The 56,816-nt window shown below is 71.2% G+C and carries 48 protein-coding genes and 1 pseudogene (2 of these 49 only partly in view); 16 read left to right on the top strand and 33 right to left on the bottom strand.

All coding sequences use genetic code 11. From position 1 onward, the window contains the following. Positions 1 to 3,150, top strand: the final stretch of a protein-coding gene (locus HUT18_RS32620) for a non-ribosomal peptide synthetase (RefSeq protein WP_176104102.1). It extends 3,669 nt beyond the left edge of the window; only the last 3,150 of its 6,819 coding nucleotides appear in the window; the start codon falls outside the window, past its left edge; the stop codon is at positions 3,148 to 3,150. 35 nt (positions 3,151 to 3,185) lie between these two features. Here HUT18_RS32620 and HUT18_RS32625 read toward each other — a convergent pair whose 3' ends face one another. The 4 genes from HUT18_RS32625 to HUT18_RS32640 form a co-directional block, all read right to left on the bottom strand. Next, positions 3,186 to 3,674: a hypothetical protein gene (locus HUT18_RS32625; protein ID WP_176104103.1), complete on the bottom strand. Its 489-nt coding sequence runs from the start codon at positions 3,672 to 3,674 to the stop codon at positions 3,186 to 3,188. A 60-nt stretch (positions 3,675 to 3,734) separates the two neighbouring features. After that, positions 3,735 to 4,151 (bottom strand): cupredoxin domain-containing protein, encoded by a 417-nt coding sequence (locus HUT18_RS32630; protein WP_176104104.1) that lies wholly within the window; start codon positions 4,149 to 4,151, stop codon positions 3,735 to 3,737. Positions 4,152 to 4,241: 90 nt separating this feature from the next. Next, positions 4,242 to 5,063, bottom strand: a complete 822-nt coding sequence (locus tag HUT18_RS32635) for a ferritin-like domain-containing protein (RefSeq protein WP_254878905.1) — start codon at positions 5,061 to 5,063, stop codon at positions 4,242 to 4,244. Beyond that, on the bottom strand, positions 5,060 to 5,842 hold the full coding sequence (locus tag HUT18_RS32640) for a ferritin-like domain-containing protein (RefSeq protein ID WP_176104105.1): 783 nt from the start codon (positions 5,840 to 5,842) through the stop codon (positions 5,060 to 5,062). The genes HUT18_RS32635 and HUT18_RS32640 overlap by 4 nt, the downstream gene beginning before the upstream one ends. Before the next feature lie 350 nt (positions 5,843 to 6,192). On the opposite strand from HUT18_RS32640, the gene HUT18_RS32645 reads away from it, so the two are divergent. From HUT18_RS32645 to HUT18_RS32660, 4 genes are all read left to right on the top strand, one after another. Next, on the top strand, positions 6,193 to 6,486 hold the full coding sequence (locus HUT18_RS32645) for a chaplin (protein WP_176104106.1): 294 nt from the start codon (positions 6,193 to 6,195) through the stop codon (positions 6,484 to 6,486). Positions 6,487 to 6,690: 204 nt separating this feature from the next. Beyond that, a complete protein-coding gene (locus tag HUT18_RS32650) occupies positions 6,691 to 7,533 on the top strand; it encodes a DUF4394 domain-containing protein (protein ID WP_176104107.1) in 843 nt (280 codons plus the stop codon). A 224-nt stretch (positions 7,534 to 7,757) separates the two neighbouring features. Then, on the top strand, positions 7,758 to 8,342 hold the full coding sequence (locus tag HUT18_RS32655) for a sigma-70 family RNA polymerase sigma factor (RefSeq protein WP_176104108.1): 585 nt from the start codon (positions 7,758 to 7,760) through the stop codon (positions 8,340 to 8,342). Then, positions 8,339 to 9,091 (top strand): anti-sigma factor, encoded by a 753-nt coding sequence (locus tag HUT18_RS32660; RefSeq protein WP_176104109.1) that lies wholly within the window; start codon positions 8,339 to 8,341, stop codon positions 9,089 to 9,091. The genes HUT18_RS32655 and HUT18_RS32660 overlap by 4 nt, the downstream gene beginning before the upstream one ends. A gap of 24 nt (positions 9,092 to 9,115) precedes the next feature. On the opposite strand, the gene HUT18_RS32665 is transcribed toward HUT18_RS32660, so the two are convergent. From HUT18_RS32665 to HUT18_RS32705, 9 genes and pseudogenes are all read right to left on the bottom strand, one after another. After that, on the bottom strand, positions 9,116 to 9,919 hold the full coding sequence (locus HUT18_RS32665) for a DUF1295 domain-containing protein (RefSeq protein ID WP_176104110.1): 804 nt from the start codon (positions 9,917 to 9,919) through the stop codon (positions 9,116 to 9,118). Beyond that, positions 9,916 to 11,262: a cyclopropane-fatty-acyl-phospholipid synthase family protein gene (locus tag HUT18_RS32670; protein ID WP_176104111.1), complete on the bottom strand. Its 1,347-nt coding sequence runs from the start codon at positions 11,260 to 11,262 to the stop codon at positions 9,916 to 9,918. The genes HUT18_RS32665 and HUT18_RS32670 overlap by 4 nt, the downstream gene beginning before the upstream one ends. Next, positions 11,259 to 12,446 (bottom strand): annotated as a pseudogene (locus HUT18_RS32675) (class I SAM-dependent methyltransferase); the annotation flags it as partial. The pseudogene HUT18_RS32675 and the gene HUT18_RS32670, both read right to left, overlap by 4 nt. A 76-nt stretch (positions 12,447 to 12,522) precedes the next feature. After that, positions 12,523 to 13,224 carry a DUF1365 domain-containing protein gene (locus tag HUT18_RS32680; RefSeq protein WP_303246569.1) on the bottom strand — a complete coding sequence of 234 codons (702 nt, stop codon included), beginning with the start codon at positions 13,222 to 13,224 and terminating at the stop codon, positions 12,523 to 12,525. 134 nt (positions 13,225 to 13,358) lie between these two features. Next, on the bottom strand, positions 13,359 to 14,723 hold the full coding sequence (locus tag HUT18_RS32685) for an NAD(P)/FAD-dependent oxidoreductase (RefSeq protein WP_176104112.1): 1,365 nt from the start codon (positions 14,721 to 14,723) through the stop codon (positions 13,359 to 13,361). Between the two features lie 473 nt (positions 14,724 to 15,196). Next, on the bottom strand, positions 15,197 to 16,990 hold the full coding sequence (locus HUT18_RS32690) for a sulfite exporter TauE/SafE family protein (RefSeq protein ID WP_176104113.1): 1,794 nt from the start codon (positions 16,988 to 16,990) through the stop codon (positions 15,197 to 15,199). Next, the gene (locus HUT18_RS32695; protein ID WP_176104114.1) at positions 16,987 to 18,333 is read right to left on the bottom strand and encodes a tetratricopeptide repeat protein; all 1,347 of its coding nucleotides are present in this window, start codon (positions 18,331 to 18,333) and stop codon (positions 16,987 to 16,989) included. Before HUT18_RS32695 ends, HUT18_RS32690 begins: the two co-directional genes overlap by 4 nt. A gap of 174 nt (positions 18,334 to 18,507) precedes the next feature. Continuing rightward, positions 18,508 to 20,082, bottom strand: coding sequence for a DUF4331 domain-containing protein (locus HUT18_RS32700; RefSeq protein ID WP_176104115.1), 1,575 nt, complete (start codon positions 20,080 to 20,082; stop codon positions 18,508 to 18,510). A 606-nt stretch (positions 20,083 to 20,688) separates the two neighbouring features. Next, entirely contained in the window at positions 20,689 to 21,789 is a 1,101-nt protein-coding gene (locus tag HUT18_RS32705; protein ID WP_176104116.1) for an N-acetylmuramoyl-L-alanine amidase, read from the bottom strand. Positions 21,790 to 22,170: 381 nt separating this feature from the next. Here HUT18_RS32705 and HUT18_RS34105 point away from each other — a divergent pair, with 381 nt between their 5' ends. Continuing rightward, on the top strand, positions 22,171 to 23,880 hold the full coding sequence (locus HUT18_RS34105; RefSeq protein WP_254878906.1) for a DUF2637 domain-containing protein: 1,710 nt from the start codon (positions 22,171 to 22,173) through the stop codon (positions 23,878 to 23,880). A 111-nt stretch (positions 23,881 to 23,991) separates the two neighbouring features. On the opposite strand, the gene HUT18_RS32715 is transcribed toward HUT18_RS34105, so the two are convergent. After that, positions 23,992 to 25,467: an amino acid permease gene (locus HUT18_RS32715; RefSeq protein WP_176104117.1), complete on the bottom strand. Its 1,476-nt coding sequence runs from the start codon at positions 25,465 to 25,467 to the stop codon at positions 23,992 to 23,994. 369 nt (positions 25,468 to 25,836) lie between these two features. Here HUT18_RS32715 and HUT18_RS32720 point away from each other — a divergent pair, with 369 nt between their 5' ends. From HUT18_RS32720 to HUT18_RS32730, 3 genes are all read left to right on the top strand, one after another. Next, positions 25,837 to 26,589, top strand: coding sequence for a PIG-L deacetylase family protein (locus tag HUT18_RS32720; protein WP_176104118.1), 753 nt, complete (start codon positions 25,837 to 25,839; stop codon positions 26,587 to 26,589). A 372-nt stretch (positions 26,590 to 26,961) separates the two neighbouring features. Further along, positions 26,962 to 27,852 (top strand): phosphatidylinositol-specific phospholipase C/glycerophosphodiester phosphodiesterase family protein, encoded by an 891-nt coding sequence (locus tag HUT18_RS32725; protein ID WP_176104119.1) that lies wholly within the window; start codon positions 26,962 to 26,964, stop codon positions 27,850 to 27,852. 133 nt (positions 27,853 to 27,985) lie between these two features. After that, positions 27,986 to 28,180 (top strand): hypothetical protein, encoded by a 195-nt coding sequence (locus tag HUT18_RS32730; protein ID WP_176104120.1) that lies wholly within the window; start codon positions 27,986 to 27,988, stop codon positions 28,178 to 28,180. Positions 28,181 to 28,198: 18 nt separating this feature from the next. On the opposite strand, the gene HUT18_RS32735 is transcribed toward HUT18_RS32730, so the two are convergent. From HUT18_RS32735 to HUT18_RS32760, 6 genes are all read right to left on the bottom strand, one after another. Next, positions 28,199 to 29,431 (bottom strand): phosphodiester glycosidase family protein, encoded by a 1,233-nt coding sequence (locus HUT18_RS32735; RefSeq protein WP_176104121.1) that lies wholly within the window; start codon positions 29,429 to 29,431, stop codon positions 28,199 to 28,201. A 172-nt stretch (positions 29,432 to 29,603) separates the two neighbouring features. After that, positions 29,604 to 30,203: an N-acetylmuramoyl-L-alanine amidase gene (locus HUT18_RS32740; protein WP_176104122.1), complete on the bottom strand. Its 600-nt coding sequence runs from the start codon at positions 30,201 to 30,203 to the stop codon at positions 29,604 to 29,606. Between the two features lie 357 nt (positions 30,204 to 30,560). After that, on the bottom strand, positions 30,561 to 31,922 hold the full coding sequence (locus HUT18_RS32745) for an esterase-like activity of phytase family protein (protein WP_176104123.1): 1,362 nt from the start codon (positions 31,920 to 31,922) through the stop codon (positions 30,561 to 30,563). Positions 31,923 to 32,097: 175 nt separating this feature from the next. Next, entirely contained in the window at positions 32,098 to 33,423 is a 1,326-nt protein-coding gene (locus HUT18_RS32750) for an SWF or SNF family helicase (protein WP_176104124.1), read from the bottom strand. Between the two features lies 1 nt (position 33,424). Next, the gene (locus tag HUT18_RS32755) at positions 33,425 to 36,391 is read right to left on the bottom strand and encodes a DEAD/DEAH box helicase (RefSeq protein WP_176104944.1); all 2,967 of its coding nucleotides are present in this window, start codon (positions 36,389 to 36,391) and stop codon (positions 33,425 to 33,427) included. Positions 36,392 to 36,631: 240 nt separating this feature from the next. After that, positions 36,632 to 37,528: a MerR family transcriptional regulator gene (locus tag HUT18_RS32760; RefSeq protein ID WP_176104945.1), complete on the bottom strand. Its 897-nt coding sequence runs from the start codon at positions 37,526 to 37,528 to the stop codon at positions 36,632 to 36,634. Between the two features lie 114 nt (positions 37,529 to 37,642). Between HUT18_RS32760 and HUT18_RS32765 the strand changes: the two genes are divergently transcribed. Both HUT18_RS32765 and HUT18_RS32770 read left to right on the top strand, forming a co-directional pair. Beyond that, positions 37,643 to 39,241, top strand: coding sequence for an alpha/beta fold hydrolase (locus tag HUT18_RS32765; RefSeq protein ID WP_176104125.1), 1,599 nt, complete (start codon positions 37,643 to 37,645; stop codon positions 39,239 to 39,241). Positions 39,242 to 39,549: 308 nt separating this feature from the next. Next, positions 39,550 to 39,732, top strand: a complete 183-nt coding sequence (locus tag HUT18_RS32770) for a hypothetical protein (protein WP_176104126.1) — start codon at positions 39,550 to 39,552, stop codon at positions 39,730 to 39,732. Positions 39,733 to 39,742: 10 nt separating this feature from the next. Here HUT18_RS32770 and HUT18_RS32775 read toward each other — a convergent pair whose 3' ends face one another. From HUT18_RS32775 to HUT18_RS32805, 7 genes are all read right to left on the bottom strand, one after another. Beyond that, positions 39,743 to 40,675 carry a hypothetical protein gene (locus HUT18_RS32775; RefSeq protein WP_176104127.1) on the bottom strand — a complete coding sequence of 311 codons (933 nt, stop codon included), beginning with the start codon at positions 40,673 to 40,675 and terminating at the stop codon, positions 39,743 to 39,745. Between the two features lie 134 nt (positions 40,676 to 40,809). Then, on the bottom strand, positions 40,810 to 41,448 hold the full coding sequence (locus tag HUT18_RS32780; protein WP_176104128.1) for a class I SAM-dependent methyltransferase: 639 nt from the start codon (positions 41,446 to 41,448) through the stop codon (positions 40,810 to 40,812). 88 nt (positions 41,449 to 41,536) lie between these two features. Then, entirely contained in the window at positions 41,537 to 42,262 is a 726-nt protein-coding gene (locus tag HUT18_RS32785; protein ID WP_176104129.1) for a 1-acyl-sn-glycerol-3-phosphate acyltransferase, read from the bottom strand. 258 nt (positions 42,263 to 42,520) lie between these two features. Beyond that, a complete protein-coding gene (locus tag HUT18_RS32790) occupies positions 42,521 to 42,679 on the bottom strand; it encodes a hypothetical protein (RefSeq protein ID WP_176104130.1) in 159 nt (52 codons plus the stop codon). Between the two features lie 141 nt (positions 42,680 to 42,820). Continuing rightward, a complete protein-coding gene (locus HUT18_RS32795) occupies positions 42,821 to 43,771 on the bottom strand; it encodes a cytochrome c oxidase assembly protein (protein WP_176104131.1) in 951 nt (316 codons plus the stop codon). Between the two features lie 229 nt (positions 43,772 to 44,000). Then, positions 44,001 to 44,732 (bottom strand): type 1 glutamine amidotransferase, encoded by a 732-nt coding sequence (locus HUT18_RS32800; protein ID WP_176104132.1) that lies wholly within the window; start codon positions 44,730 to 44,732, stop codon positions 44,001 to 44,003. Positions 44,733 to 44,751: 19 nt separating this feature from the next. Further along, complete coding sequence (locus tag HUT18_RS32805; RefSeq protein WP_176104133.1) at positions 44,752 to 45,990, bottom strand: MurT ligase domain-containing protein; 1,239 nt, start codon at positions 45,988 to 45,990, stop codon at positions 44,752 to 44,754. A gap of 141 nt (positions 45,991 to 46,131) precedes the next feature. Here HUT18_RS32805 and def point away from each other — a divergent pair, with 141 nt between their 5' ends. Further along, on the top strand, positions 46,132 to 46,728 hold the full coding sequence (def, locus tag HUT18_RS32810) for a peptide deformylase (protein ID WP_176104134.1): 597 nt from the start codon (positions 46,132 to 46,134) through the stop codon (positions 46,726 to 46,728). Between the two features lie 22 nt (positions 46,729 to 46,750). Here the strand turns inward: def and HUT18_RS32815 are convergent, their stop codons facing one another. Next, positions 46,751 to 47,395, bottom strand: coding sequence for a TetR family transcriptional regulator (locus HUT18_RS32815; protein WP_176104135.1), 645 nt, complete (start codon positions 47,393 to 47,395; stop codon positions 46,751 to 46,753). A 155-nt stretch (positions 47,396 to 47,550) separates the two neighbouring features. Here HUT18_RS32815 and HUT18_RS32820 point away from each other — a divergent pair, with 155 nt between their 5' ends. Beyond that, a complete protein-coding gene (locus HUT18_RS32820; RefSeq protein ID WP_176104136.1) occupies positions 47,551 to 48,780 on the top strand; it encodes an acyl-CoA dehydrogenase family protein in 1,230 nt (409 codons plus the stop codon). A gap of 253 nt (positions 48,781 to 49,033) precedes the next feature. Here the strand turns inward: HUT18_RS32820 and HUT18_RS32825 are convergent, their stop codons facing one another. The 4 genes from HUT18_RS32825 to HUT18_RS32840 all read right to left on the bottom strand — a co-directional run bounded on the left by HUT18_RS32825 (position 49,034) and on the right by HUT18_RS32840 (position 53,708). Beyond that, positions 49,034 to 50,428 carry an NADP-dependent succinic semialdehyde dehydrogenase gene (locus HUT18_RS32825; protein WP_176104137.1) on the bottom strand — a complete coding sequence of 465 codons (1,395 nt, stop codon included), beginning with the start codon at positions 50,426 to 50,428 and terminating at the stop codon, positions 49,034 to 49,036. A 99-nt stretch (positions 50,429 to 50,527) separates the two neighbouring features. After that, positions 50,528 to 51,004 (bottom strand): NUDIX domain-containing protein, encoded by a 477-nt coding sequence (locus HUT18_RS32830; RefSeq protein WP_176104138.1) that lies wholly within the window; start codon positions 51,002 to 51,004, stop codon positions 50,528 to 50,530. Positions 51,005 to 51,035: 31 nt separating this feature from the next. Next, positions 51,036 to 52,586 carry an ATP-dependent DNA ligase gene (locus HUT18_RS32835; protein ID WP_176104139.1) on the bottom strand — a complete coding sequence of 517 codons (1,551 nt, stop codon included), beginning with the start codon at positions 52,584 to 52,586 and terminating at the stop codon, positions 51,036 to 51,038. An 81-nt stretch (positions 52,587 to 52,667) separates the two neighbouring features. Beyond that, on the bottom strand, positions 52,668 to 53,708 hold the full coding sequence (locus HUT18_RS32840; protein ID WP_176104140.1) for a hypothetical protein: 1,041 nt from the start codon (positions 53,706 to 53,708) through the stop codon (positions 52,668 to 52,670). Positions 53,709 to 53,886: 178 nt separating this feature from the next. On the opposite strand from HUT18_RS32840, the gene HUT18_RS32845 reads away from it, so the two are divergent. The 3 genes from HUT18_RS32845 to HUT18_RS32855 are packed head-to-tail and all read left to right on the top strand — an operon-like array spanning position 53,887 to position 56,152. Beyond that, positions 53,887 to 54,396 carry a cupin domain-containing protein gene (locus tag HUT18_RS32845; protein ID WP_176104141.1) on the top strand — a complete coding sequence of 170 codons (510 nt, stop codon included), beginning with the start codon at positions 53,887 to 53,889 and terminating at the stop codon, positions 54,394 to 54,396. Between the two features lie 41 nt (positions 54,397 to 54,437). After that, positions 54,438 to 55,523 (top strand): S-(hydroxymethyl)mycothiol dehydrogenase, encoded by a 1,086-nt coding sequence (locus HUT18_RS32850; protein ID WP_176104142.1) that lies wholly within the window; start codon positions 54,438 to 54,440, stop codon positions 55,521 to 55,523. Beyond that, positions 55,523 to 56,152, top strand: a complete 630-nt coding sequence (locus HUT18_RS32855) for an MBL fold metallo-hydrolase (protein WP_176104143.1) — start codon at positions 55,523 to 55,525, stop codon at positions 56,150 to 56,152. The genes HUT18_RS32850 and HUT18_RS32855 overlap by 1 nt, the downstream gene beginning before the upstream one ends. Before the next feature lie 94 nt (positions 56,153 to 56,246). Here HUT18_RS32855 and HUT18_RS32860 read toward each other — a convergent pair whose 3' ends face one another. After that, positions 56,247 to 56,816 carry the 3' portion of an alkaline shock response membrane anchor protein AmaP gene (locus HUT18_RS32860; protein ID WP_176104144.1) on the bottom strand. It continues 9 nt past the right edge of the window, so only the last 570 of its 579 coding nucleotides appear in the window; its start codon lies beyond the right edge, outside the window; it ends in the stop codon at positions 56,247 to 56,249.

Below are 56,816 nucleotides of genomic sequence, written 5' to 3' on the forward strand. Positions count from 1 at the left end.
GTGCCCGACCCGGACGGACGCTTCGCACCGTTCCCGCTGACCGACCTCCAGCAGGCCTATCTCCTCGGCAGGGCGGGCTACTTCCCCCTCGGCGACGTACCGGCCTGCTTCTACGCGGAGTTCGAAGCAGAGGACCTCGACCTCGAAGTTCTTGAACGCGCCTGGCAGTTGGTGGTGAACCGGCACGACATGCTGCGCACCGTCTGCACCGAGGACGGGGCACAGCAGGTGCTCGCCCAGGTCCCCGACTACCGTTTCGCCCGCGCCGATCTGCGCGGCGAACCGGCGGCCAGCACCGAGGAGCGGCTCGCCGCCATCCGCACGGCACTCACCGGGGAGGTCCGCGATCCGGCGTCCTGGCCGCTGTTCGACATCGCCGTCACGGAACTCGACGGCCGACGCGCCCGTATCCACTTCGTCGTCGACCTGCTGATCGCCGACGGCACCTCCCTCGCCCTCCTCCTCGGCGAGTGGGGCACGCTGCTCCGCGACCCGGGGGCCCAACTGCCCGCGCCCCAGGTGTCCTTCCGCGACTACGTCCTCGCCCTGGAGCGGGCCGAGGAGTCCGACGCCTTCCGAGCCGCGCGTGCCTACTGGCTGGCGCGCGTGCCCTCCCTGCCTCCGGCGCCCGAGCTGCCGCTGGCCAAGTCGCCGGACGAGATCGTGCGTGGGCACCTCACCACGCACGGCCTCGCCCTCTCCGCCGAGCGCTGGGCACGCCTCCGCGAGCACGCGCTGTCCCTCGGGCTCACCCCGTCCATGGTGCTCTGCTGGGCCTACGCGGCGGTCCTGCGCAGCCGTACGGCCGGTGAGGCGTTCACGCTGAACCTCACGGTGAGCGAGCGCGTTCCGGTGCACCCGGACATCGACCGGGTGGCCGGGGAGTTCACCTCGGTCATCCTGCTGGAGACCGCGCTGGACGCGGGCGAGCCCGTGAAAAGCCAAATCGGCTCGCTCCAGGGGCAGTTCCGTACCGACTTCGCCCACCGGGCCTTCAACGGCGTACGCGTCCTGCGCGAACTGGCCCGTGCCGACGCCGAGGGCGGGCGTTCGCTCATGCCGGTCGTGTTCACCAGCGCCCTCGGCGACGACGAGACGAGCCTCGGCCGCGCGGCACAGGAATTCGGTGAACTCATCCACGCGCTCACCCGGACCCCGCAGGTCCATCTCGACTGCCAGGTCTTCGAGTTGCACGGCGAACTGAGGGTGAACTGGGCCGTGGTGACGGAACTCTTCCCCGAAGGTCTAATCGAGTCGGCCTTCGGCGCGTTCGGGGAACTGCTCGTGCGCCTCGCCGACGAACCGGACGTCTGGGCCCGGCCGGGACACGACCTGGAACTCGGAAGTGCCGGTGTGGCGACCGTACTTGGCGCGACACATGTCCGCGGCGCCGCGCACGCCGCGCGCCCCGCCACCGAGGAGGCGGGCGAGGCACGACCGACGGACCGCGGCCCGCGCAACGACATCGAGCGCCGCCTCCTGGAGGTGTGGGCCCAGGTGCTGAGGCTCGAATCCGGCGCGGTCGGCATCCACGACGTCTTCGGGGACCTCGGCGGGGACTCCCTGCTCGCCCTGCGGGTCATCAACCGGGCCGCGCAGGCCGGACTCGTCCTGACCCCACGGCAGTTCTTCGAGCAGCCGACGGTCGCGGGACTCGCCACGGTCGCCACCCTCAGGACACCCGCCGCCCACGAGGAGGCCGAAGGGCCGGTCACCGGCGAGCTGCCCCTGCTGCCCGCGCAGGCCATGCTCCTGTCCGGCCTCGCCCCGGAGATCGCCCGGCACCACAACTACGCCCTCTTCTTCGCCCTCGACGAGCCGCTGGACAAGGTCGCCCTGCGCGTCGCCCTCAGGGCCCTGGTCTCCCGGCACGACACCCTGCGTACCGGATTCGTCCTCGGGACCGACGGGGGCTGGCGCCAACGAGTGCTGGCGGACACGGACTTGGCCAAAACGGCCGCGCCTCTCACCTGGCTCACTCTCGGCGACCTCCCCGTGGAGGAGCAGGACCGCCACATCGAGCAAACGGCCACCACGGCACAGCAGGACTTCGACCTCGCCGCCCCGCCGTTGATCCGCCTCGTGTACTTCGACCTCGGCCCCGGCCGCAGTCCCGAGCTGCTGTTGCTCGCCCACTGGCTCGTCGTCGACAACTTCTCGCTGCGTCTGCTCCTCGACGAACTCCTCACCGCCCACGCGCAGATCGCCGAGACGGGCGGCACCGACCTGCCCGAGACGACCCTTCCGGCTGCCGTTTGGGCGCGTCGACTCGCCGAGCATGAAGGGCAGTTGGGCACCGGCAGCCTTCGCAGCGGCGAGTGCGACGGCGAGGGGGTTGGCGAAATCCAACGGCGCCCGAACAGGCCCGCACACGTGACCCGGACCCTGATCGAGGCTCTGGACGCCGACTCCACGGCACGCCTGCGGGACTCGGCACAAGGCCCGACGACCGTCGGCGACGTCATTCTCGGCGCCTTGGCACGCGCCGCCAGGGCGGCGGGGCTGGGCGAACGTCTGCGCGTGGACGTCGACGGCCACGGGCGGGCCGCCGAGATCCCCGGCCCCTCGGGCACGCCCGCCGACCTGTCCCGGACGCTCGGCCGCCTCTCGGTGCGCTACCCGCTGGAGGTGGCCGCGGTGGACGACCCGGCCGCCGCGGTGCGTGCGGTCACCGAGGCCCGCGGCGCCGTGCCCAACGGAGGCCTCGACCACGCGCTGACCGCCCATGGAACCCGCGCCTTCGCGGACGGGTCACCTGCCCCGAGCGCCCCCTTCGTCTTCAACTACCTGGGCGCCCTCGACGAGTTGTACGCCCAGGCGGGCCTGCGTCCCTCGGCCCACCGCCCCGGCCCGCTGAATCACCCCGAGACACCGGTGCACCACCGCTTCGAGCTTCTGTGCGGCACGGTACGGGGCCGACTGCTGCTGTCGGTGAGCTGTGCGGAGGGCGAGGACGCGGAGCGGGTCGCGCCGCGTCTCATGACCGAGCTGCTGAACTGTCTGCGAGGCGGGCCCGCCCCCGCCGCTGTGGGGACACGACCCGTGAGTGAAGGCCTCGGCGGCGAACCCGACCTCGTGGAGATGTTCCGGCACTGGACGGCCGACAGTAGTGGCCCGGCAGGCGGTGAGGTCATCGTGGATCGGGACTAGGCTGCGCGGTTCTTGCGGGCACTGCGGGTTTCGCCTCACCGGGAGGGGCGCTGTGCGTGTTTTCCGTGTCGGCGCTCGTGCTGGTGCCTATGCCGCCCGGTGAGGAGCAGGACTGTGGTGGCGAGGATCGTCACGGCTTGCGAGGCGACGGTCCATTTCTTGTCGTCGAACCACAGGGGCTCGTACATGTTCGGCAGCGGGCCGAGTTCACCGACGTCGACGTAGCGGTAGACGAGCAGGAGTGCGAGGCCGCCCGCCGAGACCAGCCAGGCGAAGGCGTCACCCGGCCAGCGGCGCCACACCAGGACGAGCAGGGCGGCGAGAGCGGTGAGGGCCGCCTCGAGCCTGAAGAGCGTCCCCTGGCTGACGGTTGCTTCCACGACGTCGTAGTTGTCGGCGAGGTGGACGTGAAAGTAGGTGTTCACGGCCAGTCCGGCTGCGGCCAGCACGCGCGCCGCGCCACGCACCGCTCGGTTCGTGGCGGATGGGGAAGGCTGGGCGGGGAGTGGGGTGGTGGAGGACATGCGCTTCCTCGTTCCGGACTGCGTACCGGTGTTGTGGAGGGTCGTGGGTGTGGCCGCCGGTCAGCGAACGGTGAGTGAGCCCTTCATCTGCTGGTGGATGGTGCAGAGGTAGGCGTACTTGCCGGCCTTGTCGGGAGCGGTGAAGGTCGCGGTTTCTCCGGCGTCGATGGTGCCGGTGTCGAATGCCTTGTCGCCGGTGGCGGTGACGGTGTGCGAGGTCGAGTCCTCGTTGACCACCGTGACCTTCTGGCCGGGGCGCACGGTCAGGTCGTCCGGCTCGAAGGTGAAGTTCTTGATCGTGATCCGGGTCTTCTCGCTGGCGGGGGCCGACTTGGACGGGGGCGGCGAGGTGCGGTAGGCGCCGCCGTCGCCGCCACTGTCTCCGTCGTCGGAGCAGCTCGCCAACGTGAGCGAGAGGGGGAGGCAGGCGGCCAGGGCGAGGATCCGCCGAAGGCGGTGGTGGTGCGGTGGGTTCATGTCGTCTCCAGGAAGTTCGGCCGGGACCGCGGCGTTCGTACGGCCCCGGCGGTCCCGCTCGGTCGGTGAGTGGCTGCGGTGGTGGGTCGCTCAGACGGTGAGCAGGCTGGGTTTGGCGGCCTTGCTGGTGGACACGAAGTCGTCCGGTACGGGGTACTGGCCCAGTACGAAGTGGAGGATCGCGGCGTGCATGGCCTCGACCGGGGCGATGGTCGCCGCGGTGGCGATGCCCTGGGCGCTTTTCACATTGGCGGCCGCGAAGGTGTACGTCTGGGTCGCCTGGTCCTCCAGCGTCAGCGCGAGCCTGGCCACGCCCGGGACGTCCTTGACCTGGCCCAGTGCCTTGGTGACCTCGCCGCGGTTCGACAGGGGCACGCCCTGGATCGTGGGCTTGCCGGCTTTGGACAGGACGCTGTTCCATGCCTCGGCGTGGTCCTCGTGCTGGCTCATCGCGGTCTGGATGAAGGTGGCGACGGCTGGGGGGACCTTGCCCAGCTTGCCCGCCTCGGCCGCCTTCAGTGCCGCCTGATACGCCTCCACCGCCTGGTTCTCCAGAGCAGCGGCCAGAGCCACCACCTTCAGGTCACCGGTGTACCTGCTGGCCTTCCCGGTGGCTGATTCGGTGGGGCTGGACTCCGCCTTGTCGCCGTCGTCGTCTCCGCACGCGGCGAGTGCCAGAGCGGCCGCGACGCCGCCCCCTGCGGCGAGCAGCCGTCGCCGCCCCACGAGGCGGGGCCGCTGCTCCTCGGCGCCGGGCCCGGTTTCCGCGGCCTCGCGCAGTTCCAGGGAGAGTTGATGTGCCGCGGCATTCATGCCGGGCAGTGTGGCGCGGTGAGCTTCGTCCATGCCTTTGGTCAGGCTGGACAACTCTCGTTCGCTGATGGGCAGTTCGAAGTCGCGCTCGGCGTTCATTTCACGGCTCCTTCACTGACCGGCGAGGCGTCCTTGGTGGGGTAGAAGGCATCGGGGAAACCGACCTTGCCGATGGCCGCGGGCAGCTTCGCCACGTCCGTGGGAATCGCGATCAGGTCTTCCTGGCCACCGGCAAGCAGTGCCTGGACCGCGAGCAGCGTCGCCCGGTGCTGCGCCTCCACCGGCGCGACCGAGGCGAAGAGCTGACGCAGACTGGTGTCGGAGACCTGGCTGATGTTCTTGGTGTAGGTCTGCGCGGCCACGTCCTCCAACGTGAGGGCGAGCTTGACCACATCCGCAGACGTCTTGATCGACGGCAGCTGCTTCTTCACCACCGCGTCGTACTTCGGGTCGGGCTTGTTCTGTTCCTTGCCGCCCGCCTTGACGACGGCGGCGTTGAACGCCTTGCCGTGCTCCCTGTGCTGAGCGGTCGTCTTCTCGATGAACGCGAGCACCGTCTTGTTGCCGCTCTTGATGAACGGCAGCCCGGCAGCGGTCTCGTACACGCCGACCGCCAGGTTCTCCAGCGAGGCGGCGGTCTGGAGGGCCATGACGTCCTTGCTCGCCGCGACGGCCCGGCTCGTACCCAGCGCGCCGAGGGCCGCGGCGGCACCGGCAAGAGCGCCGCCACGCCGCCACCAGCCGTGCCCTGAGGGCCGCGAGGTCTCCGTGAAGTCCGCCAGAGCCGAGCGCGTCACACGCAAGGCGTCGGCGTTGAGGTCCTGCGACTGTTCGGTCAGCTCTGCGAGCAGCCTGCTGTCGATTCGTTCCGTGCCCACGTTCCGCTCCTTCCCTCGCACCGGCCGGCACGAGTACTGACCGAGCCTTTGCCCTCCTTGTGGGCAGCGCCTACGCAGTGGTCCGCATGGGCGAGCAGCACCACTCCCAGGGGTCAGGAACCGCCACCGGTCATTGCGTCCACGAGGCGACGAAGCGCTGCGCTTCCCTCAACTGGCCCCAGGTCCTCCTGGCCTTTGTTGCTCGTCCAGAGGAGTGGTCATGGACGGCACACCGCGATTCCGCCTTCGGGGCGCGGCACATACAGAGCTGACAGGCCACAGCCTGCGCCGCGGGCCGGTAGCGGGATCCGACCGGCGGTCAGCCAGTCCAAGGGAATCGGAGTCAAGAGATGTTTCGTGTGATCAAGAGCGCGGGCCTTGTCGTCGCAGCGAGCGCGGCACTGATCGGCGGCGCCGCCTCGGCCGCCTCCGCGAATGCTGATGCCGAGGGCTACGCGTCGCACTCGCCGGGCGTGCTGTCCGGCAATGTCGTCCAGGTCCCGATCCATGTCCCGATCAACGTCTGCGGCAACAGCGTCAACATCGTCGGTGCGCTCAACCCGACGTTCGGCAACGTCTGCGTCAACGGCGACGGTCACGACAAGCACGACAACGGCCACCTGGGCAAGGACTACCGCGGCTGACGCGGCACCTCCGTTGTGAGCCTGGGCTGGTACCCGTAATGCCGGGTACCAGCCCAGGTTTCTGTTATCCGGTAACCGCCGCCCCGTGCGCGGCCGATGCCGCCGTATAGCCGCACTCGATGTGCCGGGGAGGACGGATGGCTGTCTCTTGTCGTATGGGTGGCGCCCCGGCCGAGCGGGCGCCTCGACTCCTCTGGAGACTTCATGCGCAAGGCAGTCCTCGCGGTGGCGGTCACCGCTGCCCTGTCCACCGCCACACCCGCGCTGGCCGCAGGCCCCGACCACAGTGACGGCCACAAGGTTCTGAAGGTGACCGGGCTGACCGGCGACCAGCGCCTGGTGCAGTTCCGCGCCGACGGACGCGGCTCGGTCACCTCGATCGGAACAGTGGACGGCCTGAAGGGCGACACAAAGCTGGTCGGTATCGACTACCGCGTCCAGAACGGTCGGCTCTACGGGGTCGGCGACGCGGGCGGCGTCTACACACTGAGTACCGGCAACGCCGAGGCGACGAAGGTCTCGCAACTGAGTGTCGCCCTTGAGGGCACCGCCTTCGGCGTGGACTTCAACCCGGCCGCCGACCGGCTGCGGATCATCAGCGACACCGGACAGAACCTGCGCCACAACGTCGGCGCCGCCACCGACGGCACCGTCACCGACGGCGTGCTCACCAATCCGACCATGCCGCCGTCCACGGCCCTCGGGGTGACCGGCGCCGCCTACACCAACAACGACCTCGACGCGGCCACAGCCACGAGTCTGTTCGACATCGACACCGCCAACGACCGTGTCTCACTGCAGTCCCCCGCCAACGCCGGCACCCTCGCCCCCACCGGAAACCTCGGGGTCGACGCCGGCCCCAGTGCGGGCTTCGACATCTACTTCTCACCCAAGGACGGCAGCAACCGAGGCTTCGCCGCCCTCTCCACCAACGACTCCTACCGCTTCTACGAGGTCAACCCGCTCACCGGGGCAGCCACCGACGTCGGCGCCTTCCCCTCCGACCACCAGGTCTTCGACGTCGCCCTCCCTCTCGACCAGGATTAAGAGGCAGTCCTCCGCGTCGGCGCCGGGCGGGCCGCAGTGGCTCGCCCAGCGATGTCCTTGCCGTCTCCTCACCCCCGGAGGACACGGCCTGAGCCCCCGGTAGAGCCATCTGACCGGGGGCTCGGTGCTGGTGCGGCTCGAACGCATCCCGAAGCGGACCAATCCGTGAGGCCGACGGCTCCGAACATCCCATGGAGTCGTCGATCGTCCTGGAGGATCAGAGGGTGAAAGAAGCTGTCCGACTGCGCGGGGCTCCCGAACCCGGGCCGGATCTGCAGGAGCTGATGCACCGCGTCGCGGGCGGAGACCACGATGCCTTCGCGTCGCTGTACGACGCGGTGAGCGGACCGGTCCTCGGCCTCGTGCGCAGTGTGCTGCGCGACCCCGCGCAGTCCGAGGAAGTCGCCCAGGAGGTGCTGGTGGAGGTGTGGCGTACCGCTGCCCGGTACCGGGCGGAGAAGGGCGGTGTCATGACCTGGGTCCTGACTCTCGGCCACCGTCGCGCCGTCGACCGGGTGCGCGCCGCCCAGGCAGCCACGGACCGGGAGCAGCGTGCCGCTCTCCTGGAACGGATGCCTGCTTTCGACGACGTCGTGGAGCAGGTCGAGGCACGACTGGACCGTGAGCAGGTGCGCCGCTGTGTCCGCACGCTGACAGAGATTCAGCGCGAGTCGGTGACGCTCGCCTATTACCGGGGATTGACGTACCGGGAGGTCGCCGAACTCCTGTCGGTGCCGCTGGGCACCGTGAAGACTCGCCTGCGCGACGGGCTCATCCGGCTGCGCGACTGCCTGGGGGTGACGGCATGAGTACTGCCGATCTGCACACGCTCACCGGCGCCTACGCGCTGCACGCGCTGGACGATGACGAATACGCGGCTTTCGAACGGCACCTCGCCGACTGCGAGGCGTGTGCTCAAGAGGTGCGCGAACTGCGCGCCACCGCTGGGCGTCTCGGGATGGCAGTGTCCCTTGTGCCTCCGCCTGCCATGCGGGAGCGAGTTCTGGACGCCGCGACCAAGGTCCGCCAGGCTCCGCCGGTCACCGTCGGCGTGCAGCCGTCGGCGCTCCGTGTGGCACGCGGGCAGCGGCTGCTGCGGTACGCCCTGGCTGCCTCTCTTGCCGCCGCGGCGAGCCTGGGCGGGGTGGCGGTGTGGCAGTACGACAGGGCGGAAGAGGCCCAGAACGAGTCCGCCAGAGCGCGGGACGACGCCCAGTCCGTCGCCGCGGTACTCGGCGCACCGGATGCCACCGCCCGGTCCGCACGCCTGGCAGGCGGCGCCGGTGTCACCGTGGTGGTGTCGCGTGAGCGGGACAGGGCGGTGTTCGCGGCCGACGGGCTGCCGCGCCCGGAAGGCGGACGGGTCTACCAGTTGTGGTTCGACGACGGCGGTCGGATGCGCCCTGCCGGACTGCTCGACGCGAACGGCAACGCGCGTCCTGTGCTGATGGATGGCCGTATCGGCAGCGCGACGGGTATGGGGATCACCGTCGAACCGGCCGGAGGGTCACCGCAGCCGACCTCCCGCCCGGTGGCAGTGATGCAGTTGCCTGCCTGAAACCGTGGGTGGCCGCGCCGCGGGTCATCCGCGGCGCGGCGGGCGGGGAAAGAAGCCGCTGGTACGCGCCGCGTAGGCGGCGTAGCCGGGCCGGTCGGCCATGTGCTCCTCCAGGAGGCGCTTTCCGCTGCCGGCCGTCAGCAAGTACGTCATCACGAGAGGGGAGACGGCCACGGCGGCGGCGACCACGGGTTCCTGCCCGAGGAACAGGAACAGTCCCCACCACACGCAGAAATCGCCGAAGTAGTTGGGGTGACGGGTCCATTTCCACAGGCCTCGGTCCATGATCCGCCCGCGGTTCTTCGGGTCAGCCCGGAAACGCGCGAGCTGGTGGTCGCCGCCGGCCTCGAAGCACAGTCCCACCGCCCACAGCGCGGTCCCGGCGGCAGCCCACGGTCCGGGTCCGTCCGGCAGATACATGGCGGCCTGCACCGGCAGCGAGACGAGCCAAACCAGAGCGCCCTGGAGCAGGTAGACCATGCGCAACGCATAGGCGCTCCGGCTGCCGGGCGCCTTGGCGAGCAGCCGCTCGTACCGTGGGTCCTCGCCGTGCCCCCGGCCCCGGCGGGCGATGTGCGCGGCAAGACGAAGGCCCCACACCGCCGTCAGCGCGGTGACCAGGAAACGGCCGGCCGGGTCGCCCGTGCCCGCCGCGCACGCGCAGGAGACGACGGCCACGGCGGTGAAGCCCACGCCCCACGCCACGTCGGCCAGTCGATGGGTTCCCTGTCGCACGGCCACCGCGAAGGTCACGAGCATCACGGTCAGTGCCGCCCCGGCCGACGGCGCCAGCCCCAGGGCGAACTGTTCCCATGGATAGTCGTTCATGACGCGCTCCCGTGCCCGGCGTCAGGATCGAGCGGGCCACGGTCCTCGTACCATGCGCGGCAAGTTGGGGGCATTCCACTGCCGCCGTCCTGTTCGCGTCGCACCGCGAGGATCTGGTCGACGCCCATCCGGCCCTCTTCGAAGGCCAGTGCGCCTCCGGCGAGGTACAACTGCCAGACACGGGTCGTCTCCTCCCCGACAAGATCTGCGAACCGCGCCCGCCGGGACTCAAGGGTGCGTCGCCATTCCTCGACGGTGCGGACATAGTGCTCGCGCAGCGACTGGACCGCGCACACCTCGAGACCGGCGTCCTCCAGCAGGCAGACCGTCCTGCCCAACGGCCGCATGTGCATGTCCGGTGCGATGTACCTCTCGATGAACGCGCCCCCGCCCGGGGCCGATGCGCCGCGGGACATCTGCTGCACCAAAACCCTCCCGCCGGGCCGCACCCGCTCGTACAGAGCCCTGGCGAAGGCGGGATAGCGCGCGTCGCCGACGTGTTCACCCATCTCGATACTCGCGACGGCGTCGTACTGTCCGGGCCGGATGTCCCGGTAGTCGTGGCACTCCACCTCCACATGACCGGTCAGGCCCTGAGCCCGCACCCGGTCTTCGAGGTGGGCGGCCTGCTGCGCGGACAGCGTGACCGCGGTGACGCGTACACCGTGACGACCGGCGGCGTGCAGGGCGAGCGCACCCCAGCCGCAGCCGATGTCCAGAAGGCGGCTGCCAGGGCCCAACGCCAGTTTGCGGCAGATGAGTTCGAGCTTGTCGTGCTGTGCGTCGACCCCGGTGTACCCGGCGCGTTCGCTGGTCCAGTAGCCGCAGGAGTACGCCATGGTCTCGTCGAGCAGCAGTTGGTAGAACGCGTTGGACAGGTCGTAGTGATGACCGATCGCGGCACGGTCCCTGGCTCTGCTGTGCAGGGGGCCCTTGAGCCGGGCACGTGAGCCGGGTGCGGCGGGAGACAAGCCCGCCGCACCCATCCCGACCAGCACCGGCAGCACGCGTGCCAGCGCGGCGGGCGACGGCCCCCTGCGGTTCGGCTCCCTCCGGTGCACCGCCCGGCGTACGAGCCGCAGCGCCTCCTTCAGGTCCCCCTCCACGTCGATCTCGCCGCTGATGTAGCCCTCGGCGAGGCCGAGTTCGCCGGGCTGCCACAGCAGTCTGCGCAGGGCGAGACGGCTGCGGATGTACAGGACCGGACTTTCCGGGGGCCCGTACCGGCTGTCGTCCCAGGCCTTCAGCTGTACGGGCAGCGGCTCGCCGAGGAGGTGCTCGGCGAGCAGGGCGAGGCGTGCCGCCGTGGTCGTCGCGGTCGGTGCGGTGCGGGTGACGGTCATCGGCGCGCTCCTGACTTGGTGAGGAGGAGTTGTTGCACGTCGAGGTATCCGGACCGGAATCCGGCTTCGCAGTAGGCGAGGTAGAAGGTCCACATCCGGGAGAAGGAGTCGTCGAAGCCGAGCGTGTGCACCTGCTCGCGGTGTCCGGTGAAGCGTTCGCGCCACAGGCGCAGGGTTTCGGCGTAGTGCGGCCCGTACCGGTCGCGGTGGCTCAGGCGCAGCGCGGTGTGCCGCTCGGTGATGTCCCGGACCGCCCGGACGGAGGGGATGAGACCACCGGGGAAGATGTACTTCTGGATCCAGGTGTGGGTGCGCCGGGTGGCACGAAGCCGGTCGTGCGGCATGGTGATCGTCTGCAGCGCGGCCCGGCCGCCGGGGGCCAGCCGCTGGTCGACGACGGTGAAGTAGCGTGGCCAGAACTCTTCGCCGACTGCCTCGATCATTTCCACACTCAGGACGGCGTCGTAGCGGCCGGTGGCTTCCCGGTAGTCGCACAGTTGGACGTCGACCAATGAGGAAACGCCGGATGAGGCTGCCCGTCGGCGGGCCACGGAGCGCTGTTCGGTGGACAGGGTCAGGGTGGTGACGTGCGCGCCGCGCCGAGCGGCACGCAGGGCGAGCTCGCCCCATCCGGTGCCGATCTCCAGGACCCGTGTTCCCGAACCGACCTCGGCGAGATCGAGCAGCAGGTCGATCTTGTGCCGCTGAGCGGCGGCGAGGTCGGGCCAACTGGCAGGCAGTGAGGGGAACACCGCGCTGGAGTAGGTGAGGGTCTCGTCCAGGAACAGGGCGAACAGGTCGTTCGACAGGTCGTAGTGGTGGCTGATGTTGGCGCGGGCAGCCGTCGGCGTATTGCGGCTCTGCGACGGGTGCCGGGGTGCCCACAGGCCCCGCAACCGTTGCAGAGAAGGCGGGACGAGAGTCGTCGCGTGGTCGGCGAGCACAGCGAGTACTGCGGGGAGGTCGGGGGCGTCCCAGTCCCGGGCCAGGTAGGACTCGCCGAAGCCGATCAGACCCTCTGCGCCGATGCGGCGGTACAGATCGTCCGGACGGTGCAGGCGCAGCTCGGGGCCCCCGAGCCCGAACTCCGGTTCCCCGGCCGGGCGTACGGTCAGCGGCAACCGTTCCAGCGCGCGCCCCACGACGGCCCGGGCGAGCGCGGTGCGCGGTGCCGAAGCGGCCGGGAGCGGAGGTGTTCCCGGCCCTTCGCCCGTCGCGTACCGGGGGCGGGCCGACGAGGGGCGAGGGGGACGTACGAGCTCATCGCATTCCTTTCTGCGGCCGGTGCGCGGGGCGCTCGCGGACCGGCAGACCGCGCAGATACAGCCTGATGCCGTGCACACGGATCGCCGCGGCAACGGCCAGGGTGGACAGAGGGTGCCGGACAGCCAGGCGCAGCAGGGCGGCCGGGGTGACCGCTCGCCGCTCGCCCCACACCCGGGCAATGAACGGAACGCCTCCCGCGCGCTCCAGACGGACCGTCAGGTCGAGGCGCTCGCCCGGCTCCGGCAGCCGCATCCGGTACGACCCGTCGACCGGGAAGAACGGCGAGACGTAGAACTCCTTGCGCGCGTGGGCCGTACCGTCCGGGCCGGGCCGCAGGAGATAGCAGTGCCGCTGTCCGTAGGTGTTGTGGACCTCCGCCACCACACAGCGCAGTGTTCCGTCGGGCGCGTGGCACCAGTAGACGGTCAGCGGGTTGAAGACGAAGCCGAGCACCCGGGCGTGAGCGAGCATCAGGACGCGTCCACCCGCGAGGTCCACGCCGCGGGCGGCCAGGAACGCTTCAAGGCCCGCGCGCAGCGAGGTCGTGCCGGGCCCGAAGTGATCGCGGGCGTCGAACCGGGCGAGCGCGCCGAGCGGCCAACGCGGCCGGGGCGGCCGGTCGGCGTCGATCAGCCACAGATATGTGCGGTGCCGCATGCGGTGTCGCACGGGCAGGGTGCGCACATGGGTGACCACGCAAGAGTACAGCGCGGGTACGACCGTCCGGTCCGTCTCCGGTCCGGGTGCCGCTGAGCCTGCGGCGCGCGGGCCGGCACGCGGACCGGTACGCGCAGTACGGCGGGGCCCGTGGCTCCGGGCGAAGATGCCGGTCACCACGGCACCCCCAGCCGCCGGGCTGCTTCCGCCCCTGATCGGCAGCCGTCCTCGTGGAAACCCCAGCCGTGGTAGGCACCGGCGAACACCAGCCTGGCATCGCCCAGCGAAGGAAGTTCGCGCTGTGCGGCCACCGACTCCGGTGTGTAGATGGGGTGTTCGTAGTGCATACGGGCGAGCACCTGCTCCGGCCGCACGCGTTGCTCACCGCCGAGCGTGACCACGAAGGTCTCGGGGGAGTCGAGTCGCTGCAGCCGGTTCATGTCGTAGCTGACGCGTACCCGGTCCCTGCCCGCCTCGCAGGACGGCAGCAGATAGTTCCACGAGGCACGGGCGCGCACGGCACCGGGCAGCAGCTCGGTGTCGGTGTGGAGCACCGCGGTGTTGGGCGCGTACTCCAGGGTGCCGAGCACGCGCCACTCCCGGGCCGTGGGACGGGCCAGCATGCGCAGGGCCTGGCGTGGATGGGTGGCCAGCACCACCGAGTCGTACTGCTCCCTCGCGCCGTCACCGGTGACCACCTCGACGCCGTCCCAGTGCCGGACCACGGCGCGCACAGGCGAAGCGGGGCGGACAGCGTCGACCTCCTTGGCGATCCTCTCCACGTAGGTCCGGGACCCGCCGGTGACCGTGCGCCATTGCGGCGAGCCACTGACCGACAGCATCCCGTGGTGTTCGAGGAAGGCGAAGAGGTAGCGGGCCGGATAACGGCGGGCCGTCGCGGTGTCGCAGGACCAGACACAGGAGACGAGGGGCGTCGCGAAGTGCGAGACGAAGTAGGGGGAGAAACGGTGCTCCGTAAGGAACTCACTCAATGTGCGGTCGCCCCCTTCCGGGGCGCTCCCGGAGGCCGCGGCGTGTGTGTCCGCAGAGGCGGGCGGCCTCTCGCGTGACCTTCCGCCTGCGGCGGGGATCTCCCCGGCGGCGGGTGCCGCTCCCAGCAGCCTGCGAGCGGCCCGGTGGAAGCGCGGCACCTCCGCGAGCATCCGAAGGAACCGGGGATTGCCCAGGTTCGCGGGCTGGGCGAAAACGCCGGGTAGTCCCAGCGCCCCCGCGTACTGCAGCCCGCAGCCCTCGCAGCTCACGGACATGCTCATCTCCGAGGGCTGCGTGTCCACGTCCAGCTCCGCGAACAGCCGCAGCAGGTTCGGATAGGTACGCCGGTTGTGCACGATGAACCCCGAGTCCACGAGGTGCACGCCGCCGTCCGAGGACGTCAGTTCATGAGTGTGGGCATGCCCGCCGAGACGGCCGTCGGCCTCGTAGAGGGTGACGTCGTGTTCCTTCGCGAGGATGTACGCGGCGGTCAATCCCGCGATCCCGCTGCCGATCACCGCGATCCGCCGCTTGCCGCTGGGCATACCCCTTGCCTCCCCTCGCGTCCGGGAACCCGTCTGGGCCTGTATGCGATTCGAAGCAGACGCCGCCGCGGATGGGTCTGTGGGGGGCTTCGCGGCCGATCACAAGAAATCGCCGCCGGAACAATCCGGGACGAGCTGGAGGAGCTGAGTGCCGAACACCCCGCGTGAGCGAGGAGCGACGCAACGATGCGACGGCGGCCCCCCGGCAGGGCAGGTGTTCCTGCCGCCGAGGGGCATAACCGCCTCCTGAGCCGCGGACTCGGTGCGCTCAGCGCTCTGCTGTCGGCACTCGCCGCGCTGGCTGTCGCCGAACTCGCACCAGAACAGCGCCCGTTGCCGGAGTCGCCCGGGCACAGCAGCGCGGCATCAGCAAGGTCGAGGTACGCGTCGACGGCGGGCCCAGGGCATCGATGCCCGACCACCCCTCGCCGCGCAAGCAGGCGGTCGTACCGTTGGCGCTGCGGGGCTGCTCACTAGGGCCCGGCAGCGGCTCGCACCGTAATGCCGAGGCCCACGAGCAGGACCAGAAGCGAGGTACCCACAGGTCCGTAGCGGGCGAGGAACCGCAGCAGCGCGGTACGGGTGTCCGCAGTGCCGCGCAGACGGGCTTCGACCCGATCGCGGAGACGGACCAGGAGCAGGCCCGCGAGGGTGAGGGTGGCGGCCATGCCGAGGCCGTAGGAAAGGACCAGCAGCACCCCGAAGGCCGTACGGCCCAGAGCGATGGCGCCGAGCAGGACGACGAGCGCGGTGGGGCTCGGCACGAGCCCCCCGGCGATGCCCATACCGATCAGCCCGGATCGTTGCGTCCCGGCCGCACGGCTTCCTGACTCCGGGTGAACGTGCCCGTCCGAGGCATGGGTGTGGGTGTGGGGGGTGGCGCTGCGCGGGGGTGCGGTCAGTACAGGGCTCGTGCTCCCCTTCACCATGTGGTCCGCCGACTGCGGGCCGAGCGGCAGAGCGTCCGCTGGTGGCCGGTGCCCATGGGCCGACCCGTGGGCGTGGTCGTGGTCATGGGGCTCGTTCGGCTCTGCAAGGTGGGATGCCGAATCGTGCGGTTCGCCCTGGGGGTGCGGGTGGCTGTGTGAACCATCGGGTCCGTGGCTGTGGTGATGCGTGTGGCCGGCGTGATGGTGATGGCCGCCGTGGTGATGGCCATGGTGGTGAGGGTGAGGACCGTGGTGGTGATGGTGGCCATGCGGAGCGGGCCGCTGCAGCAGCGCACAGCGCAACAGCCACAGGCCGATGACGGTGACGATGAGCCCGCTCGCCAGTCCGAGCCAGGTGAGGACGGTTTCCCCGGCCAGGTGGGTGGTCAGGGGCAGGACGATGCCGAGGGCGAGTACGCCTGCGGTGTGGGTGAAGGTGACGGTGGCACCTACGGTCACGGCGTCGCGGGGAGTTCCCCGGCGCCCGGCGAGGTAGGCAGCCATGATGGTCTTGCCGTGCCCGGGAAGCAACGCGTGCGAGGCGCCCAGAACCACGGCAAGGAGCAGGGCGAGCAACCCGACCGGGACCGTGAGTTCACGACTGCCGACCAGCGAGTTGAAGAAGCCGGTGACACGACCCAGCGCCTCTCCCACCGGCCCTGCCTGGGAAAGCGTGCTCTCCACGGCGGCGGCGGGACTTCCCGCTCCGGCTTCGACGCGCAGGTGGGCGGACTTCTGGTCCAGGGCGTCGGCCAGCGGGTCGGACGGGTAGCGACGGAGCTCGTGGGTGAGGGAGCGGGCGGGGACATCGGAGTCGGTCACGCGGACGTCCTCGCCGCGGGCGGTGATCTCACGCCAGCCGATGCGCCGGCTGTCGTATGCGGTGTGCACCGCCACTTCCGACGGGAGGGGCAGGCGGGCCTTGGAGGTGAGTGCGCACTGAAGTCTGCTCGTCCTCAGCCCGGCCTCGCCCGCCGGGAACGTCAATGAGGTGCGAGTCCGAGTCCAGGAAACGGGGTGGTGCGCGATGCTCACCTTGAGTTGGTCGGCGAGTTTCTCGCAGCTCTTGCGCGCGTACGAGCGGGCTTCCGCGTCGTCGATGCGGCCGCTGTGGTCACGGTCGACGACAGGGCGCTCCTGGGCGGCGGCGATCTCGGCCCGGTCGACGACGACCAGAGCGTCGACGCGGCCGGGGTGGAAGGTCAGCCCGGTGTAGTGGTTGACCGTGAAGTTGCCCAGCGGGTGCGCCTCGGCGGCGGGCGCCGCCGCAACGGCGCCCGCGCAGACGAAGAAAGCCGCGGCCAGACAGGACAAGGAGCGGCGCGGGGACAGGTTCATCGGGCGGCGTCGCTTCCGCTGAGCACGGAACGAGCTCGGTCGGCGTGCAGCGGGTGGAAGTGCGGGTCGATGTCCAGGGCCTGCCTGAGGTCCTGGCGTGCTGCGCTCATGTCGCCGAGGGAACGGTGGATCATCCCGCGGTGGTAGTGGAAGAGCGCGCTGCGGGTGCCCAGTTCCAGGGCCTTGTCGGCCTGGACGAGCGCTTCGCGGTGACGGCCCGCACGGTGCAGGGCCCAGCCGTAGGCGTCGTGGACGGCGATGAAGGGTCTGTCTCGCACCGCGTCCCTTCCCATCGTGACGGCGCGGCGCGGGCTGCCGTGGTCGGCTTCGAAGAGGACGGCGTCGACGTCCGCCACGCCCTTGCCCGCGCGGCGCGTGGCGTCCTGAGCACGCAGTACCTCGTACTGGTCCTCGGCCTGCTTCCGGTGCCCCAGTGACTGCTGGAGTTCGCCGAGGCCGAGCAGAAACTGAGGCAGCGGCGCAACGCTCACGGCGGCGTTGTAGTCGCTCACCGCCTGCGCGGTGTTTCCCAGCGCCGCATGCGCGCGGGCGCGGGCCTCCAACAGGGCGGGGTCGCCCGGCGACATGTCCAGACCCGCCTCGGCGTGCCGGAGCGCCGTGCGGGCATCACCCGTGTCCTGGGCAAGCGCGGCCAGGTGGACGTAGGCGAACGCCCGCTCCGCCGGAGTCGGGGCAGCTCGCAGTGCCCGTCGCATCAGAGTGCGGGCCTGCGCGGTGTCGCCGCGCAGCTCCCAGGAGTAGGAGGCGCGAGCCAGCGAGGCGGCGTCCGGACGCAGGTCGACCATGCGCTGCACGGCACGGTAGGAGGCCTCGTACCGCCCCAACTGCGTGTAGGCATCCGCGAGGACGCCGTAGCCCGTGGGACCGGACGGGTTCGTCGCGGTGGCCCGCTTCGCCCAGTACAGAGCCTGATCGAAATCGTGGCGGGCGGCGGCGAGAGCGCCCATGCCGGCCTCGGCCTGGTAGTTGTCCTCGGGCTGCAACTTCAGCGATTTCCGCAGCGCACTCTCCGCACGCGTATACGTGGCGGGGTCGGCGGTGGAACGCGCCTCCTGCACGTAGGCCATGCCCAGACCGGCCCAGCCGGACCAGTCTCCGGGCACTTGGCTCACGCGCTCTCTGAGGGCCGCGACCGACCCTCGGGCCGCTGCCGTACTGCCTCCGGCCGAAGTTGCCCGGCCGCCCCCGGAGGAGTCGTCGGGGGACAGGAGCACAGCCCCGGTGGCGAACAGGGCGACGCCCAGAGCAAGGGCGACAGCCGCGTTGCGCAGTCGTCTGCGGCCAGGTGGCACGGGTGCCGAATCGTCGGTCGGCCTGGGCACAGGGTCCCTTCCTGTCAGTACTCGATGTCAGTGCTCGGTATCAGTGCTCGATACGGAAAGTGAGAGCAACGGCGGTAGCCGGGAAGCCCTGTTGGGCGCGACCGTCAAGGCCGCGCCCAACAGGGCCGGAACGCGGAAGGACCGCGCTCTGGAGGATGCCTCGGGCAAGAGGTGTCAGGCTCCGGCCTTGCGGCGGCGCAGACGGTAGCCACCCGTGGTGAGCATGAGCGCCCCGAAACCCGCCATTGACGAGGCGTGCGCGTCCTTGAACGGCCAGCCGTCGTCCCCGCCGGGACCGTCGTCGCCACCGCGGTTGACGTTCTGCGTGTGCGGCTGCGCGAGGTAGGGGAAGCGGTCCTCGAAGGGCACCTCGTTGGTGTCCACTTGATCCCCGTCGGCCAGCGCCTCGACGAGCTCACCGGTCTGGGCAGCGCCTTCGACCGCCTGCAGCGAGATGTCCAGGACATCGTCGGCAAGGCGCCTGCCGTTCGGGAAGCCCGCCAGGTCACCGGCCAGTACACCCAGACGCTGCGGCTCGGCGGTGGGCGGCACCGCCATGTTCAGGCGCAGTTCCTCGGCAGGCACGATCTCGCCCACCGCCGCGTCCTTGTTCAGACGGTGGGAGTTCAGGTCGGCCTTGATCGGACCGCATGCCTTGCAGATACCCGTCAGATAGATCTCCACCAGGTCGTTGCGCGGAGGCTTCGGTGCCGGGATCCCGTACACCTTCTCGATCACCTTGGGCAGGATCGGGTCGAGGACCTTGTCCACCACCGGCTGCACCGTGCGGTCCTGGTCGGGCGAGATCGAGTTGAACGCGTCCTTGTACTTCAGCGGGACGACGACCTCGTTGACCAGCGGGTTGCCCAGCCTGGAGACCTGACGCCAGCCTGTGTTGTTCTTCTTCTTACGGCTGTCGGTGACCGTCGCACCCTGACGCTCGGTGGTCGACCACACCCCGACGACCGGGTTGCGCGTCGTGTCGCCCTTCAGCGCGAGAGCCTTCTTGGGGATCTGCAGGGCCACAGAGTTGACGTTGTAGCCGGCCAGGGTGTCCTGCCCGCGCTCGCTCAAGTCCCCGCCGTACAGCAGGTCGAAGACCCTGAGGTCGGCGAAGAACGGGTCCTCGGCCTGCCCAGCGAACGCCTTCCCGCCGTGCTTCAGCCCCCGCACGGCCTCGTCACGCAGCCTCGGGTAGTCGGGCATCGACGCATTACCCACACGCGAGGGAGCGGTCGGCGCTCCGCGCAGGAGCGTCTTGGTGCCGTGCGACGTGGTGACCGTCAGATCGTAGACCTGACGGAAATTCAGGTCCGGGTCGTTGAACGAGGTGACCGGACCCGTGTTGTAGAGGAACTGGTTCGCCGCGTCCCGGATCAGATTGCGAAAACGCCACGTGTACGTGATGTCCGCTTTGCCGTCGCCCGTGTTGTCGATCTTGATGTGGTACTTGGCGTCGTCGGCGAAGGCGTAGAAGTTCGGCCCGCCGTTGGGCTCCTCGAAAGGAATCCAGTTCGCGGCCAGGGTCACCGTGTCGTCGCGGTCGGGACTGGTGAACGCGTACACATCGGTGTTGTCGGCCCGCGGGTCACCCGCGATCAGGGGAGCTTCACGGTGACTGGAGGCCACACTGGTTCCCGGCGCCAGCGTCAGCACGACCAGGCCGGTGGTCAGCGCACCGGCGCCGAGGACGAGCAGCGACTGGTCGAGCAGACGCCGCCTGGGGGGTCTGGCAGAAGTGGACGTCAAGACTGATCCTTTCGGCTGGGACCCCGTCAAAGCCGCCCGGAGGGAAGGGCGACGGGCTGGGTCCACGTGGGGGGTGGGCGACCGGCCGACGGACGGGAGCGGAACGCGACCGGACAGCTTCGTCACGGGCGCGAACCGGCACAGGTCACACACATCGCCAGACAGCCGGGTACGCAAGGATCAGAAAAGCACGGGCAGAGCCATCGAATTCCTCATTCCGTGACCGTGTGGGAATAGGAAAGGGGATGTGATGACGAGAAATCGCAGGCAGCGGCGGGCGGTCGCCACTTGCCGCGACAGGCAAATTCATTGACGACACGTCGGATATCGTTAGCCCACTCGGGACTCGCCTCTTATTGCAATAAATGTGCAATAGGGATTGCTCGTGGGGTTGCCCGTACGTGCCCATGGAGGTGCGGGCTTATGGGTTGGGCCTTGTGCATGTGCCGCACGGCCATCGGCCGGAGATGCCCACAAGAGAGCGAGCGCCCCAGGGGCGCCGCCCCTCGCCGGAGACACCTCGATACAGTCCGGAACGCACCGCCGCCGGTGGCCCAATTGGCAGGCCCCCGGCGGCGGTCACGCTTTCTTGGGCGGTACGCGATGTCAGGCGAGCAGGCGCTTCCAGTCGGCGGGAGTCAGCACCCGTCCCCCGGCGGTGCGGCGGCCGCCCGAGTCGCGCAGTGCGGCGAGGGCGCGGCCGACTTCCTCGTGGGCGTTCTCGAAGACGCGCGGGGTGAGCAGCGGCCAGATGTCGGAGCCGAGATAGCCCGTCTCGTCGACCGTCCGGTGCCAGGTGGCCGAGCACACGTGCTGCTCGACACCGTGCACCGCGGCCAGCTTGACCACGGCCTCCTTGGTCGCCGGACCGAAGACCCCGTCCGCCCGCAGTGAGCCGAACCCCCTTGCGCGCAATAGGTGTTGGGCGGCGCGCACCCGGGCCCCGGTGCTGCCGGGCCGGAGCAGCGGCCAGACGAGCGGGGCCGTGACGCGGGGCAGGCCGAGGGTGCCGGAGACCGCGTCGCGCAGTTCCTGGAGGCGGCCGTAGAGCACATTGCCCGGGCACTCGGTGGAGTTGAAGTCGCGGTGGCCGAGGATGTTCTCCACCGGCCGGTTGTACTGGCCCGCGATCCACGCGACCAGGGCGACGAGGGAGTCCCACAGCGCGGGAGGTACGTCGACGTCCGTGTACAGGCCCTCGTTCTCGATCCCGATGACCTCGCTGTTGCGCCCGCCCACGTTCGCACCCTGGACGTGCTGGACACCGCCGCGGACCACCTCCAGACTCCGGTGACGGCCCTCCAGAAGGAAACCGCCACGGCTGTTGGTGAACTGCTGGCCCGTGTCGCCCCAGCCGCGTCCGTCGATGTGGAAGTTCTGGATGTCGCGGCAGATCTGCATGGCGTGTTCCAGCGAGTAGTCCTCGCTGTTGCCGGGCTCGGCGGTGTGGTGCACCGCGATGAACGTCGGCACGTGGTCCTCGACGACGATGTCGATCTCCGGCGGGCGCGCGGCCCACTCGGCGGTGGTGTAGATACGCGGCTCCACGGCGTTGACGCGCGTAGCACCGGGACGGACTCGGGCGGGTGATGCCGCGTGCGCGGCCGAGGCGGCGCTCCAGCCGGTCGCGCCGAGCGCGGCGGCGACCGCGGTCGTGCGCAGCAGCGCGCGGCGGGCGGGTGTGGGGGAACCTGGCTGTGCCGTCATCGCGGACTCCTCGTGGAGAGTGGGGGGAATGGGGCTGGACGGTCGTGACGGACGGTGGGGGCCGAACGCACCCGTACGGAAGGGGTGTTGGGGGCTGCCGGACGGAGCGAGGGTGCCGGGTTGATACCCAGCCAGCAAAGGGGAGTGAACGTGGACCTGACAACCCTGTGCGGTAGTTGGTCGGTGAACTTTCACCGCCGCCGCAAACGGAGCGGGTGTGTTTCTCCCACGAGCGGACAAACGCCGCCGGAGTTTCGCAGGTCCGACCTCTGAACGGGGCCGCCGCAGCCCCGCTGACGCTTCGTGAGAGTGTGAGGGCCGTTCACGTGAGGCTTGGAGAGAGGGCAGCAACGGGTGACAGCGGGGGACGGTCGGCCGACCGTGGAACTGACCAGAACACACCGGATTCTCATCGGCGTGGTGGTGGCCGGTGCGGTGGTGATCGCGGGGATCGGTTTCGCGGGTTCGTACGCGGCGGTGCGTGAACTCGCGGAGAAGAAGGGCTTCGGCGACTTCTCGCTGGTCTTCCCGATCGGTATCGACGCGGGTATCTGTGTGCTCCTCGCGCTGGATCTGCTGCTGACGTGGATCCGTATCCCGTTCCCGTTGTTGCGGCAGACGGCGTGGCTGCTGACGGCGGCGACGATCGCGTTCAACGGTGCCGCGGCCTGGCCCGATCCCCTCGGTGTGGGGATGCACGCGGTGATTCCGGTGCTGTTCGTGGTCGCGGTGGAGGCGGCCCGGCACGCGATCGGGCGGATCGCGGACATCACCGCCGACAAGCACATGGAGGGCGTACGGATCAGCCGCTGGCTGTTGTCCCCGGTGCCGACCTTCCTGTTGTGGCGGCGGATGAAGCTGTGGGAGCTGCGTTCCTACGAGCAGGTCATCAAGCTGGAGCAGGAACGGCTGGTGTATCAGGCGCGGTTGCGTTCGCGGTTCGGGCGGGGGTGGCGTCGTAAGGCGCCGGTCGAGTCGTTGATGCCGCTGCGGCTGGCGAAGTACGGAGTACCGCTCGCCGAGACCGCCCCCGACGGACTCGCCGCCGCGGGTCTGGATGCGAACGGCAAGCCGCTGGGCTTTGATTCCGACGGCCATGCCGAGACCCGGTGGGAGGTACGCGCCGCCACCACGGAAAGCACCCTCACGGGCCGAATTCCCGGCCCCCGCAAGGAACTCGACCCGGCGGCGGCGCGGGAGGCGGACCGTACGGCGGTCTCCGCGCGGGCCGCGGTGCCGGGTCCGCACACGGCCGAGCACCAGCCGCAGAGCGCCGTGCAGGAGTCCGGCGCGGCCGGGCCCGAGCACGCGGGGCAGGCCGGGCCTGCGGACGACGGCACGAGCGTCGAGCCGGAGGTGGAGGCCGCCGAGCAGAGTGCCGAGGAACCCTCCTGGGAGACCTGGGAGGAGTTCTACTTCGAGGCGTTCACGCAGTACGTGGCGGAGCAGAACATGCACCCCACCGCGTACCAGCTCTCCTGGTACCTCATGCAGCGCTACGGCGTGACCGACGCCTTCGGCAACCCGCTGAACGAGTCCGAACTCGCCGGGCACCTCCACGAGTTCCAGCGCCGCCTCCCGGTCGTGGCGGAGGAGCCCGCCGGGCACCCCGACCAGGGCGCGGTGCACGACGTGGACCTCGGAGCCGACGGCGTCCAGGGGCACCCGGCCGAGGAGGCGGAGGGACCGGCCCCCGACGCGGCGGAGCGTACGGACGACCCGTACGCCCAACTGACCGCCGCCGACCGCTACTGCCTCGCCTGGCTCCACCTGCGGGAGGGCGAGGGCCGGGAGCCGGGCGCCGAGGAACTCGCCGGCCACCTCGCGGCCCAGGGCGTGACCGGCCGCTCCGGCCGCCCGATCAGCCCCGCGACCCTGCGCCGGTACTACGTGGAGTTCCGGATCTACGGTGCCTGGTCCGCACTGCGGGCCGAGGGCGGCGCCCCCGATCCGCGGGTCCTGGTGGAGGTCCTGGCCCAGCACGGGATCACCGGCCAGCACAACTCGCTCATCGACGAACAGGACCTCGCGGCCTACCTGCCGGACTTCGAGCGGCGCTGGCAGGCGGTCGGGGCGCTGGTCGGCGACTGAACCGGAGCGGCCCTCGGCCGACCGGAAGAGTTCTGCCCCGGTGAACACGAACGGCCTTCGGGCCGGTGCGGAGTGCGCCGCACCGGCCCGAAGGCCGTGATGTCACCTGGCTCAGCTGTGCTGGTCCGCCTTGGGGGCGGACACCTGGCGCCGCGCCCTGACACGGTCGCGGAGCACGGCCAGACCGACCACCACGGCCGCGGCGAGCACCGACAGAACGACCTGCTCGCGGGTGTCGTCCTTGGTGAGCATGTAGACCAGGACGAAGGAGATCATGCCGATCGTCGCCCAGGTCAGATACGGGTACAGCCACATCCGTACGACGAGCCGTTCCGGGTGCTCGCGCAGGATGATCCGGCGCATCCGCAGCTGCGAGAAGCAGATCACCAGCCAGACGAACAGGGCCACCGCACCGGAGGAGTTCAGCAGGAACTCGAACACGGTGTCCGGCCACTGGTAGTTGAAGAACACCGCGAGGAAGCCGAAGGCCACCGAGGACAGGATCGCCGTCTGCGGGACGCCGCGCCGGGTGGTGCGGGCGAAGGACCGCGGGGCGTCGCCCCGGCCGCCGAGCGAGAAGGCCATCCGGGAGGCGGTGTACAGGCCGGAGTTGAGACAGGACAGGACGGCCGTCAGGACGATCACGTTCATGACCTGACCGGCGTGCGGGATGCCGATCTCGTCCATCGCGGCGACGTACGAGCCCTTCTCGGCGATCGCCGGGCTGTCCCACGGCAGCAGCGCGACCACGACGAAGATCGAGCCCAGGTAGAAGATGCCGATCCGCCAGATCACGCTGTTGGTCGCCTTGGTCACGGCACGGCGCGGATCCTCCGACTCGCCCGCGGCGAGCGTCACGATCTCACTGCCCATGAAGGAGAAGACGACCATCAGGACGCCGGTGAGAATGGCATCGGCCCCGTTGGGCAGGAAGCCGCCGTGTGAGGTGAGGTTCGAGAAGCCGTCGCCCCCGCCGTCCGAGCCCGGCAGGATGCCGAACACCGCGAGCCCGCCCACCACGATGAAGGCGGCGATGGCGAAGACCTTGATCCCGGCGAACCAGAACTCGAACTCGCCGAACGAGCCGACCGACACCAGGTTGGTCGCGGTCAGCACCACCATCACGATCAGCGCCCACGCCCACTGCGGTACCGAGGGCACCCAGCCTTCGAGGATCACCGCGCCCGCAGTCGCCTCGATCGCGAGGACCACGACCCAGAAGAACCAGTACAGCCAGCCGATGGAGAACCCGGCCCAGCGGCCGAGCGCGCGGTCCGCGTAGGCGGAGAAGGAGCCGGAGGTGGGGTCGGCCGCGGCCATCTCGCCCAGCATCCGCATGACGAGGACCACCATGGTCCCGACCAGTGCGTAGGACAGCAGGATGCCCGGGCCCGCGGCCGCGATGCCCGAGGCCGAGCCGACGAACAGGCCCGCGCCGATGACACCGCCGATCGCGATCATCGACAGGTGACGGTTCTTGAGTCCCGCCTTCAGGCCCGCGTCCGCGGCCCCGGTACTCGCGACACTCTGTGCGTCCTGCTCATCGCCGGAGGGCCCCTTCGTGAGGCGTGGGGAAGGTGTCGTCATATCGCTTCCAGAGGGGGGAGGGGAGCAACGGTCCGCCGTACGGGACGGAGGGGCGGCGACCGGTGCGCAGTCACGCTCGGCGCGCGCTGACCACCGATCGCAGGTGGCTGGACCTTCTCGCGCCGGTCATCTCCTGTCCACCCTGGGGGCTGTGAAAGTGAGGTGAATCTCTTTCGTGGCCTTTATATCGAGTGTGAACATGGCTCAATTTCGAGCGCTCGAAGGTTGTCACGAGTAACCCTGGGTAAAGCTACTGATGCGTGGTGCGCTGCCGGACGCTGCTTGTATCCCCGTATTTGCTGGGTCGATGCTCCCCGCGTGGTCTTGAATTAACTCGCTGTGTCCGCTCCAAATACTTAGCCTGCGCTCATGACCGAGACGCCGAACGCCCCACAGGACCAGCTGCCCCCGATGCCCGAGGACTGGCAGCGTGCCCTCGCGGTCGTGGCCCACCCGGACGACCTGGAGTACGGCTGCTCCGCCGCGATCGCCGCCTGGACCGACGCGGGCAAGGAGGTCGCCTATGTGCTTGCCACCCGGGGCGAGGCCGGTATCGACACGATCGACCCGGAGACCTGCGGCCCGCTGCGCGAGCGCGAGCAGCGGGCGAGCGCCGCGGTGGTGGGCGTCTCCCAGGTGGACTTCCTGGACCACCGTGACGGCGTCGTCGAGTACGGCATCGCGCTGCGCCGGGACATCGCCGCGGCGATCAGGAAGTACCGTCCCGAGCTGGTGATCACCCTCAACCACCGCGATACCTGGGGCGGCGTCGCCTGGAACACCCCCGACCACGTGGCGGTCGGCCGCGCGACACTCGACGCCGCGGGCGACGCCGGGAACCGCTGGATCTTCCCGGAGCTGGCCGAGGCGGGACTCGAACCCTGGAACGGTGTGCGCTGGGTCGCGGTGGCGGGCACCGTACGCCCGACGCACGCCGCCGACGTCACCGCCGGTCTCGACCGCGCCGTGCGCTCGCTGCTCGAACACCGTGCCTACATCGAGGTCCTGACCAAGGAGGACCCGGAGGCGTACTGCCGCTCCTTCCTCACCGCGAACGCCGAGGCGCTCGCTCCCCGGTTCGGCGGTCGGCCCGCGGTCGGCTTCGAACTCTTCGGTCGCTGAGTCGCTGAGTCGCTGTCCGTAGTGCGACCCCATCCGAGTGGGGTGCCGCATCGTCCAAGTGGGGTGCCGCGCAGGCGACTTGAGTGGCCAGGCCGCCCCGGCCCGTCGGCGTACGAAGCCGACGGGCCGGGGCGCGTTGACCGCTGCCGCCGTGCCCGGCCGGGTCAACTCGCCACTGCGACAGAGGTGTTCGAGCGCCCCCAACCGCCCCTCCCTCGGCGGCATCCGCCGGGTGAAGCCCGGGCCACCGGGACGCGCGCGGAGTGAACCCGTGGTGGCTATCGCGACAACTCCCCTTCCGGGGACTGCCTGTCGGGCACCCGTGAACCTCATACTCGCTGAGGTCCGTTCGGCTCAACCAGGGAGGCAGTCATGGCCCTCACCACTCGCCGCAGAGCCCTCACCGCCGTCGGCGGCGCCTCCGTCGCCGCCCTCGTCTCGCCCGCCCTGCTGTTCGGCGGCAACGGCACACCGGTCGCCCACGCCCAGACGCCGCGTCGGGAGCCGGGCCCGGAGCCCCACTTCCGCGCTCACGCCCACAACGACTACGAGCACACCCGTCCGCTGTTCGACGCGCTGGACCACCGCTTCGGCAGCGTCGAGGCCGACATCTTCCTCGTCGACGGCCAGTTGCTCGTCGCGCACGACCCGGTCGACCTGGATCCGGCCCGTACCCTCGAATCGCTCTACCTGAAGCCGCTGCGGCAGCGCGTACGGGCCAACTGGGGCTCGGTCTACCGTGGTTGGCGTGAGCCCTTCCAGCTTCTGATCGACATCAAGACCGAGGGCGCGGCCACCTACCGGGCGCTCGACGGCGTCCTGCGCCGTTATCCGGAGCTGTTCACCCGGTACCACGGCGGCCGGGTGCGCCCCGGCGCGGTCACCGCGGTGATCTCCGGCGACCGGGCGGCACGCCCCGTGATGGAGGCCCAGCGCGACCGCCTCGCCTTCTACGACGGACGGCTCACCGACCTCGACGGACCCGCCGACGCCCGCTTCATCCCCCTCATCAGCGACAACTGGACCAAGAACTTCACCTGGCTGGGCGTCGGCGCCTTCCCCGCCGCGGAGCGCGAAAAGCTGCGCGGCATCGTCTCGGCGGCACACGGGCGCGGCCAACAGGTCCGGATGTGGGCGACCCCCGACCTGCCGGGCGCGCCGCGTGAAGCCCTGTGGAGTGAACTTCTCGCCGAAGGCGTGGACTTCCTGAACACCGACGACCTCGCGGGCCTCGCCGCATTCCTGGAGGCCCGGGGCGCCTGAGGCCCACGCTGCGCAGCTCTGTCACCACCAGTCATACACGTTCGGGGGACATGCCACGCACTCGTGCTCAACCTCCGCTACGCGACACTTGCGCCCAAAAGCCGCGCGTGTCGACGTGGCGGAGGAGGGTGACGTGGCCATTTCCATCTCTGTGGTGCTGCTGCTGGCGATCCTTGCGGTGGTCTTCGTGCGCAACGGCGCGCTGAAGACCTCGCATGCGGTCGTCTGCGTCCTGCTCGGTTTCTGTCTGGCGAGCACGAGCATGGCCCCGACCATCAACGACGGACTCGCCGCGACCGCCGAGATCGTCGGCCGCCTCGATCCGTGACGGCGCCCGCGCGGCGGCTCACTCCCGTGTGAAGACCCCGATGCCGGTGGAGACCAGCCGCTCCACGCCGCCGTCGGCCGGGTGGTTGCGAACGGCGACGGAACCGGCGCCGTCCTTGCGGGCCACCAGCGTGCTGGAGCCGCCGCCGTCCAGGTTGATCGCCGCTTCGGCGCCCAACTTCCGCATCAGCGCGGCGAGTTCGGTGAGCGTCAGTCCGGTCCGGTACTGCGGCGACCCGTCGAGCGCGAGCAGGAACAGCCGTTTGCCGTCGGCGGAGAACCCGGCCGCCGCGCGCGGCGCCGAAGCGGTGCTGTTGAGACCGTCCAGCGGCTCTCCGTCGCGCAGTACGGGGAACCCGCCGATCGCGAAGCCGTAGGCGACGCGCGAGCGCGCGGCCACCAGCCGGTGCCGCTCGGACACCGGGTCGCCGACGGAGAGCTTGCGCAGTTCGGCCGCGCCCTTCTCCCGGCCCACGAGCACGAAACTGCCCTTGGGTACCTGGCCGCTGCCCGGCGTCTCACCGGTCGAGGCCACCCGGCCCGCCCGTACGGTCACTTCGTACACGTCAGGGGAGCAGGGCGCCCCGCGGTCGGTGTCGGTGCCGCAGGTGGGCCGCTTGCGGGAGACGCTGCCCCAGTCCGGGGTGTACGCGCCGATGGCGTTCTCGGGCAGCGCGTACTGGTTGAGCCCGCCCAGCGGCAGGGTGCGCCCGTCGGCGACGACCGACCCGTCGAGCGTCAGCTTGTCGAGGCGGGCCCGGTCGTCGGTGCCGACGCCGAGCACCTCCTTGGTGGTCACACCGGGCGGCATGGCGGGGCCGTGCCGCTGCCCGTCGGGCACCGCGCCCTTGAACGCACGCTGGTCGGCCACCGCGGGTCCCACCGAGGCCCAGGTCGGGTCGACGCCCGGGTGCTGGCTCTCGTTGTTGTTGAAGAAGTCCCCGTTGATGGCGGCCACCGCGCCCTGGGCATCGGCCAGATGGGAGACCGCGTCCCGGTCCGAGACCGTGCCGGGGTGCAGCAGGTCGACCTTCACATGCGGGTCGGTCAGGTCGACGGTGAGCACATGGGCGTGGGTGGTGCCCTTGGCCGCCTCGACGTCGAAGTGGTCGTAGCCCACTCCCCGGGCGATGTCCTCGACCGCTGTGTGCGCGGTCGCGGGCGCCGCTTCCCAGAGCACGGTCGCGGCCAGTGCGCTCCAGGCGGTGAGCGCGGTCAGCACGGTCCTGCCGTGTGCGATACGTCGAGTCACGGGTCCGGCTCCTCCTGGGTGAACGCCAACGGCCCTGTGCCATCGAGGAGTTCAGCACCGCCGGGCTCCCCGGCCGGTGGCGCCACACCGACCTGCGGGTGAAGGGCGGGGAAAAGTCACCCCGACCGGGGGAGGGGTGCTGGTCGGGCGGAGGGTGGCGCGGCTCCCTGCGTCAGGCGAAGTTGACGAGGCGTATGTAGCGGGACCAGTCCCAGTACGGGCCGGGGTCGGTGTGGTCGGCGCCGGGGACCTCGTGGTGGCCGATGATGTGCGCCCGGTCCTTGGGGATGCCGTACTTGTCGCAGATCGAGGCGGTCAGCTTCGCGGACTCCTCGTACAGGGCGTGGGTGAAGTACTGGGGCCGGTCCACCCAGCCCTCGTGTTCGATGCCGACGCTGCGCGTGTTGTAGTTCCAGTTGCCCGTGTGCCAGGCGATGTCCCTCTCCCGCACGCACTGCGCCACATGGCCGTCCTGCGAGCGGACCAGGTAGTGCGCGGAGACCTGCTTGGCGGGGTCCTGGAAGATCTTGACGGTGTCGGCGTAGGTCTCCTGGGTGACGTGGATGACGACGAAGTCGATCCGGTAGCTGCTCGGGCGGCTGGAGAGGGTGTAGTTGCGGGTGCTCGCGGGCATGTGCTCGGCCGGCGGGTAGTCGCCGGTGAGGGGGCCGACCGAGGCGTGGGCGCCCAGGGGGAGCAGGGTGGCGGGAACCGCGAGTGCGGCGCCCTGGAGGACACGGCGCCGAGTGAGGAAGCCGGGTGCACGATCCATGGCGGGTCTGCCTCTCGTGTCGTGCTCGACGGGGTGACGCCGAGCAGCGGGGAGCACCCGGGCAGGGCCGCGTCGGGACGGAGGCTCCCGGGGCAGGGGGACCGGCGTCGCGGCGGGTTCACGGCGGGCCGGTGCTCGCGCGCTCGGTGACCGGCAAGTCGGCGGTCGGCGGTCCCGGGCGTCAAGTACCGTACGGCGGCGGCCCGTTGAGGCGGAAGAGCTCGGTCGCGCCAATCGTGCGGCGGAACGCCGAAGCGGCGGCCCGCCGGGACGGACCGCCGCTTCAGTGACGCGAGTGACGCGAGAACCGGTGCCTGCGAGGCCCCTCGGGCGGGGCGCCGCGTCGCTGCCGCAGGCTCAGAGACCTTCGTCGAGCCGTACGTAGGTCACGGTCGTCTCGATGTCGCTGTCGACCAGACGGCCCTCGGAGTCGAAGGCTTCCTTGCCGTCCGTCATGCCGAAGTCGTTGTCGTTGATCAGGGCGAGGGTGTTCTTGCGGGCCAGCGCGACGCCCTCGATCTTTCCGGGCACGCCCTCGACCTTGTTGAGGTCGACCAGAAGTTCCTTGTCCAGTACGGGAACTCCGGACGCCGCCGGGTCCTCGAGCTCCTCCAGGGCGGGGGAGGTGTCGTCCGCGTCCCACTCGGAGCCGAGGATGCTGCGGGCGCCGCGGAGGTCGACCAGGTGCAGGCGCGAGGCCTTGTCGGTGCGCTCCTGGACGATCAGCCGGTGCTTGCCGACGGCGACCACGGAGGAGATCTTCAGCTCGGAGGTGTCGTCCTCGGAGGGGTCCACGACGTCCACCGGGTCGAAGCGGTAGGCGTACTCGGCGGTGACCTCGCCCTGCCCGGGCGAGAAGCGCAGCAGCCGCGCGGTACGCGACTTCTCGCCCCCGTCCTCGTCGGGCAGCGAGAGCGGGCTCTGCACGGCCAGGACCAGGTCGCCGCCGGGCAGTTGGGCCAGCCCCTCGAAGCCGCGGTTGATCTTGCGGTGCAGCAGCACGGAGGGCAGCGACTCGACCACGGGGTAGTCGGTGCCCTCCAGGTTCAGGCCCTCGGGCACGTGGCGGGCGAGGACCCGGCCCTTGGCGGAGACATGGACGAGCGAGGGACCGTACTCGTCCGCGAGCCAGAAGCTGCCGTCCTCGGCCCGGACGATGCCCTCGGTGTCGAGACCGTTGGGGTCGAAGGCGAGCGGGGTGCCCGCGTCGTAGGTGTACGGGGCCTCGTCGCGGCTCTTCTGGTTCGGCAGGCCGGTGACCGGCTTGCCCGAACGGGTGGTCAGCGGAATGGACTTGAGGACCCGGACACTCTCGCGCCCGACCCGGATCTTCACGATGGCCGGGTCGAAGCCGGGCACCGGGAAGGTGCGCCGCTTCTTGCCGTCGACCTTGATCTGGCCGTTCGGACCCCGGTCGGTGACCGTCCAGAACTCGTTCTTGTCGCCGGCCGGGAAGATGTCGGAGCCGAGGCCGCCGAGGTCGACGTCGCGGTCGTCGTCGACCGAGCCGGGGATCAGCTCGTTGCTGAAGGTGCCGAGCGCAATGTCCGGGAGCTGAGCGGTGCGGGTGACCTCGGCACCGCTGCCCTCGGCGGCCTCGTCCCCACCCTGCACGCCCACAGCGGTTCCGGCCACCGCGGCGGCGGTGAGCACGGCAAGCGGCACCCCGATGGTCAGTCGGCGACGGGTGCGGCGCGAACCGGCGGCGTGTGTGGACATTCGGGGCCTCCTGCGACGAGAGTGCGGTTTCGGCCACACACTCCGTGCACCGCCTCAACGTTCGGCCACCAGTACATGAACGACGGGGGAGCACGCAGCGGATCCTGCGCGGGGTGACAGGCCCCGTGCGGGACCTGTCACCCCGCGCGGACGGTGCGGCACGCCCCGCCTCCCGTCAGGCCTCGTCCCGCGCCTCCCACACGGCTTCCGAAAGCGCCGCCGCCGGGTCGCTGTCCGGTGCGCCCGCGGGCACCCACCGGCCCGCGTCCTCGGCGTAGGGCCACCATCGGCCGTCCTGCCCGAGTCGGAGCTGTCTGCCCCGGCCGGGCAGCGTCCACGCGTTGCCCTTCCGGACGAACCCGGGCCGGTCCTCGTCCGCCCACGCGGTGTCCAGCGCGGACAGGGCGCGGGCCAGGGCGGGACCGTCCGGCTCCCACGCGGAGTCGAGGACCCGCAAGGCCGGTGCGCCGCCGGTCCGCCAGGCACGTACGGCGGTGTCGGCGCCCCGCGCGTCGAGGGCGAGGGCCTCCCGCAGCCGGTCGGCCACCGGCTCGGGCGGACCGACGGCGAGTAGCCGTACGGCGTCGTCGTGCTCGCTCAACTCGCGGCTGGGCAAGGACTGTTCGTGCCCCTCTGCTGCTGAGCGCGCGAGCAGGGCCCGGGCCCGAGCGGCCGTCGCCGTCATCAGGAAGGACAGGGCCTCGGTGTCCGGAGCGGGCCCGGGTGCCGGCTTGGTGGCGAGGGAGGGCAGGGCGGGCGCCGGGGCCGGGAGCGGGGGAAGGGTGGGCAGTGGCGGCAGGATGTCCGCCGCGGCGAAGGCCTCGTACGCGTCGACTCCCTCCTCGGGTACGAGCCGCTCGGAACTCTCCGCACTCTCCGTGGTTCGCTGGCGCCTTGCCCGGTGCGCCTCCAGAGCTTCGAGCAAGGGGCCCTCGCCCAGGCCGCGCAGCAACAGCAGGACGAACGGGTCCTCGTCGAGCAGTCGTGCGGCCTGGTAGCAGAGCGCGGAGCTGTGCGCGCAGTGGTCCCAGGCGCCGCAGTCGCATTCGGCCTCCAAGTCGCCGATGCCCGGGAGGAGTTCGATGCCCGCGGCGGCGGCGTCCTCGGCCAGGTGGTGCGGCATGTCATGGGCGAGGAGCGCCGCCAGATGCCCGGCGCGTTCGCCGACCACCTCGAAGAAGCGGTCCCACTCGTCCGTGGTGAAGCGGTGCAGGAGCACATCCGCCCGGATTCCGGTGCCGTCCTTGTCACGGACGACCGAGGTCAGGCGGCCGGGGCGGACGGAGACGGCGCCCACCGATCCGGAGCGGGCCAGCCGCCGCCCGGCGGCGAGCTGGTGCGACTCCAGCGCGGTGTCCTCCAGCGCCTTCAGCCAGGCACGGCCCCACCAGGTGGCGGCGAAGGAGCGCCCGTGGACGACCGGTGCGAGTGCGAACACCCGTTCCTGCTCGGTGAGTTCGTCCGCGGTGTGCTCGGGGAACTCGTCGGGGGCGTCGGCCATGTCAGGCACTCCTTTCGCTCTGGAGACGTACCAGCGCGGCCAGTTCACCGTCGGACAGCTCGGTGAGCGCCGCCTCGCCGCCGCCGAGTACCGCATCGGCCAGGGCCTGTTTCGTCCGGAGCATCGCGTCGATACGGTCCTCGACCGTGCCCTCAGCGATCAGCCGGTGGACCTGCACCGAACGGGTCTGGCCGATCCGGTGCGCACGGTCGGTCGCCTGCGCCTCGACGGCCGGATTCCACCAGCGGTCGTAGTGCACGACATGTTCCGCGCGGGTCAGGTTCAGACCGGTCCCCGCGGCCTTGAGCGACAGCAGGAAGACCGGCACCGTACCGGCCTGGAAACGCGCGACCATGGCCTCGCGCTCCGCGACGGGCGTGCCGCCGTGCAGGAACTGCGCACCGATCCCGCGTTCGGCCAGCCGCGCCTCGATCAGCCGTGCCATGCGTACGTACTGCGTGAACACCAGCACGCCCGCACCCTCGGCCGTCATGGTGTCGAGCAACTCGTCGAGCAGTTCCAACTTGCCGGAGCGGCCGGACAGTTGGGGATCGGACTCGTCCAGGTACTGGGCAGGGTGGTTGCAGATCTGCTTGAGCGAGGTGAACAGCTTCACGATCAGACCGCGGCGGCCGATGCCGTCCGCGGCGGAGATCCGCTCCAGCATCTCGCGCACCACTGCCTCGTACAGCGCCGCCTGTTCGGCCGTGAGGGCCACGGCCCGGTCGGTCTCGGTCTTGGGCGGCAGCTCCGGTGCGATGCCCGGATCGCTCTTGCGGCGGCGCAGCAGGAAGGGCCGTACGAGACGGCCGAGCCGCTCGGCCGCCACCGGGTCGGCGCCGCCCTCCACCGGCACCGCGTACTGCCTGCGGAAGGCGCCGAGACTGCCGAGCAGGCCCGGCGTCGTCCAGTCGAGGATCGCCCACAGCTCGGAGAGGTTGTTCTCCACCGGCGTACCGGTGAGCGCCACCCGGGCGGCCGCCGGAATACCGCGCAGCGCCCTGGCCGTCGCCGAGTACGGGTTCTTGACGTGCTGGGCTTCGTCGGCGACCACCAGACCCCAGGGCGTGGCGCCGAGCCGCTCGGCGTCCAGGCGCATCGTGCCGTACGTCGTCAGGACGACTTCTCCGGCGGCCGGGGCGGACAGCTCCCTGCGGGCGCCGTGATGGCGGCGCACCGGGGTGCCCGGGGCGAACCTGCCGATCTCGCGCTCCCAGTTGCCCATGAGTGAGGTGGGGCAGACCACCAGCGTGGGACCGGCTGTGGCCGGGTCCTGTTGGCGGTGCAGATGCAGCGAGATGAGGGTGATCGTCTTGCCCAGACCCATGTCGTCGGCCAGGCAGCAGCCGAGCCCGGTTCCGGTCATCCGGGCGAGCCAGCCCAGGCCGCGCAGCTGGTAGTCACGCAACTGCGCGGCGAGCGCGGCGGGTTGGGGCACGCCTTCGGCGCCCTCGTCCGCCGTGAGCAACTCCCTGAGCCGGTTGAGCCTGCCCGCCGCCTCCACCGGTACGCGCTGCCCGTCGATCTCGGCCGACCCCGTCAGCGCCGCGCCGAGGGCCTGTACGGCGCTCATCGCACCGGTCCGCCGCTCGCGCAACCGCGCGACCTGCGCCGGGTCGACGAGCACCCACCGGTCGCCGAGGCGCACGAGTGGCCGTTTGGCCTCGGCCAGGCGGTCGAATTCCGCGGCAGTGAGGTCCTGGTCGTCGAGCGCGAACTGCCAGCGGAACGAGAGCAGTTGGTCGGCACCGACGAGCCCCTTGAAAGCGGCCGGGCCCGTCGAGGCCCCCGACTCACCTTGTACGTCGGTGTGTTCACCGGGGAGTACGGCGCGCGCGGACAGTCCGCGGGCGAGCAGTCGGGGCCAGTGGACCCGGACATCGGCGTCGGCCAGCGCCTGTGCACCGCGGCCGAGCAGGTCCGCCACATCGTCGTCGGCCAGCTCCACCGAGTCCGGTACCGGGGCCGAGAGCAGCGTCCCGAGGGGTGGCCAGTGGTGTGCCGCCCGGCGCAGGGCGATCAGTACGTCACGGCGCACCTGCGGCCCGAATCCCGCCGGGGTACCGGACTGCGCGGCCCACAGCCGTTCCGCGTCCACGACGAGTGCCGGATCGTCGGCACTGTGGACCTGAAGCACCACCCGGAACCGCGGCTCGGCGCCGGTCCCCGCCGCCTCGCCGGTCCCCTCCGCTTTGGTCGCCCGCGCCGTCAACTCCTCGCCCAGACCGGAGACTTCGACCCGCAGCGACAGTCGGACGCCGACGTCGTGCAGCGCGCGCAACGCGGCCGCCCACGGCGTGTACTCCGGACGGCGAAGCACCTCCGCCCCCGCGAAGGCGCCGCCGCCGAGGGCATGCACCGCGGCCGGAGTCCTGGGCAGCGTGTCGGCCACCGCGTCGAGGAAGTCCCGCAGCAGCACGGAGGGGTCCGGCAGTCGCAGGTCCTCCGCCGTCTTGTCCAGGGGTACGCAGTGCGCCAACGGCGGTGCGCACGCGGCGAGTTCGAGAACGCGGGCGTGGTCCTCACCGGTCAGCGGCGCACACCGCCACTGGTCGAAACCGTCCTCGCTCACCCCGGGCAGCAGCCGCCCCCGGGCGACGAGGTCCAGTGCCAGCAGAGCGGCCGCCCCCCAGAACCGCGCGGCCGGGTGCGCCGAAGGGTTCGCGTACGCACGGGTGAGCACCCCGAGCGCCGCCCCGATCGACAGCGCTCTGGTCGCCACGCGCCGCACCTCAAGACCGCCCGCCGGTGCCGGGAGTACGAGGTCGAGTGAGCTGGCGGTGCCGTACCACCGGTCCTTTTCGCACTGCGAGATGCCCTCCGGAAAGTCGCCCGGAAGTCCGTCCGCCGTGGACGGCCAGAAGTGCACCAGAGCGGCGCGGGCGGGCTCGGCCGGAGTGAAGACGGCGCTCCAGCCGGCGAGGTCGGGAGAGTCGCCGGAGTCGGCAGAAAGGTCTGCGGAAAGGATGGGTGAGGAGGGGGCCAGGGAAGGTGAGGGCGATGAGGAGGAGGGAGTGGGGAAGGGAGCAGAGGCGGTAATGGGGGGTACTCCTCAAGTTTGACTAATGCGCGAGCGGTCGATAATACACGGCGCGCGCGATCCGTCAAGGGGTGTGCTGCCACTTTTCCTCTGGGGAGGTCGCAAGCAGGGGAAGGGCGAGCCAATGCTCCTACCCCAACCAGGAGTTGAAGGCCGGACCCACTCCGCTCAGGCGGCGCGTGCGAGGTGGGTGTCCAGCGCCTCCAGGAGCCAGTCGTGGGTGGCGCCCGGTGTCGGGCGGTCGGGGCCGGAGACCTTGGCGACGAGGTTCCAGTAGTGGTCGATCCGCGGGTCCGCGGCCAGCAACTGTCGCAGCTGCCTGCGGAAGTCGGCGGTGTCGCGCTGACCGCTGGCGGCGGCGTAGGCGCCAACGAAGCAGTCCAGCGCCTCGCCCTCGAACGGCGTTCGCCGCGCCCGGAGTTCGGGGGCGGCCAGCAGGTGGGCCTCGCCCAGGCCGTCATAGAGAACGGCCGGGCGCCAGCCCTCGTCGGCCCGGTGTGCGGCGGGCTGGGGCGCGGTGCCGGGGCACGGGCGACTGACGAAGGCGTGCAGCTCGGCGAAGGCGAGTACCTGGCCGGGCGCCGGATCGTCCGGTGGCTGGGGCACCGCGTGTTCGATGAGGGTGGCCGCGACCCGGGCGGGGAGCCGTGCCGGAAGCCAGCGCCGCCAGAAGCGCGCCAGGACGGTGGTGTTGGGCGGTGTGGACAGGGCGCCGACCAGGCGCAGACGCCGGGCGCGTTCGTCCGGAGGGCAGTCCTGCAGGAGCCGCAGTGCCGCCTCCTGCCAGCGCAGCTCGGCCAGCCGGGAGCCGATCTCGCCGAGCTGTCCCGCGATGACGTCCTCCAGGGCGTCCTCCCGGTCCAGGACTCGGGTCACCTCGGGCACCGGCAGATCGAGTCGGCGCAACGACCGGATCAGGGCGAGCCGTTCCACGGCCTCGGGGCCGTAGCGGCGATGGCCGCCCGAGCTGCGGGTGGCCTCGGGCAGCAGACCGCGGTCCGAATAGAAGCGGACGGTCTTGACGGTGACCCCGGCCTGCTCGGCCAGCTCGCCGATGCTCCACATTCCGTCGGGTGACACGGTTTGAACCTCCCTCAGGGGGAGGTCCTAGCGTACCCGCGAACGCGGACGGCCCTTTTAGGGCCTGTCCCGTGGAGTAACGGCGTACAAGGAGGGTTCATGACGGCATTCGTGCTGGTGTCGGAGATCCACACCGGAGCGTGGGTGTGGCGGGAGACCACCGCCCTGTTGCGGGAGGCGGGTGCCGAGGTGCATCCCGTGACGCTTACCGGCATGGGCGACATCAAGCGTCCGGCGCCCGCGGAACCCGGCACCGACCTGGAGACGCACATCGAGGACCTGGTCCGCCTCCTCGACGTCCTGGAAGCACCCGACGTGGTGCTCGTCGGCCACGGCTACGGCATCCACCCCGTGCTCGCCGCCGCCGACCGGCGCCCGGACCGGGTCTCACGCGTCGTCCACGTGGACGCGGGCATGCCCCAGGACGGCGACATCCCGGCCGCCCTCGTTCCCGACCAGGCGATCCGGGAGTACGTGTGGTCCGCGAACGCCACGACGCGGCACAGCGGGACCATCGCCCCACCGCCGCCGGACGGTTGGCAGCGTTACGGCAGCCTGGACGGGGTCTCCGTGGAGGACCTGGCGCTGCTCGACCGACTCGCCGTACCGCAGCCCGTCGGGACGCTCGCCCAGCCGCTGCGCCTGACCGGAGCGGGCGCAAAACTGCCGACCACCGGCATTCTCTGCACCTCCAACGGCGCCGGGATCGCCATGATCGAGGCCTTGGTCGCGATAGGAGACCCGAAGCTCGCGGTGCTCACCGAACCGCGGGTGACCTTCTTCGAACTGCCCACCGGGCACTGGCCGATGCTGTCCGTCCCCGGCGAACTCGCCGAGGCCCTACTCTGTGCCGCCGCGGGCGAAGGACACCGCATCATGCCGAAGCAGGACGAACTCCCGGGCCACCTGCGCCCGTTCCTGCTCAACGTGCCCGAACAGCGCCGCGAACGGATCGGGAACGTCGACCTGTACTTCCCGGACCACGTGCACGCCCTTCCGGCCGGAGGTTCGGCGGAGGACGCGGCCGAGGACCGGTGCGAGCACTCGGCCCCGGGCACATCCAACGGTGAACAGCGGTGCCCCGCAGTGGTGTTCGTGCACGGTGGCCCGCTGCCCGAGGGAATCGAGCCGAGGCCGCGCGACTGGCCCGGCTTCTCCGGTCACGCCCACTACGTCGCCGGCCTCGGGGTGATCGGGGTGACCCTGGAGCACCGGCTGCACGACCTCACCGACTACGGCCGCGCCGCCGAGGACGTCGCCGCGGCCGTCGACCTGGTACGAGCCGACCCGCGCGTGGACCCGGACCGTATCGCCCTGTGGTTCTTCTCCGCCGGGGGCCTGCTGTCGGCGCCGTGGCTGGCGGAGCCGCCGTCCTGGCTGCGCGGTGTGGCGGCGTCGTATCCCATCCTCGTACCGCTGCCGAACTGGGGGATCGACGAGTCCCGGTTCCGTCCGGCGGCGGCCGTGAGCGGGGCGGGAGACCTGCCCATCGTGCTGATCCGGGTCGGACGGGAGATGCCGGAGATCGCCACGACGGTCGCGGAGTTCCTCGCCGCGGCGGGGGAGTGCGGGGCCCGGGTGGAGGTGATCGACGTGCCCGAGGGCCACCACGGCTTCGAGACCCTCGACCACACGGACGAGGCACGTACGGCGCTCGCGGCGGCGATGCGGTCCGTGATCGGACATCTGCGGAGCTGACCCCGCGGCCGGGAGGACTCGGCCGAGGCCGTGCGGCGGGCGCCCCGCAGGGGAGGGCGCCCGCCGCACGGTCGGGGTGGCACAGGGCGACGCTGGAGGGTTTCGCGGGCAGGCGACGCAGCGCGACGCGGTCCGGGCGACGGCGGGAGGCCGAGCGACGACAATGGACTGAAGCGACGACAATGGACTGAGCGGGGTGCGCTTCGCCGACCTCAGGGTTGTCTCAGGGGCGCACACCGGAACCGCGGCCGCGTGCGGCGCGTTCTCCCAGGCAGAGGGCGGCGCGAGCCGCGGAGGAGGCGTGCGAGATGTCGAACAGAGCGAAGGTCGCGGCCGGCGGTGCGCTGGTCGGACTGATCCTGCTGATCTGGCTGCCCTGGTGGGCGGCGCTGTTGATCATCATCGGTGTCCCTGCGGCGGCCTACCTGATGCTCGACCCCGGGCAGCGCCGCAGGCTGCGCCGGGTCGGCCACAAGGAGATCAGGCGCTGAGCCCCACCGCTCAGGAAGGCCGGACGGCCAGCTTGTCCAGGGCGTCGAGGAGCGCGGGCAGTTCGGGGCCGCGTCCCACCGGCAGCACTTCGCCGGGCTCCTCGTCGAGGAGGACGAAGGCGATGTCGTCGGTGCGCGCGACCATGGACCAGCCGGGCCCGTCGACGCGCAGGGTACGGGCGTCCTCGTGCGCGAACGCCGACCTGACCCGGCCCACGGGCGGTGCGGTGTCGACGTAGGCGCGTGCCTCGTCGAGGACTCGCCGGACACCGGGGTGCGGACGCGTGGGCTCCTCGTCCGCCCGGTCCGCGCCGCCGTCCGCCGCGGGCTCGACCTCTTCGGACCCGCGTGCCGCGCTCTCCTCGTGCGTTCCCGCTTCCGCCGCCTTCGCGAAGGTGTCATCGCCGGGCGCATCGCCCCCCTCCGGCGTCACGGCGAAGTCGGCGTCGTCGATCTGCGCCCGCCAGTTCGCCCACTGCAGGGCGATCTCGTCCGCGCCCAGGCGGCGTTGGGCCGGGCCCCAGGAGTCGGTGGCGGGCGGGCTGAGCGGGGGCAGGTCGCCGTCCGCGGGGTCCGGTTCCGGGTCGTGCGGGGCGGGGACGCCGGGGGCCGACACGGCCAGGGTCAGCGGCCAGCCCGGGAGCGCGGCCACCATGGAGCGCTCGTCGGGGGAGAGGTCGTACTCCATGCCGCAGTCCCAGGAGGCGATCGCCACGGCCACCAGGGACACGTCGTCGATGACGACGGTCCAGCGGGCGCCCGCGCCGTCCTGGCCGAGCACCAGGCCGTAGCCCTCGGCGGCGGCTTCGAGCCCCAGCGCCGCACAGGCCTCCGGGTAGTCGTCGCCGAGCACACTGGGGAACTGGGCCGGTGTCAGCAGCAACGCCGTCAGTACGTACAGCGCGTCGTCCCCGGCGTCGACCGCCTCGTCGGTCCCGGCCATCCCGCCCTCCCCTTGTGTCGTCCGTCGGCGCACCCTAACCAGTGCCTCGGGAGCACGTCGAGGCGGGGTGAGCAGGAATTTTGCCCGGAGCGTTCATCGGTGACGTCCGGCCGACGCCACGACGACCGTCCGGATCAAGCCGTGTCGTCCCGGATCCTCTCGGCCAGGACGAGATACCGGGCGTCCTCGTCCACGTACGAAGTCAGTCGCCAACCGGAGTGTGAGAGAAGGGAGTTGAGACGTGGCTCGGCGCGCAGGTCGTCGTCGGTGAGCGGTCTGCCGTGCCGGGCGGCCAGTGCCCTGCGCCCCAGCGGGTGGAACAGCGCGAGCCGTCCTCGCGGGCGCACCACACGCGCCAACTCCCGCAGCCCCGCCTCGGGGTGGGTGAGATGGCTGAGCAGACCGGCCGCGAAGACGACGTCCAGGGCGCCGGTTCGCAGGGGCAACCGTTCCGCGTCGGCGAGCAGCAGCTGCCCGTACGCCGTACGTCCCGTCTCGCGTGCGGTGTCCAGCATCGCGGGCGTCAGATCGGCGGCGAGCACCACGCCCGCCGGACCCACGGCCTCCCGCAGGGCGGGCAGTGCCCGGGCGGTGCCGCAACCCGCGTCGAGCACCCGCTGCCCAGGCCGGAGGCCGAGTGCGCGGACGGCGGCGCGATAGGCGGGGCCGTCGTCCGGGAACCGCCGCTCCCAGTCGGCGGCGCGCACCGTGAAGAACTCCTGGATCTCCGCGCGCCCTGCGCGCCCGCCCCGCGGATCACTGCTGCTCACCATGCCCGCCATCCTCGCAGGCGGCCGACGCGTCGCTCCGGTGGAGCACGGGAGGCCGCACCTCACCCGCACTCACAGGCCCGCCGGCAGCTCAATTCAACGGCAGACGCGGCAACTTGCGCCCCTGCTTCTTCTTGGCGGCGGCCTCCTCGGCCTTCACGACGGCGGCGTACTCGTCCACGTACTCCTGGTCGGAGAGCCGCAGGATCGCGTACATGATCTCGTCCGTCGCCGCGCGCAGGATCGCCCGCTCGTCCTCCATGCCCTCGTAGCGCGAGAAGTCCAGCGGTTCGCCGAAGCGGATGGTGATCCGGCGCGGGCTCGGCAGGCGCTTGCCGGGCGGCTGCGCCTCGAAGGTGCCGATCATCGCGCAGGGGATCACCGGGACACGGCCCTTGAGCGCCATCGCGGCCACCCCGACCTTGCCCTTGTAGAGGCGGCCGTCGTGGGAACGGGTGCCCTCGGGGTAGATGCCGAGCAGTTCGCCCTTGCTCAGGACGCCGAGACCCTCGTGCAGCGCGGCCTGCCCCGCCTGCTTGCCGGAGCGGTCGACCGGGATCTGTCCGACGCTGTGGAAGAAGGCCGCCGTGAGCCGTCCCTTGAGGCCGGGCCCGGTGAAGTACTCGGCCTTGGCCAGGAAGGTGATGCGGCGCTTGAGGATCGCGGGCATCAGGAAGTGGTCCGAGAAGGACAGGTGATTCCCGGCGACGATCGCCGCGCCGTCTTCCGGTACGTGCTCCAGACCTTCGATACGGGGCCGGAACGCCATCCGCAAAAACGGCCCCAGAAGGACGTACTTGAGCACGTAGTAGAACATGTGGGGGGTCCTCCGGGGTCGCGGCTGTCCTTGCAGCGTCACCCCAGCTCAGGGGCTTGGCAGAGACGGACAGTTTAGGTGCAGGCACCTGCGGACGGAACGTTCGGACGGCAAGGAGTTACCTCGGGTACGCCACATCTTTCCGTGCGGGCCATTGTCCGGACGGGCGGACGCGGTCCGCCGCAGCCCCGACAGGACCCCTCCGGGGCCGCGCAGCGGGGCGGCCGGGGGCAGTTCACGCGGCAGAACCTTGGGAGTTCAGGTGCCCTGGGAGGCGACCATCCCGACGGTGATCAACCCGAGCACGACCCAGCCGAACCACAGCCAGCCGTTACTGCCCAGGACCACCGTGTACGCCGTCGTCAGGACCAGGGCCCCGAGCGTGACGACCCCCATGGCCTTCGTAGAACCGGGCATCGCGACACCCTTCTCACGGTGACCGCGCTCCCGCGCGGCCACGGCCTGCCTCCATCCTCCCCGCCGGGCGCCCGGTTGGCCATAGTCCGTGCTGTTCCGCCCACGGGCGGTACGGGGGCGCGATGCGGGTGCGGAGGGGGCTCAGCCCTTGCGGGCGTGGAGGGAGGCCAGGTACGCGTTGTACGCCTCCAGCTCCTTGTCGCCGTCCCGGTCGGCCGCGCGGTCGGTGCGGCGGGCCTGCCGTTCCTCGGAGCGGTACCACTGGTACAGCAGCGCGAGCAGGACGACGACCGAGGGAATCTCACTGAACGCCCAGGCGATACCGCCCGCCGCCGTCTGGTCGGCCAGGGCGTCGATGTCCAGGGAGGCCGGCGGGTTCTCGTAGGTCCCGATCATCGGGGAACTCGCCATCATCAGCGCGATACCGAAGAAGGCGTGGAAGGGCATGCCCGCGAAGAGTTCGAGCATCCGCATCAGATAGCCGGGGCGCCGCGGGCCGGGGTCGACGCCCATGATCGGCCAGAAGAACACCAGTCCCACGGCCAGGAAGTGCAGCATCATCGTGATGTGCCCGGCACGCGACTCCATCAGGAAGTCGAAGATCGGCGTGAAGTACAGCCCGTACAGGCTCGCGATGAACATCGGGATCGTGAAGGCGGGATGCGTGACCACCTTCAGATAGCGGCTGTGCAGGAACATCAGCAGCACTTCGCGCGGGCCTTTGCGGCCGCGACCGGCCACCGGCAGAGCACGGAGCATCAGCGTGACCGGTGCGCCGAGCAGCAGCAGGATCGGCGAGAGCATGCTGATCACCATGTGCTGCACCATGTGCACGCTGAACATGACCATGCCGTAGTCGTTCAGCCTGGTGCACATCATCAGGACGATGCTCAGCACGCCGAGCGTGAAGGCGACGACGCGGCCGACCGGCCAGCGGTCACCGCGCCTGGCCAGGCGGACGACCCCCCAGCCGTAGAGCAGCAGCGCCAGCACACAGCCGACGAGAAAGAAGGGGTCCGTCGACCAGACGAGGCCCCGGCCCAGCGTGAACGGCGGCAGATCGGTCATCGTGCCGTGCCCGCTGTGATCCATCCGCCGGCTCCTGATTCGTGCTGATTGCGCGCGCCGCGTTCGTACGGGTTGCGCGCGCTCTGTCCCGCACCAGAGTAGAACCGGCGCGGAGCGCCGCTGCGCGCGGGGCCCACCGCGGGCCCAGCCGCCCGGCGCGGGGGCGGACCGCGCCGGGGCACAGGTTCAGGGACGCGCCGTCACGTGCTCCGACGCGCCCCTTCGTCCATCAACTCCCGGCGTACGCCTTCGCTCAGGCGGGCTGCTGCTGTGCCGCGGCGATCCGTTCGGCGCGCAGCGCCTCGTACCAGCGGTCGTCGGTCGGCGGCAGCGCGTTCACGTCCAGCGCGAGGCGCAGCAGCAGGTCCGCGATCTGCGGGTTACGGGCAAGCACCGGGCCGTGCATGTACGTGCCGAACACGGTCTCGTTGTACGCGCCCTCGGTGCCGTCGCCCGTGCCGTTGCCCTTGCCGAGCCGTACCCGTGCGAACGGGCGGGCGGTGGGGCCGAGATGGGTGACGCCCTGGTGGTTCTCGAAGCCGGTGAGCGGGGGCAGCCCGAGCGGCGGGTCGATGTCGCCGAACACGTCGCCGACGCAGCGCTCGCCCTCGCCCCGGGTGGAGACCACGTCGAGCAGACCGAGGCCGGGCTCGCGCTGGCCGAGGTCGTTGATGAACTCGTGGCCCAGGATCTGGTACCCGGCGCAGACGGAGAAGATGATCGCGCCGTTGCCCGCGGCGCGCGACAGGCCACCGTCCCTGCGCAGCCGCTCGGCCGCCAGCCGCTGCGGCCGGTCCTCGCCGCCGCCGATCAGATAGATGTCACCGGAGGTGGGCACCGGCTGGTCACTGCGTACGTCGACACGGGTCACGTTCAGGCCGCGCTGCTGGGCCCGGCGCTCCACCACGAGGGCGTTGCCCTGGTCGCCGTAGGTGCTCAGCAGGTCCGGGTAGACCCACACCAGACGCAGGCTGTTGTCGCTCATGCTCGTCAATCCTCGCTGGTCAGTTGCCGACGCGGCGGCGCAGGTCCTGGAAGGCGGTGTAGTTCGCGATCACTTCGATACGCCCCGGCGGCGCCATCTGGACCGCCTCGTCGAGGCTCTGGCACACGTGGAAGCTCTGGTTGGCCACCTCGAGACGCACCGCGAGGTCCAGCTTGCGGTCACCGATGACGAAGATCGGGTGGCCGGTCAGCCGGGTGTAGTCGACGTCCCACAGCCAGGAGGTGTCGGTGCCGTCCGCGCCGCGGGCGTTGACCGAGAGGACCACCGGTGCCGGCGGCTGGTCGATCAGCGAGAAGGTCTCCAGCCAGCCCGCGGGGTTCTTGGCGAGCAGCAGCCGCAGGTCGCGGCCCATGAACTGGACCACGTCGTACCGGCCTGCCACGGCCTGCACCTGGTACATGCGTTCCAGGGCCACCTGCGGCGGCACACCGAAGACGGCGGCCACGGCCGCCGAGCTGGCGGCGTTGGCGCGGTTGGCGCGGCCCGGCAGCTGGAGGTGGATCGGCCAGGCCGAGCCGTGCGGGTCCATGACGTACTCGCCGTTGAGCGCCCAGCTCGGGGCGGGACGGCGGAATCCGCACTGGGCGCAGAACCAGTCGTCGCCGGGGCGCTGCATCACACCGCCGCAGGACGGGCAGGACCAGGCGTCGTCCTTCCACATCTGGCCCGCGGCCACCCACACGACGTTCGGGGAGGAGGACGCGGCCCACACCACGAGCGGGTCGTCGGCGTTGGCGATCACCACCGCCTTGCTGCCCGAAAGCCCCTCGCGCCAGTGTTCGGCGAGCATCCGGGTCTCGGCTGCGCGGTCGAGCTGGTCCCGGGAGAGGTTCAGCAGGGCGATCGCCTTCGGGGCGGTGTCCCGGGCGACCCCGGACAGGTACTTCTCGTCGACCTCGATCACCGCGTAGCGGGCGTCGGAGCCGCCCGCGAGTGCCGAGGTGATGCCCGCGGGCATGTTCGCGCCGAGCGCGTTGGACACCACCGGGCCCGCGGCCCGCAGCGCCTCGGCGATCAGCCGGGTGGTGGTGGTCTTGCCGTTGGTCGCCGAGACCAGGATCACGTCCAGGTGCTGGGCGAGCCGCCCCAGCAGGTCGGGGCTGAGCTTGAGGGCGACCTTGCCGCCGATCACCGATCCGCTGCCGCGACCGGCCGCCCGCGACACCGCGGCGGCGGCCTTGCCTGCCGTCACGGCCAGCCTGGCCCGCGGCGGCAGCGGCTCCGTGTTGCCTGCCATCGTTCTGGATCCTCCTCGCGTACGGCGCCGCGCCTGCCCTCGGCATCGTGTGCGCTCAGCCTATCGAGATCTCGTCACCGGCCTGAACTGCGGCACAACTCGGGCCGCCCGCACCGGACATCGGACCGTACCCTTGCCGCCATGCGACACCGCTCGATTCCGGGCGCCTCGGGGCGCCCACGTGACCTGACCCTGCTCGGCGACGAGCTGCTGCACCGGCACTGCGCCGAGGTCACGGACTTCGGGCCGGATCTGGCCCGCCTGGTGGAGGACCTGTTCGCGACCATGTACGCGGCCCAGGGCGTGGGCCTCGCCGCGAACCAGGTCGGTGTGGGCCTGCGAGTGTTCGTGTACGACTGCCCGGACGACGAGGACCGACGCCACCTCGGACACCTGGTCAACCCGCGCCTGGTGGCCGCGGACGGCCTCCTGATGCGCGGCCCCGAGGGCTGCCTCTCGCTGCCGGGGCTCGAAGCGGGCACGCCACGATACGACCGTGCCGTGGTCGAGGGCTTCACCAGCGGGGGAGAGCCGGTACGGGTGGAGGGCACCGGCTTCTTCGCCCGCTGCCTCCAGCACGAGTGCGACCACCTGGACGGAACCGTGTACGTGGACCGCCTCACGGGCCTTCGCAAGCGCCGGGTGCTGCGGGCCGCGGCCAAGGCGCCCTGGGCGAAGATCGAGACCCGGCGGCTGGCGACCGACGGCACCGGCGGCGAGGGAGCCGGGGTCTTCTAGGGTCCGGCGCTGGCCCAGCGCTCTAGAAGACCGGCCCGCCCGGCTTGTCCCCGGCCTCCGCCAGCCTGCCCCACAGCAGCTCGGTGAGGGAGCTCACCAGTTCCTTGCGGGAGCAGGGGCGCTCGCTGAGCCACCAGTCGCCCGCCGCGTGCATCATGCCGACTATCCCGTGGCCCCACACTCTCGCGAGCTGCGCGCCGCCCGGGCCCAGGTCGATACGTGTCTCGATGACCTCGGCCAGTTCCTCGCCGAGGCGGCGCAGCAGGGGTGCCGAGTGGACCCCGACGTCGAAGCCGCTCTCACCGGTGGGAGCCGTCTCGGCGGGGTGCATCAGAAAGCGGTACACCTGCGGCCGGGCCTCGATGGCCACGAGATAGGTCTCCAGGGTGGCCTCGACGCGCCGCCTGCGGTCGGCGGGGGCGTCGAGCGCCTCGCGGAGTGCGGCGAGCAGTGCGTCGGTGTGCCGCTTGGCGAGTGCCGCGTAGAGTCCGCCCTTGTCGCCGAAGTGGCGGTAAAGGATCGGCTTGGTGATTCCCGCTTCGGCGGCGATCGCGTTCATCGAGGCGCTCGGGCCTTCGCGCTGCACCACCCGGTCCGCGGCGTCCAGGAGTTCACGGCGTCTGCGTTCCGCGGGCAGTTCCTGTTCGGCCTCTTGCCTCGAATTCATAGGATCTCCCCGCCCGTGTTGATCAGGTGCGCGTGAAGAACCTAACACCTCGGACGAGTTCGTCCCGAGTACGGGAGTTGACATTGCCTACCCGCCGGTAACATACTCGGGTTACCTCAAGTAACACGCTGTGGATCGCACCCGCTGGAGGGGTCATGTCCGAGTTCACCATGGATCTCACTGACGAGCAGAAGGAAATCCGGGAGTGGCTCCACGGATTCAGCGCGGACGTGATCCGGCCTGCTGCCGCCGAATGGGACGAGCGCGAGGAGACGCCCTGGCCGGTCATCCAGGAGGCCGCGAAGCTCGGCATCTACTCCCTGGACTTCTACGCCCAGAATTACTTCTCGCCCAACGGTCTCGGCGTTCCCATGATCATGGAGGAGCTGTTCTGGGGTGACGCCGGTATCGCCCTGTCCATCGTGGGTACCGGCCTGGCCGCCGTCGGCGTCGTCGCCAACGGTACCGAGGAGCAGATCGGGACCTGGATCCCGCAGATGTACGGCGACGCCACCGATGTGAAGGTCGCCGCCTTCTGTTCGTCCGAGCCCGACGCGGGCTCGGACGTCGCCTCGATGCGGACCCGTGCCGTGTACGACGAGGCCAAGGACGAGTGGCTGATCAACGGCACCAAGACCTGGGCGACCAACGGCGGCATCGCCAACGTCCACGTGGTCGTCGCCAGCGTCGACCCCGAGCTCGGCTCCAAGGGGCACGCCTCCTTCATCATCCCGCCGAACACCCCCGGCCTGTCCCAGGGCCAGAAGTTCCAGAAGCACGGCATCCGCGCCTCGCACACCGCCGAGGTCGTCCTGGACAACGTCCGCGTCCCCGGCTCCTGCCTGCTGGGCGGCAAGGAGAAGCTCGACGAGCGTCTGGCCCGGGCCCGTGAGCGCGCCAAGGCGGGCGGCGGCGAGCGTGTGAAGAACGCGGCGATGGCCACCTTCGAGGCCTCGCGCCCGGCCGTCGGTGCCATGGCGGTCGGTACCGCCCGTGCCGCCTATGAGGTCGCGCTCGACTACGCCAAGACCCGTGAGCAGTTCGGCCGCCCGATCATCGACAACCAGGGCGTCGCCTTCCAGCTCGCCGACATGCGCACCCAGGTCGACGCCGCGCGTCTGCTGGTCTGGCGGGCGTCCTGGATGGCGGCGACCGGCAAGCCGTTCACCGCGGCCGAGGGCTCGCAGTCGAAGCTGTACGCCTCCGAGGTCTCCAAGTCGGTCACCGCCCAGGCGATCCAGATCCTCGGCGGCAACGGCTACACCCGTGAGTACCCGGTGGAGCGTATGCACCGCGACGCGGCGATCTACACGATCTTCGAGGGCACCAGCGAGATCCAGCGCCTGGTCATCGCCCGTACGCTCTCGGGCATCCAGATCCGCTGACCCGAGCGCGACGGCCCCGTCCGTACGCACGTCGAGAGCCGGGCCGCTTCCCGGTCAGGGATGCGGCCCGGCTCTCGTGTGCGCGTCGGTGCGCGGCGTCGGAGCCCCGCCCGGACGGGGGAATCGCGGGCGGGGCGCTCTGGGGCGGGCGCGGACGACAGTGCGTCCCCGGCCCGCGTATAGATGAACGATAAACGACCTGGGTGTGTTCCCGACGTGCGGGGGTGTTCTGGGAGCGCGGCTGTGAGACGGGCTACACGGTTTCCCAGACGGTCGTGACGTTGCAGAACTCGCGGATGCCGTGGCCGGACAGCTCGCGTCCGTACCCGGAGGACTTGATCCCGCCGAAGGGGAAGGCCGGGTGGGAGGCCGTCATGCCGTTGACGTAGATGCCGCCCGCCTCCATGTCGCGCACGAACCTGGCCACGTCGGCCTCCTCGCGGGTCCACAGGTTCGAACTCAGCCCGAAGGGGGTGTCGTTGGCCACGGCCACGGCGTCGCTCAGGGTCGCCACCCGGTACAGGCAGGCCACCGGGCCGAACGTCTCCTCGCGGTGGATGCGCATGTCGGAGGTGACCTCGGCGAGCACGGTGGGCGCGTAGTACCAGCCCGTCTCCGCCAGGTCCGGCGGGCGCTCGCCGCCGCACAGCACCACGGCGCCCTTCTTCTTCGCGTCCTCGACGAGTTCCTCCAGGTCGGCACGGCCCCGCTCGGTCGCGAGCGGGCCGACGTCGGTGGCCTCGTCCATCGGATCGCCCACCGTCAGCGACCGCATGCCCGCGGTGAAGTACACGGAGAACGCCTCGTACGCGTCCTCGTGGACGATGAAGCGCTTCGCGGCGATGCAGGACTGCCCGTTGTTCTGCACCCGTGCCGTCACCGCCGTCGACGCCGCCTGCTCCAGGTCGGCCGAGGGCATCACGACGAACGGGTCGCTGCCGCCGAGTTCGAGCACCGTCTTCTTGACCACGTCCCCGGCGATCGAGGCCACCGAGCGGCCCGCCGCCTCGCTGCCGGTGAGCGTCGCGGCGGCGACCCGCCTGTCCCGCAGGATGACCTCCACCGAACCGGAACCGATCAGGAGAGTCTGGAAGCAGCCGGGCGGATACCCGGCCTCGCGGAACAGATCCTCCAGGTACAGCGCGGTCTGCGGCACGTTCGAGGAGTGCTTGAGCAGCGCCACGTTCCCCGCCATCAGCGCGGGCGCGGCGAACCGGACCACCTGCCACAGCGGAAAGTTCCACGGCATCACGGCGAGTACGACCCCCAGCGGCCGGTACACCACACGGACCCGCTGTGCACCGGAGTCCGTCACGTCCTCGGGGTCCGGAAGCTCGTCGGCGAGCAGTTCCTGCGCGTGCCGCGCGTACCAGCGCATCGTCTTCGCGCATTTCGCCGCCTCCGCCTTCGCCTGGGCGAGCGGCTTGCCCATCTCGGTGGTCATGGTGCGGGCGATCTCGTCCCGGTCACGGTCCAGCAGGTCGGCGGCCCTGGTCAGGAGCTCGGCGCGGTGGGCGCATCGCGTACTGCGGTAGTCGGCGAAGGCGGAGGAGGCCGTGGCGATACGGCGTGCGATGTCCTTGTCGTCCAGGGGGTCGAATGTCTTGAGGGTGCGGCCGTCGGCGGGATTCACTGTCGCGATGGGCATGACTGCGACCTCCTGAAGGGCTTACTCCGACCCTGACGCGCCACCCTCCGGGCCGCAACGCGACGGCGCCGGCCCCGGGTCCCCGCCCATCCGCACCTCTCACGGCGCAGGCCCCGCGAGATGCGCCGCGAGACGGTCCAGGAACACCGTCTGCGCCCGGACGATCAGCCGGGCGGCCTCGTCGAGGGTCAGCCACGCCACCCGGTCGACCTCGGGGAAGTCGCGCTGCCGCCCGGAACCGCGCGGCCACTCCATCGTGAACGTCCCCGGCACCACCGCGCCCGGATCGAGGTCGCCCGCCACCGCCCACACGGTCACCACCTTGCCCCCGGACTGGCGCACCTCGCCGAGCGGCACCGGCTCGCCCTCCGGCGCGGGCAGCCCCAGCTCCTCGGCGAACTCGCGGCGCGCCGCCTCCCAGGCCGGTTCCGGCGCCTCGTACTCGCCCTTGACCACCGACCAGGCGCCCTCCTCCCGGCGCGCCCAGAACGGGCCGCCCATGTGCCCGAGCAGAACCTCGGTGTGCCGGGGCCCGCCGCGGTGGAGCAGGATCCCCGCGCTGGTACGTGCCGTCACCGGGGACGCCCTGTGGTGGGGGCCGGGCCGCTCATGCGTCGGCCGGGCGGCTGTGGGCGGCGAGCAGCGACTCGACGGTGTCCGCCTCGGCGGCGCTCTTGTCCTCGCGGTAGCGCACCACGCGTGCGAAGCGCAGCGTGATGCCCGCCGGGTAACGCGTCGAGCGCTGCAAGCCGTCGTAGGCGATCTCCACGACCAACTCCGGCCGTACGCGCACCACATGACCGTCGTCGCCGGTGGCCAGCTCACCCAGACGCCCGGTCTGCCAGTCGAGCATCGCGTCCGTCATGCCCTTGAACGTCTTGCCGAGCATCGCGTACGAGCCGTCGGCGCGGCGGGCACCCAGATGAAGGTTGGACAGCTTGCCGGTGCGGCGACCGTGACCCCACTCGGCCGCGAGGACGACCAGGTCGAGGGTGTGCACGGGCTTGACCTTCAGCCACGAGGCGCCGCGCCGACCCGCGCTGTAGGGGGCGTCGAGCCCTTTGACGACCACGCCCTCATGGCCGCGCGCCAGGGTCCGGTCGAGGAACTCGGCGGCCCTGTCGGCGGATTCGGGCTCGGCGGGATCGGCGAGGACCAGCCGCCGGACCCGCATCGGCTCAGGGACGAGCGTCGCCAGTTCCTCGTAGCGGGCGCGCAGCGGCAGGTCCAGGAGCTCGCGGCCGTCGGCGGACAGTACGTCGAAGAAGACCGGGCTCAGCGGCAGCGCCGCCGCGGCCGAGCCGACGTCGGAGCGCGAACCCACCCGTCCGGCGATGTCCTGGAACGAACGCGGCCGCCCCTCGGCGTCGAGCGCGATCACCTCACCGTCCAGGATGAAGCTCTCGCCTGCCAACTCCTGTGCGACAGCGGTGAGTTCGGGCACGCGGGTGGTGATCTCGTCCAGCGTACGGGTGTAGACGTGCACCTCGTCGCCGTCCCGGTGCACCTGCACCCGGATCCCGTCGAGCTTCTCCTCCACCGCGCACGGCCCGAGCCTGGTCAGTGCCTCGGCCACCGAGGCGGCCGTTCGGGCGAGCATGGGCTGCACCGGCCTGAGAACCGTCAGCCGGAACTCCCGCAGCGCTTCCGGGCCCTCCGCGAGGAGCGCCACCGCGACGGTCTCCAGCGAGCCCGCCAGCATCACGGCACGCCGTACCGCCTCCGGGGGCGCCTCAGTGGCCTGCGCCAGCCCCTCGACGGCGACCGCGTCGAGCGCGCCCTGCCGCACCTCGCCGGTCAGGAGACCGAACAGGAACCGCTGCTCCTCCTCGGTCGCCGCACCCATCAACTCCTGTACCAGACGCCTGCGTTCGGCCTGCGAACCCGGACCAGACAGACCCGCGAGCGCCGTCAGCGTCGTGTCCACCGAGCCCACCGTGAGCGTGGCCGAGGCGGCGGGCGGCACGGGATCCTTGAGGCTGCTCCAGCCGACTCCGATCCGGCCCTGCGGCAGCCGTCCCGCCAGATAGGCGATGACCACGGGCGCGTCGTCCGGGGCCGCCTCCCGGAACAGCGCGGCGAGCAGCGCCGTCTTGCGGGAGCGCGCCGAGGTGGCCGCGACCTCCCGTGAGACGTCGGCCAGCCGCGCGAGAAGCATGCAGCCATGGTGCTACGGAAGGCGGCGGCCCGCACCACTCGGCGGGCGCCGCCCCGCAGGCGCCGCCCGCCGCCGCGTCTCCTACCAGTCGCCGTCCTGAACCGGCTGACCCGGTGTCAACGGCTTGACCTGGTACGGGGAGGGGGGCTGCCAGGGCTCGTGGTCCGCGCCGAGCCACTCGCCCACGGGCTGTACGGATTCGAGGGAGGACGGGGGCGCGAGATCGGCACCGTCCTGGTCGTAGTACTCGAACCAGGGCAGGCCCGCACGGGTGTAGGCGGCCCGGTCCACCGGGGACGGCGGCGGCGCCTCACCCGTGATCCGGCGCCACTGCGGCGGGGTCACGAGGTGCACGAAGACCCGGCCCGCGGGCCGCGGAGCCCAGTCCGACACCGGGCGCTCGTCCCGGTAGACCTCCTGCCGCATGGTGCCCCCGGCGCCCATGCCCATCGCCGCGCCCGGCTGCGCCGGGGCAGGCGCGCCATAGGCCGCACCCGGCGCGGCCGGGCCTCCGAATCCGCCGTATCCGCCGTCGCTCGGCATGCTGCGCGCACGGCGCGCCGCCGCCTCGCGGGCCCGGCGCTGCTCCTCGAGCCAGGCCGCCCGCGCCCGAGGGTTGAGCGAGAACGCCTGGAGCTGCACCCCGCCCCACACCTCCTCGCCGGTGACCTGGCCCTCCACGGTCGCGCCCATGCCGAGCGGCACGGCCACGAACTGCCGCACCGTGCCGTTGCCGGAGTTGATGCCGTCCAGCCACGGCTGACGGGGCAGCGTCACATAGTTCTGCGGGCGCTGGGTCAGCGCGTCGGACCAGGGCTCGCCGGAGACCGCGCACACCTTGCCGACTCCGACCTGCAACGCCGCGGGCTCGCCGCCCTCGGGAGCGAAGCTCAGCCACATCGCCTCGCGCAGATAGACCGGCAGCATCACCCCGCCACGGCGCAGCCAGTCCTGCGGCGCCGTATGCGGATAGTCCTGCACGGCGCGTACCGGGAACTCGCCAAGTCCCGGCGGCAGCCCGTGCGTTCCGGTCTCCGGCAGCCGCAGCGTACGCATGAACCGGACGCGCACACCCCCGGGCAGTACCACTGTGTTTCCGTCGATCCGGGTCGCTTCCGCCACCGCACCTGTCCTTTCCGAGACTGCTGTTCGGTACCTGTCACGAGCGACGCGCCGCCGCGGTTCCCGCCGTGTGCTCGCGACGACCGCTCGCACATCGGGCACACCGGGCAGGTCAGGCGGCGCACGGGTAACATCCAAGCCCGTTACCCCAGGTACCGAGCCGCGAGCGGGAGGGCATGTGTCACAGAGCGTCGGCGTACTGGCCGAGGTGTCCGAAGTCCTCGCTGCCGCAGGCGAATCGAGCGGCGGCGCGCTGTGGCGGCTGGCCGCCGAGCCCCGGCAGCTCGACGCCAATCTCGTACGTCTGGGACCCGACGCGGTCGTCGGAGCGCACGAGGAACACACGCTGGACGTCCTGGCCTTCGTGGTCCGGGGCGGCGGCAGCCTCCGAGCGCTCGCCGGGCCCGGTTCCGAAACGCACACCCTGGTACCCGGCAGCCTCTTCTGGCTGCCGAAGGGCAGCCGCCGCGAGATCGGCGCCGGGCCGCAGGGCCTGGTCTATCTGACCGTGCACCCGCGCAGACCGGGCCTGGCGATCCGGATGCCCGAGAGCGCGGAGGGCGGCGAGGCCGCGTGTCAGCTGCACCGGGTCTGCGCCGAGTGCGGCAGGCTCGCGGGGGAGCGGGACGCCCGGTTCTGCGCGCGGTGCGGGGCGACGCTCGGGGAACCCGGCCAACCGGAACTCTGAGAAACCCGAAAAACTCTGAGAAACCCGAAAGGCGGAGACAGATGGCCCAGCAAGTCCAGGGAGTCGTGGCGCGCGCGGTGGGCGAGCCCGTGCGTATCGAGACGATCACGGTGCCCGACCCCGGACCGGGGGAAGCCGTCGTCAAGATCCAGGCCTGCGGTGTGTGCCACACGGATCTGCACTACCGGGAGGGCGGCATCAACGACGAGTTCCCGTTCCTGCTCGGGCACGAGGCGGCCGGTGTCGTCGAATCCGTCGGCGACGGTGTCACCGAGGTCGCCCCCGGCGACTTCGTGATCCTCAACTGGCGTGCCGTGTGCGGCGATTGCCGTGCCTGTCGGCGCGGCCGCCCCCAGTACTGCTTCGCCACGCACAACGCCGAGCAGAAGATGACCCTCGCCGACGGCACCGAACTGACGCCCGCTCTGGGTATCGGAGCCTTCGCCGAGAAGACCCTGGTGGCCGCGGGACAGTGCACCAGGGTGGACCCTGCCGCCTCGCCCGCCGCCGCGGGACTGCTCGGCTGCGGCGTGATGGCGGGTATCGGCGCCGCCCTGAACACCGGCAACGTCGGCCGCGGGGACTCGGTCGCCGTGATCGGCTGCGGCGGAGTCGGCGCGGCGGCCGTGGTCGGCTCCCGGCTCGCCGGAGCGGGGAAGATCATTGCCGTCGACATCGACGACCGGAAGCTGCGCACGGCCGCCGAACTCGGCGCCACCCACACCCTCAACTCCCGTGAGAGCGACCCCGTGGAGCGGATCCGGGAACTCACCTCGGGCTTCGGGGCGGATGTCGTCATCGACGCGGTCGGCCGCCCCGAAACCTACGAACAGGCCTTCTACGCCAGGGACTTGGCGGGAACCGTGGTCCTGGTCGGCGTGCCCACGCCGGAGATGAAGCTGCAACTCCCGCTGCTGGACGTCTTCGGCCGCGGCGGCTCCCTCAAGTCCTCCTGGTACGGGGACTGTCTGCCCACCCGGGACTTCCCGATGCTGATCGACCTGTACCTCCAGGGCAGGCTCGACCTGGACGCCTTCGTCTCCGAGACCATCCAACTCGACCAGGTGGAAGAGGCATTCACGCGGATGCACGAGGGCAAGGTGCTGCGATCGGTGGTGGAGCTGTAATGGCCGCCCGTATCGAACACCTCGTCACCTCCGGCACCTTCTCGCTGGACGGCGGCACCTGGGACGTCGACAACAACGTCTGGCTGATCGGCGACGACGAGGAGGTGCTCGTCCTCGACGCGCCTCACGACGCGGCGGCGATCGCCACCGCGGTCGGCGGCCGCACACTCCGCGCGATCGTCTGCACCCACGCCCACGACGACCACGTACGCGAGGCCCCCGCGCTGGCCGAGCGCACCGGCGCACCGATCCTCCTGCACCCGGACGACCGCGCCCTGTGGGACCTGACCCACCCGGACCGCGCCCCCGACACCGACCTGAAGGACGGCGACGAACTCACCGTCGCCGGAACCACGTTGCACGTCCTGCACACCCCCGGCCACTGCCAGGGTGCGGTCTGCCTCTACGCCCCCGCCCTCGGCACCGTCTTCACCGGCGACACCCTCTTCGCGGGCGGGCCCGGCGCGACCGGGCGGTCCTTCAGCGACTTCCCGACGATCGTGCGCTCCATCCGGGAGAAGCTGCTGCCGCTGCCGCCGGAGACGGAAGTACGCACCGGCCACGGCGACAACACCACCATCGGTGCGGAGGCCCCGCACCTGGAGGAGTGGATCGCGCGCGGTCATTGAGGACGACGCGGTCATCGAGGATGACGCAGGCGGTGCGGGCGGGGCGGGCGCACGGTGTGGCGCGCCCCGCCGTGCCCGCCGCCCGCGCCCGCCGTCACCGTACCCGGACCGCCCGCTGCCGTCCCCTGCGCAGCCGGACCACCGAGTCCATCTGCTCGGCACCGGTCGCCGTGCGCAGGTTCGCCAACGGTCCGGCGTGCAACTCGCCGAGCAGCAGGGCGGGTTGGGCGGAAGCTTCGAGTCGTACGGTGACCGCCACCCGCAGCCGTCCGCCGCGGCCACTGCCGATCCGGACGCGGCCGGAGCGCACCGAGGGCAGCCGCTCGATGTCCTGTTCCGCGGCCGAGGTGAGTGCCTGCGTGCGCACCCCGAGCCAGGGGCGCGGCAGGCGCAGCACCCGGCTCCGGCCACGGACGGGCTGGGCCAGGAGCCACCACAGCGCCAGCACCGCCAGGACCGCGAGAGCGCCCATGGACGCGGCGTCCCACCAGTCGTGCCCGGCGAGTTCCCGGTAGCGGTCCCGGTCGACCAGCCGCTCCTCGGAACCGGGCCCGCGCCACCACGACGGGACCCGGTCACCGAGGAACCCGGTGACGGCCGCCCAGGCGCCGCCCGTCAGCAGTGCCAGACCCAGCAGGGCGAGCAGTACGCGATTGACGAGTGT

The sequence above is a fragment of the Streptomyces sp. NA04227 genome, from assembly GCF_013364195.1.
In the GTDB taxonomy this organism is placed as follows: Bacteria; Actinomycetota; Actinomycetes; order Streptomycetales; family Streptomycetaceae; genus Streptomyces.

Bases quoted from the DNA above. Each gene is read 5' to 3' on its own strand.
- HUT18_RS32625 (WP_176104103.1), bottom strand. From the start codon at position 3,674: ATGTCCTCCACCACCCCACTCCCCGCCCAGCCTTCCCCATCCGCCACG.
- HUT18_RS32630 (WP_176104104.1), bottom strand. From the start codon at position 4,151: ATGAACCCACCGCACCACCACCGCCTTCGGCGGATCCTCGCCCTGGCC.
- HUT18_RS32635 (WP_254878905.1), bottom strand. From the start codon at position 5,063: ATGAACGCCGAGCGCGACTTCGAACTGCCCATCAGCGAACGAGAGTTG.
- HUT18_RS32645 (WP_176104106.1), top strand. From the start codon at position 6,193: ATGTTTCGTGTGATCAAGAGCGCGGGCCTTGTCGTCGCAGCGAGCGCG.
- HUT18_RS32650 (WP_176104107.1), top strand. From the start codon at position 6,691: ATGCGCAAGGCAGTCCTCGCGGTGGCGGTCACCGCTGCCCTGTCCACC.
- HUT18_RS32660 (WP_176104109.1), top strand. From the start codon at position 8,339: ATGAGTACTGCCGATCTGCACACGCTCACCGGCGCCTACGCGCTGCAC.
- HUT18_RS32665 (WP_176104110.1), bottom strand. From the start codon at position 9,919: ATGAACGACTATCCATGGGAACAGTTCGCCCTGGGGCTGGCGCCGTCG.
- HUT18_RS32670 (WP_176104111.1), bottom strand. From the start codon at position 11,262: ATGACCGTCACCCGCACCGCACCGACCGCGACGACCACGGCGGCACGC.
- HUT18_RS32685 (WP_176104112.1), bottom strand. From the start codon at position 14,723: ATGCCCAGCGGCAAGCGGCGGATCGCGGTGATCGGCAGCGGGATCGCG.
- HUT18_RS32690 (WP_176104113.1), bottom strand. From the start codon at position 16,990: ATGAACCTGTCCCCGCGCCGCTCCTTGTCCTGTCTGGCCGCGGCTTTC.
- HUT18_RS32705 (WP_176104116.1), bottom strand. From the start codon at position 21,789: ATGACGGCACAGCCAGGTTCCCCCACACCCGCCCGCCGCGCGCTGCTG.
- HUT18_RS32715 (WP_176104117.1), bottom strand. From the start codon at position 25,467: ATGACGACACCTTCCCCACGCCTCACGAAGGGGCCCTCCGGCGATGAG.
- HUT18_RS32720 (WP_176104118.1), top strand. From the start codon at position 25,837: ATGACCGAGACGCCGAACGCCCCACAGGACCAGCTGCCCCCGATGCCC.
- HUT18_RS32725 (WP_176104119.1), top strand. From the start codon at position 26,962: ATGGCCCTCACCACTCGCCGCAGAGCCCTCACCGCCGTCGGCGGCGCC.
- HUT18_RS32740 (WP_176104122.1), bottom strand. From the start codon at position 30,203: ATGGATCGTGCACCCGGCTTCCTCACTCGGCGCCGTGTCCTCCAGGGC.
- HUT18_RS32745 (WP_176104123.1), bottom strand. From the start codon at position 31,922: ATGTCCACACACGCCGCCGGTTCGCGCCGCACCCGTCGCCGACTGACC.
- HUT18_RS32750 (WP_176104124.1), bottom strand. From the start codon at position 33,423: ATGGCCGACGCCCCCGACGAGTTCCCCGAGCACACCGCGGACGAACTC.
- HUT18_RS32760 (WP_176104945.1), bottom strand. From the start codon at position 37,528: ATGTGGAGCATCGGCGAGCTGGCCGAGCAGGCCGGGGTCACCGTCAAG.
- HUT18_RS32765 (WP_176104125.1), top strand. From the start codon at position 37,643: ATGACGGCATTCGTGCTGGTGTCGGAGATCCACACCGGAGCGTGGGTG.
- HUT18_RS32770 (WP_176104126.1), top strand. From the start codon at position 39,550: ATGTCGAACAGAGCGAAGGTCGCGGCCGGCGGTGCGCTGGTCGGACTG.
- HUT18_RS32775 (WP_176104127.1), bottom strand. From the start codon at position 40,675: ATGGCCGGGACCGACGAGGCGGTCGACGCCGGGGACGACGCGCTGTAC.
- HUT18_RS32780 (WP_176104128.1), bottom strand. From the start codon at position 41,448: ATGGTGAGCAGCAGTGATCCGCGGGGCGGGCGCGCAGGGCGCGCGGAG.
- HUT18_RS32785 (WP_176104129.1), bottom strand. From the start codon at position 42,262: ATGTTCTACTACGTGCTCAAGTACGTCCTTCTGGGGCCGTTTTTGCGG.
- HUT18_RS32790 (WP_176104130.1), bottom strand. From the start codon at position 42,679: ATGCCCGGTTCTACGAAGGCCATGGGGGTCGTCACGCTCGGGGCCCTG.
- HUT18_RS32795 (WP_176104131.1), bottom strand. From the start codon at position 43,771: ATGGATCACAGCGGGCACGGCACGATGACCGATCTGCCGCCGTTCACG.
- HUT18_RS32800 (WP_176104132.1), bottom strand. From the start codon at position 44,732: ATGAGCGACAACAGCCTGCGTCTGGTGTGGGTCTACCCGGACCTGCTG.
- HUT18_RS32805 (WP_176104133.1), bottom strand. From the start codon at position 45,990: ATGGCAGGCAACACGGAGCCGCTGCCGCCGCGGGCCAGGCTGGCCGTG.
- def (WP_176104134.1), top strand. From the start codon at position 46,132: ATGCGACACCGCTCGATTCCGGGCGCCTCGGGGCGCCCACGTGACCTG.
- HUT18_RS32815 (WP_176104135.1), bottom strand. From the start codon at position 47,395: ATGAATTCGAGGCAAGAGGCCGAACAGGAACTGCCCGCGGAACGCAGA.
- HUT18_RS32820 (WP_176104136.1), top strand. From the start codon at position 47,551: ATGTCCGAGTTCACCATGGATCTCACTGACGAGCAGAAGGAAATCCGG.
- HUT18_RS32825 (WP_176104137.1), bottom strand. From the start codon at position 50,428: ATGCCCATCGCGACAGTGAATCCCGCCGACGGCCGCACCCTCAAGACA.
- HUT18_RS32835 (WP_176104139.1), bottom strand. From the start codon at position 52,586: ATGCTTCTCGCGCGGCTGGCCGACGTCTCACGGGAGGTCGCGGCCACC.
- HUT18_RS32850 (WP_176104142.1), top strand. From the start codon at position 54,438: ATGGCCCAGCAAGTCCAGGGAGTCGTGGCGCGCGCGGTGGGCGAGCCC.
- HUT18_RS32855 (WP_176104143.1), top strand. From the start codon at position 55,523: ATGGCCGCCCGTATCGAACACCTCGTCACCTCCGGCACCTTCTCGCTG.